The organism is Klebsiella sp. H-Nf2, from assembly GCF_002806645.1.
Taxonomy (GTDB): domain Bacteria; phylum Pseudomonadota; class Gammaproteobacteria; order Enterobacterales; family Enterobacteriaceae; genus Klebsiella; species Klebsiella variicola.
In genome coordinates this window covers 1-57,671 of sequence record NZ_PIBL01000017.1, presented here as the reverse complement: position 1 = coordinate 57,671, position 57,671 = coordinate 1, and the positions used below count along the sequence as shown (strand labels likewise).

Here is a 57,671-nt window from a genome sequence, read left to right as displayed (position 1 = left end):
AAGGCGACGCCATCTTCGAGGTTAGATTTGGTGATGAAGTTCGCCGCTTCTTTGACCGCGGGAATGGCGTTATCCATCGCCACGCCCACGCCGGCAAACTCAATCATCGCGATATCATTTTCCTGATCGCCAATCGCCATAATCTCTTCCGGCTTGATGCCCAGCGCATCAGCCAGGGACTTCACGCCGGTGCCTTTATTGACGCGTTTATCCAGAATTTCGAGGAAGTACGGCGCACTTTTCAGCACGGTGTACTTCTCTTTCACTTCCGCCGGGATACGGGCGATGGCCTTATCCAGTATCGCCGGCTCATCGATCATCATCACCTTCAGCAGCTGGATCTCAGGGTCCATCTTTTCCGCTTCACAGAACACCAGCGGGATGGTCGCCACGTAGGATTCGTGGACGGTGTAGTAGCTGATATCGCGGTTCGCAGTGTAGAGCGTGTTGCGATCGAGCGCGTGGAAGTGAGAGCCGACCTCGCGGGAGAGTTGCTCGAGGAAGCGATAGTCGTCATAGCTCAGCGCGGTTTGTGCGACGGTACTGCCGTCACCGGCCTTCTGTACCAGCGCGCCATTGTAAGTAATGCAGTAATCACCCGGCTGTTCCATATGCAGCTCTTTCAGATAGCTGTGGACACCGGCGTAAGGGCGGCCGGTGGTCAGCACCACGTTGACACCCCGCTCGCGCGCCGCGGCGATGGCGGCTTTCACCGCAGGAGAGATGGTATGGTCTGGCAGCAGCAGAGTGCCGTCCATATCGATTGCAATCAGTTTAATAGCCATAGGATCCCCGGGTAAGATGAGTCTTCCCTCATGCTAACGCGATTCCGCTCAAAAAACAGTAAAAGTGTCGGGCAGAAAGGGGGATGGAAGCGGGGACGAAGAATCCCCTTTTAGCGGTAAAGAAAAGCCCGGTGAAGCTTATGCCTACCGGGCCTGCGCATTGTGCCATCCCGGTAACGCTGCTTACCGGGAGAACTTACGCTTTAGATATCAATATTCGCCGCTTTCAGGGCGTTCTCTTCGATAAAGGCGCGACGCGGCTCAACGGCATCGCCCATCAGAGTGGTGAACAGCTGGTCGGCGGCGATCGCATCCTTAACGGTTACGCGCAGCATGCGGCGGCTGTCCGGATCCATGGTGGTTTCCCACAGCTGATCCGGGTTCATCTCGCCCAGACCTTTATAACGCTGGATAGAGAGACCGCGACGGGACTCTTTCACCAGCCAGTCGAGGGCCTGCTCGAAGCTGGCTACCGGCTGACGGCGTTCGCCGCGCTCGATGAACGCATCTTCTTCTATCAGGCCACGCAGTTTCTCACCCAGGGTACAGATACGGCGATATTCCGGCCCCATGACGAACTCGTTATCCAGCGGATAGTCGGTATCCACCCCGTGAGTACGGACGCGGATAATCGGTTCAAACTGCTGCAACTCGGTGTTCTCACGGACATCAAATTTCCACTGGCTGCCGTGCTGCTCTTTCTCATTCAGCTCGGAGACCAGGGTGTTCACCCAGCGGGTCACCTTCTGCTCGTCAGCCAGATCGGACTCGGTCAGGGTCGGCTGATAGATAAGCTCTTTCAGCATCGATTTCGGGAAACGGCGCTCCATACGACCAATCATTTTCTGGGTGGCGTTAAACTCGGCAACCAGTTTTTCCAGCGACTCGCCCGACAGCGCCGGCGCATTGGCGTTGGTATGCAGGGTCGCACCGTCGAGAGCGATAGCAATCTGATACTGATCCATCGCTTCGTCGTCTTTAATGTACTGTTCCTGCTTGCCTTTCTTCACTTTGTACAGCGGCGGCTGGGCAATGTAGACATGGCCGCGCTCGACGATTTCCGGCATCTGACGGTAGAAGAAGGTCAACAGCAGGGTACGAATGTGCGAGCCGTCGACATCCGCATCGGTCATGATGATGATGCTGTGATAGCGCAGTTTATCCGGGTTGTACTCATCGCGACCGATGCCGCAGCCGAGGGCGGTGATCAGCGTCGCTACTTCCTGGGAAGAGAGCATTTTATCGAAGCGGGCTTTCTCAACGTTGAGGATTTTACCCTTCAGTGGCAGGATCGCCTGGTTCTTACGGTTACGACCCTGTTTCGCAGAGCCGCCCGCGGAGTCCCCTTCCACCAGGTACAATTCAGACAGCGCCGGGTCGCGTTCCTGGCAATCCGCCAGTTTGCCCGGCAGGCCTGCCAGATCCAGTGCGCCTTTACGACGGGTCATCTCACGGGCGCGACGCGCAGCTTCGCGGGCGCGCGCGGCGTCAATAATTTTGCCGACCACAATTTTGGCATCGGACGGGTTTTCCAGCAGGTATTCGCTCAGCAGTTCGTTCATCTGCTGTTCTACCGCCGATTTCACCTCGGAAGAGACCAGCTTGTCTTTGGTCTGCGAGGAGAATTTCGGATCCGGCACTTTCACGGATACCACGGCGATCAGGCCTTCACGCGCGTCGTCGCCGGTGGCGCTGACTTTCGCTTTTTTGCTGTAGCCCTCTTTATCCATGTAGGCATTGAGGGTACGGGTCATCGCCGCGCGGAAGCCCGCCAGGTGAGTACCGCCGTCGCGCTGCGGAATGTTGTTGGTAAAGCAGTAGATGTTTTCCTGGAAACCGTCGTTCCACTGCAGCGCCACTTCCACGCCAATACCGTCTTTTTCGGTGGAGAAATAGAAGATATTCGGGTGGATCGGCGTTTTGTTCTTGTTGAGATACTCAACAAACGCCTTAATGCCGCCTTCGTAGTGGAAATGGTCTTCTTTGCCGTCGCGCTTATCGCGCAGGCGGATTGAAACCCCGGAGTTCAGGAACGACAGCTCGCGCAGACGTTTCGCCAGGATCTCATATTCGAATTCAGTGACGTTGGTGAAGGTTTCATGGCTCGGCCAGAAACGCACCATGGTGCCGGTTTTATCGGTCTCGCCAGTCACCGCCAGCGGCGCCTGCGGTACACCGTGCACATAAATCTGTTTGTGGACTTTGTTATCGCGCTGGATAACCAGCTCCAGCTTCTGCGACAGGGCGTTAACCACCGAGACGCCTACGCCGTGCAGACCGCCGGAAACTTTATAGGAGTTATCATCGAACTTACCACCGGCGTGCAGGACGGTCATGATAACTTCCGCTGCGGAGACGCCCTCTTCCGGGTGAATGCCGGTTGGGATGCCGCGACCGTCATCCTGTACGGAGACGGAGTTATCGCTGTGGATGGTCACAACGATATCTTTGCAGTAACCCGCGAGCGCTTCGTCGATAGCGTTATCCACAACCTCGAATACCATGTGGTGCAGACCGGTGCCGTCATCCGTGTCGCCGATATACATACCCGGGCGCTTACGCACCGCATCCAGCCCTTTCAGGACTTTGATACTGGAGGAGTCATAAGAATTCGACATCAACGTTTCTCGCTCATTTAATCTTGGGTTAATCCGTTATTTTACCTTTTTCCACGCGGAACATCTTCGAATTTTTGTCCGACATGTCCATAACGTGTTCAGCGCTGATCGCGCTGACGAAAACCTGCGACTGCGTCGCTTTCAGGCGGCTGGATAACAAACCGCGGCGGGCATCATCAAGTTCCGAGGCAAAATCATCTATCAGGTACAGGCAGCGCCGCCCGCTGACGCGGGTGAGGAACTCACCTTGCGCCAGACGCAGGGCGCACATCAGCAGCTTAAGCTGCCCGCGCGACAAGGTGTCTTCCACCGGAGCCCCGTCGGCGCGAATGCGGAAATCCGCTTTATGCGGGCCATGGGCGGTGTAGGTTAACATTCTGTCACGCTCGAAATTCCGCTCCAGCACCTCCGCGTAGTCGGCCTCTTTTTCCCAGCCGCGCTGGAAAGAGAAAGAGAGCGTGAATTCCGGTAAAAATTGCTGACAAGTATCCGCCATGTCTTCGACGATAGCGGCGCTGTATTCGGCACGCCAGCGGCTGATTTGTTCCGCCAGCGGGATGAGTTCCAGATCCCACGGTCGCAGCTGGGCATAGCGGCTGACCTGACGCAGCGCGGCGTTGCGCTGCTTGACCAGGCGCTTCAGGTTGCTCCAGGCGGTGAAGAATCCGGCTTCGTTATGAAAACATCCCCAATCGAGGAATGCTCTTCTGTATTTGGGGCCGCCGTTGAGTAAAGTAAACCCCTCCGGCGTAATCAGCTGCATCGGCATCAGGTGCGCCAGCTCCGCCACCTTGTGGCCGTCGGTGCCGTCGATACGCACCTTACTGTCACCCTGTTTGTCTTTGGTCAGGCCGATGGCGGTTTCCCGCTCTTCGCCCTGCAGGCGGCCGTGCAGGACAAAAGCCTCCTGCTCGTGGCGGATCACCCGGCCAATTTGCAAACTACGAAACGCCCGGCCATGACCGAGCGTATAGATAGCTTCCAGCACGCTGGTTTTGCCGCTGCCGTTCGCGCCAACCAGGAAGTTAAAGCCGGGAGATAAAGCGAGATCCGCATTTTCAATATTGCGGAAGTCTTTGATCAAGAGTCGGGATAGCGACATATCAGCTCGTCATCATTCAAGGGGCGTGGGTGTCGCAGCCAGTTCGTCTACCGCCAGCGCGCAGAAAGCGGAGCGTACACGAAGTACGTGAGCATTTCGAGCACTGCCGGAAGGCGAAATGGCAAGTAAACCAGCCCCTTTGCAGATTCTACAATCTCATAGGCATGACAACGTAGGCGGCGGATTGTGAAGCCGCATCCTCAATCTGCACGCTCGACACCGAATCCGTCAGCAGAATGCGCACATTCTCGCACTTCAGAGCATTCAGCACATCCAGCACATAGCTAACGTTGAAGCCAATCTCCATCTCCGTTCCGGCGTAGGTCACGTCAAGGATCTCTTCCGCCTCTTCCTGCTCCGGGTTGTTAGCGGTGATTTTCAGCTGATTTTCGCTGACGTACAGTCGCACGCCGCGGAATTTCTCGTTCGAGAGGATTGCCGCGCGGGCGAAGGCCTGCTTGAGAATGTCACAGCCAGCATCGAGATGTTTATCCGGATTTTTCGGCAATACGCGGCGATAATCCGGGAAACGGCCGTCAACCAGCTTCGACGTAAAGATAAAATCGCCCACATGAGCGCGGATATTGTTGCTGCCAATCTGCACGCGCAGCGGGGTATCGCCGCCGTCGAGCATCCGCATCAACTCAATCACCCCTTTACGCGGCACGATCACCGAATGGTTCGGCAGCGACGCTTCCAGCGGCATCGAACAGACCGCCAGGCGGTGACCATCGGTGGCCACCGTGCGCAGTTCGCTGCCTTCGGTTTCAAACAGCATGCCGTTTAAGTAGTAACGAACATCCTGGTGCGCCATCGAAAACTGAGTGGCTTCGATCAGACGCTTCATGGTCGCCTGCGGCAGGGTAAATTCCACTTCGCTCTGCCAGTCATCCAGATTCGGGAAGTCGGCAGCAGGCAGCGTCGACAGCGAGAAGCGGCTGCGGCCGGAACGCACCAGCATCCGATCGCCTTCCAGCTGAACCGCGATCTCCGCGCCTTCCGGCAGGCCGCGGCAGATATCAAAGAATTTACGCGCCGGAACGGTCGTTGCGCCCGCTTCGTGCGGCTGAACCAGCGCCACGCGCGCCACCATCTCCATTTCAAGATCGGTACCGGTCAGCGACAGTGCGCCGTCCGCGACCTGAAGCAGCAGGTTACCGAGAATGGGCAGCGTCGGACGACCACCTAACGGACCGCTCACCTGTTGCAGCGGTTTTAATAAATGTTCACGTTCTACGGTAAATTTCATAGCGTCACGAGGATAATGTTCTGATTAAATTGGAAAAATCTTCTTTAATGTCGTGGCTTTCTTCACGCAGCTGCTCAATCTTGCGGCAGGCGTGCAGCACGGTGGTATGGTCGCGGCCGCCAAACGCATCGCCGATTTCCGGCAGGCTGTGGTTGGTCAGCTCTTTGGCCAGCGCCATCGCCATCTGGCGAGGACGCGCCACCGAACGGGAGCGGCGCTTGGACAGCAGATCCGCTACCTTAATCTTGTAGTACTCCGCCACCGTCTTTTGAATATTGTCGATGGTGACCAGTTTTTCCTGCAGCGCCAGCAGATCGCGCAGCGCTTCGCGCACGAAATCGATGGTGATCGCCCGGCCGGTGAAGTTGGCATTGGCGATAACGCGGTTCAGCGCCCCCTCCAGCTCACGCACGTTTGAGCGCAGGCGCTTGGCAATAAAGAACGCCACTTCGCCCGGCAGGCGAATGTCGTTTTCATCGGCTTTTTTCATCAGGATCGCGACGCGGGTTTCCAGCTCCGGCGGCTCGATCGCCACCGTCAGGCCCCAGCCGAAGCGGGATTTCAGACGATCTTCAACGCCATTGATCTCTTTTGGATAACGATCCGAGGTCAGGATGATCTGCTGATTACCTTCCAGCAGGGCATTGAAGGTGTGGAAAAACTCTTCCTGGGATCGCTCTTTATTAGCAAAGAACTGAATGTCATCGATCAGCAGGGCGTCAACGGATCGGTAGTAGCGTTTAAACTCTTCGATGGCGTTGTTTTGCAGCGCTTTGACCATGTCCTGGACGAAACGCTCGGAGTGCATATAGACCACTTTCGCGTTCGGCTTACGCGCCACAATGCCGTTACCCACCGCGTGCAACAGGTGGGTTTTCCCCAGACCGGTGCCGCCATAAAGGAACAGCGGGTTGTAGGCCCCGCCCGGGTTATCCGCCACCTGACGCGCCGCCGCGCGGGCCAACTGGTTAGATTTACCTTCGACGAAGTTATCAAACGTGTGTTTCACGTTAACGTTAGAGCGGTAGGTCGGCTCCGCCGGTGCCGGAACATTATCCCAGCCAGGGCGCACGATCGTCGGCGCCACGCGCGCGGTCTGCACCTGCGCTGCCGGGATGGCCGCCGCAGCCGGGCTTACCGCTCCTTTCTGCAGCGAGCTGGCTGGCTTAGCGCCCACCTCAAAACGCAGCTGCGGGGCATCAGCACCGCAAAAATCATTGAGGAGTCCATTGATATTATTGAGGTATTTGTCCCTTACCCAGTCGAGCACAAAACGGTTTGGCGCATACAGTGCCAGCGTGTTATCGCTCAGTTCCGCCTGCAATGGGCGGATCCACATGCTGAATTCTGTGGCTGGTAACTCATCCTGCAATCGGGCAAGACACTGCTGCCAAAGCGAAAGTGACACGGCGGACTCCACTCGAACATAAAATCGATATCAAAGAAAAACAGAAACAATCGTGATTGTTGGCACACGTCGACAAGACCCTGCATTAGCCGAAAAGCCCCTGCACTAAAGGGGTGACGTGCGAACCGCTATCTGCGGTTATTACCCGTTGCGGATCCGGGGATCGCGATCGGGACCGGGGATCATAGCCTAAACTGAGAAAGAGATCTTGTGTTTCTCAACAGATTCTTCCCGATTTATCCACAGGAAGGATCGAAACCGGGTAAGTGTAATCGATCCTGGGGAGAGTGAAGCACGATTTCCGCCGCATATTGGAAAAATTAATGAGCTATGCTGGTTTTGGGCGGAAACGATCTAACAAAGATCCTTGCGGATCCTTGCGCTTTACTGGCCAGGCCGTATAATCCCCCACCCGGCGCGTAATGCCCGTTTTCGTCACGCGTCTCAGCTTATTTTTTGTGCGACAAGGTGCGAGAAATAAGGAAAGAGAATTGACTCCGGAGTGTACAATTATTACAATCCGGCCTCTTTAATCACCCACGCTGAGGCGTAAGTCGTTCGAAGTTCGTTCGGGTCTACGCAAAAGTCAGTGAATTTATTCAAGTTTAGGTAGAAATCGCCATGAAACGCACTTTTCAACCGTCTGTACTGAAGCGCAACCGTTCTCACGGCTTCCGTGCTCGTATGGCTACTAAAAATGGTCGTCAGGTTCTGGCACGTCGTCGTGCTAAAGGCCGCGCTCGTCTGACCGTTTCCAAGTAATAAAGCTAACCCTGCGTGGTTAAGCTCGCATTTCCCAGGGAGTTACGTTTGTTAACTCCCAGTCATTTCACTTTCGTCTTCCAGCAGCCACAACGGGCTGGCACGCCGCAAATCACCATCCTCGGCCGCCTGAATTCGCTGGGGCATCCCCGCATCGGTCTTACGGTCGCCAAGAAAAACGTAAAACGCGCACATGAACGCAATCGGATTAAACGTCTGACGCGTGAAAGTTTTCGTTTGCGTCAACATGAACTCCCGCCAATGGATTTCGTGGTGGTGGCGAAAAGAGGGGTTGCCGACCTCGATAACCGTGCTCTCTCGGAAGCGTTGGAAAAATTATGGCGCCGCCATTGTCGCCTGGCTCGCGGGTCCTGATCGGCCTGATTAGAGTTTATCAGCGCCTGATTAGTCCGCTACTCGGGCCGCATTGTCGTTTCACCCCAACCTGTTCTCAATACGGAATTGAGGCCTTACGCAGGTTTGGTGTGATAAAAGGCAGTTGGTTGACAATGAAACGCGTATTAAAATGCCACCCTTTACACCCTGGTGGTGACGATCCCGTCCCGCCCGGACCATTTGATACCAGAGAACACTAACGATGGATTCGCAACGCAATCTTCTTATCATCGCTTTGTTGTTCGTGTCTTTCATGATCTGGCAAGCCTGGGAGCAGGACAAAAATCCGCAGCCCCAGCAGCAGACCACGCAGACTACGACCACAGCAGCGGGTAGCGCCGCCGACCAGGGCGTACCGGCCAGTGGCCAGGGGAAACTGATTACGGTTAAAACCGACGTGCTTGAGCTGACTATCAACACCAACGGTGGTGATATTGAGCAGGCGCTGCTTCTGGCGTATCCAAAAACGCTGAAGTCGACCGAACCGTTCCAGTTACTGGAAACCACGCCGCAGTTTGTCTACCAGGCGCAGAGCGGCTTAACCGGCCGTGATGGTCCGGATAACCCGGCGAATGGCCCGCGTCCGCTGTACAACGTCGATAAAGAGGCGTTTGTGCTGGCTGATGGCCAGGATGAAATCGTCATTCCGCTGACCTACACCGATAAAGCCGGCAACGTCTTCACCAAAACCTTCACCCTGAAACGTGGTGGCTATGCGGTGAACGTCGGTTATAGCGTGCAGAACGCCAGCGAGAAGCCTCTGGAAGTCTCGACCTTCGGTCAGTTGAAGCAGACCGCGGCGCTGCCGACCAGTCGCGATACGCAGACCGGCGGCCTGTCCACAATGCATACTTTCCGTGGCGCAGCGTTCTCCACCGCGGATTCGAAATACGAAAAATATAAATTCGATACCATTCTGGACAACGAAAACCTGAACGTCAGCACCAAAAACGGTTGGGTTGCCATGCTGCAGCAGTACTTCACCACCGCGTGGGTGCCGCAGAATAACGGGACGAATAACTTCTACACCGCCAACCTCGGCAACGGCATTGTGGCTATTGGCTACAAATCGCAGCCGGTACTGGTGCAGCCTGGTCAAACCGACAAGCTGCAGAGCGTGCTGTGGGTCGGTCCGGCTATTCAGGACAAAATGGCTGCCGTTGCGCCGCACCTGGATCTGACCGTCGACTACGGCTGGCTGTGGTTCATCTCCCAACCGCTGTTCAAGCTGCTGAAATTCATCCACAGCTTCCTCGGCAACTGGGGCTTCTCGATCATCGTTATCACCTTTATCGTTCGTGGCATCATGTACCCGCTGACCAAAGCGCAGTACACCTCCATGGCGAAGATGCGTATGCTGCAGCCGAAGATTCAGGCCATGCGTGAGCGTCTGGGCGACGATAAACAACGTCAAAGCCAGGAGATGATGGCGCTGTATAAAGCGGAAAAAGTGAACCCACTGGGTGGCTGCTTCCCGCTGATTATTCAGATGCCGATCTTCCTTGCGCTGTACTACATGCTGAGCGCCTCGGTTGAACTGCGTCATGCGCCGTTTATCCTGTGGATCCACGACCTGTCTGCACAAGACCCGTACTACATCCTGCCGATCATCATGGGCGCGACCATGTTCTTCATCCAGAAGATGTCGCCGACCACCGTGACCGACCCGATGCAACAGAAGATCATGACCTTTATGCCGGTCATCTTCACGGTGTTCTTCCTGTGGTTCCCGTCTGGCCTGGTGGTGTACTACATCGTCAGCAACCTGGTCACCATTATTCAGCAGCAGCTGATTTACCGTGGTCTGGAGAAGCGTGGCCTTCATAGCCGCGAGAAGAAGAAATCCTGATACTCTTCATTCTTCAAGCCGCAGATGCGTTGGCTTCATTAGTTCGCCCCAGTCACTTACTACAGTAAGCTCCTGGGGCCTCACTAGCTTGCCGCCTTTCTGCAACTTGAATTATTTCGAGTATCTACGGTAGCGTTAATGCCAGAGAAGGCGGTCAATGGACCGCCTTTTTTACATCTACATAGAGAGTCACCATGAGCCATAACGACACTATCGTCGCCCAGGCAACCCCTCCGGGACGCGGTGGGGTGGGCATCCTGCGTATCTCCGGCCTCAACGCGCGCGATGTCGCGCAGGCGGTACTGGGCAAGCTGCCGAAGCCGCGTTATGCCGACTACCTGCCGTTCAACGACGTTGACGGTACGCCGCTGGATCAGGGGATTGCGCTGTGGTTCCCCGGGCCGAACTCCTTTACCGGGGAGGATGTGCTTGAGCTGCAGGGTCACGGCGGCCCGGTCATTCTCGATCTGCTGCTCAAACGTATTCTGACGTTGCCCGGCGTACGCATCGCCAGGCCGGGCGAGTTTTCCGAACGCGCGTTCCTCAACGACAAGCTCGACCTGGCGCAGGCAGAAGCCATCGCCGACCTCATCGACGCCAGTTCAGAACAGGCGGCGCGCTCGGCATTGAACTCCTTGCAAGGGGCCTTCTCCGCGCGGGTTAACCACCTTGTGGAAGCGCTCACTCACCTGCGCATCTACGTGGAAGCGGCGATCGATTTCCCGGATGAAGAAATTGATTTCCTCTCCGACGGCAAAATTGAAGCCCAGCTGAACGGCGTGATGGCCGACCTCGACGCCGTCCGCGCGGAAGCTCGTCAGGGCAGTCTGCTGCGCGAAGGGATGAAAGTGGTGATCGCCGGGCGACCAAATGCCGGTAAATCGAGCCTGCTGAACGCCCTGGCGGGCCGCGAAGCGGCGATCGTCACCGACATTGCGGGCACCACCCGCGACGTGCTGCGCGAACATATCCATATCGACGGCATGCCTCTGCATATCATCGATACCGCGGGCCTGCGTGACGCCAGTGACGAAGTGGAGCGTATCGGCATCGAGCGCGCCTGGCAGGAGATTGAGCAGGCGGATCGGGTGCTGTTTATGGTCGACGGCACCACCACCAGCGCCGTTGACCCGGCGGAGATCTGGCCGGACTTTATCGAGCGCCTGCCCGCTAAACTGCCGATTACCGTGGTGCGCAATAAAGCCGACGTCACTGGCGAGGCGCTGGGGCTCAGCGAAGTCAATGGCCACTCACTGATCCGACTGTCGGCACGTACCGGCGAAGGCGTGGAGGTACTGCGTAACCACCTCAAGCAGAGCATGGGCTTCGATACCAGCATGGAAGGCGGTTTCCTCGCCCGCCGCCGTCACCTGCAGGCGCTGGAAGAGGCGGCGAACCATCTGCAGCAGGGCAAAGCCCAGCTGCTGGGCGCCTGGGCCGGGGAGCTGCTGGCGGAAGAGCTGCGCCTCGCGCAGCAGGCGCTGAGCGAGATCACCGGGGAGTTCACCTCCGACGATCTGCTGGGCCGTATCTTCTCCAGCTTCTGCATCGGCAAATAACGTTTAGTCCGTAAACGTTCACTCACCCGCATTAACGCCGCGTTAATGCGGGTTTTTTCTTGCCCTTTACGGCGCAACGTTCTCTACTTTTATCTCCCCTTTTACCACGAGACTAAAGCATGACCGTTGAATATACCGTGATCGAGAAGGTGCCCTCCGCCGAAGCGTTTTGCCACCTGCGGGTGGCGGCGGGCATGTCGCCGCGCCCCCTGGAAGGCGCCAGGGCCGGACTGCCGCATAGCTGTTACGGCGTACATATCCTTTGGCAGGAGACGCCGATCGCTATGGGACGCATCATCGGCGACGGCGCGATTAATTTCGATATTGTCGACGTCGCCGTCGATCCGGCTCATCAGGGAAAAGGCCTGGGCCGGCTGGTGATGGAGAAGCTGGTCGCCTGGCTGGACGCTAACGCCTTTGACGGGGCCTATGTCACGCTGGTGGCGGATGTGCCGGAGCTGTATGCGAAGTTCGGCTTCGAAAGCGTCAGACCGGAGAGCGAAGGGATGGCCCGCGTCTGGCGAACCCGGGGTCGTTAGCTCGCATTTCCTGCCAGGAAAAGAGCGTTGTCCAAATGGCAACTCGTCTTGCGGCACGTTCCTCACTATGCTGAACGCCATTCACATCGCGAGGATCCCATGACACGCTTTCTTCTCTGCAGTTTCGCCCTGGTTCTGCTCTATCCCTCTGGCATCGATATGTATCTGGTCGGCCTGCCGCGTATTGCTCAGGACCTGGGGGCCAGCGAGGCACAATTACATATCGCCTTTTCAGTCTATCTGGCCGGTATGGCCTCCGCAATGCTCTTTGCTGGTCGCATCGCCGACCGGTCAGGACGTAAGCCTGTCGCCATTGTGGGCGCGGTGATCTTTGTTGTCGCCTCCCTGCTCTGCGCCCAGGCGCACGCCAGCAGCCACTTCCTCGTCGGACGCTTTATCCAGGGGATCGGCGCCGGCAGCTGCTACGTGGTGGCTTTCGCTATCCTGCGCGATACGCTGGACGATCGCCGCCGCGCCAAGGTGCTGTCGTTGCTCAACGGCATTACCTGCATTATCCCCGTCCTGGCGCCGGTGCTTGGCCACCTGATTATGCTGAAATATCCGTGGCAGAGCCTGTTCTACACCATGACCGGCATGGGCGTCATGGTCGGCTTGCTGTCGGTCTTTATCCTGCGCGAGACGCGCCCGACGGCACACCCGCAGACTGCGACACTGCAGCATGGCGGCAGTGAGTCGCTGCTGAACCGCTTTTTTCTCAGCCGCATTCTTATCACCACCCTCAGCGTGACGGCGATCCTGACCTACGTGAACGTCTCTCCGGTACTGATGATGGAAGAGATGGGGTTCGACCGGGGAACTTACTCAATGGCAATGGCCCTGATGGCGATGATCAGCATGGCAGTCTCCTTCTCGACGCCGTTCGCCCTGTCGCTGTTTAACCCCCGCACCTTAATGCTGACCTCGCAGGTGCTGTTTCTGGCGGCAGGCCTGGCGCTGAGCCTCGCCACCCGCCAGCCCGTCACCCTGATCGGGCTGGGCATGATTTGCGCCGGCTTCTCCGTTGGATTCGGCGTCGCGATGAGCCAGGCGCTGGGGCCCTTCACGCTGCGCGCGGGCGTCGCCAGCTCGGTTCTCGGCATCGCGCAGGTGTGCGGTTCATCGCTGTGGATTTGGCTCGCCGCCATCATCGGACTCAGCGCGATGAATATGCTGATCGGGATACTCATTGCCTGTAGCATAGTGAGCCTTGTTTTGTTACTGGTCGTCACCCCACCGCGGGTTGCGCAATACGATGAAGAAGCCGCTGTCGAGTCTTGATCTTAATTTACTCCTCTGCCTGCAGCTCCTGACCCAGGAGCTCAGCGTTACCCGTACGGCGAAGCGGATGAACGTTTCGCCGTCAGCGGTGAGCAAGTCGCTGGCCAAACTGCGCGCCTGGTTTGACGACCCGCTGTTTGTGAAAACCCCGCTGGGTCTGGCGCCTACGCCGCTGGTCAGCAGCATGGAGCAGGATCTAGCGGACTGGATGCAGATGGGCAACCAGATCCTCGATAAACCGCACCACACCATGCCCAGCGGCCTCAAATTCGAGCTGGCGGCGGAAACGCCGCTGCTGATGATCCTGTTTAACACCCTCTCCCAACGCATCTATCAGCGCTATCCGCAGGCATTGATTCGTTTGCGCAACTGGGACTACGACTCCCTGGACGCCATCATTCGCGGCGAGGTGGATATCGGCTTCTGCGGGCGCGAAAGTCATCCGCAGTCGCGGGAGCAGCTGAGCCTGCTGCCGTGGTATATCGATTTTGATGTCCTGTTCACCGACCTGCCGCAGGTCTGGCTGCGCGCCGATCATCCGGCGCTCAGAGAGGAATGGGATCTGGCGGCATTCTTGCGCTATCCGCATATCACCATCTGCTGGGAACAGAGCGATACCTGGGCACTGGACGATGTGCTGCAGGAGCTGGGGTATAAGCGTAACGTGGCGCTGACCGTGCCGGGGTTTGAACAATCGCTCTTTATGGCCGCTCAGCCGCAGCACACCATGCTGGCCACCGCACCGCGCTACTGCCAGCACTATAATCAGCAGCACCAGCTACCGCTGGTCTCTCGCCCGCTGCCGCTGGAACCTCAGCTTCTGGAAAAGCTCCGCGTCCCCTTCACCTTGCTATGGCATAAGCGCAACAGCTACAACCCCAAGCTCGTCTGGCTTAGAGATACGTTAAAAGAACTCTATTCCGGTACGCTGTAAGCCTTGTTTCGTGTCCATCGCACCTTATTGCGCAAGAATTTGTAAAATTCAAACAAATTCTCTTTTCAACGGGGCATTTCGGCATTAAAACCTGTTAATACCAGGCGATAATAACGCGCGCAATTTTTACCAGACCATTACTCACGGAGCGACGTATGGCAACGCATTTTGCACGAGGGATACTCAGTACCGGGGAGCCGCTATCGACACGTTTGTCGGCGGCCTGTCATCAATCCGCACGTCTACTCCCTGAATACCGCCAGGCTCGCTTTCGTGCTTCGCGTTCGCTGCTCGCCGAACTGCTGTTTATGCTATACGGCATCAGCGAGCTGCCTGAAATCGTCAACGCCGCCAATGGCAGACCGGTTTTTAGCGATCGTCATCTTCCCCACTTTTCTATCTCTTATACTGGCAATATTGTTGGCGTCGCGCTGACCACCGAGGGGGATTGTGGCCTCGACATGGAACTGCAGCGCACGGTGCGTGGACACGACGCTGACCGGCACAATTTCAGTAACAATGAAAATCTGTGGATTAACATTCAGCATGACCCGGATGAAGCGCGTAGCCAGCTGGTGGCGCTGCGGCGAAGCGTGTTGAAACTGACCGGTGAAACACCGGCGCGTCTGCAGCTGCTGCCGGGCTCTGGCCGCCTGCGTACCGCCGGTAGCCAGCCAATCGAAGCCGTCTGTGACGCCGAATCGCTGCTGGTGTGGTCGATTGCCGCCAGCCCAAATATCGGCTCGCTGAAGGTCTGGGAATATGACGCTAAAGGGGGCGAATGGCATAGTCTGCCGGATGCTCAGCGGCGCGCACGCGAACCGTCGGCCCGCCTGATGCGCTTTACCAGCTTACCAATGGAAAAAACCTTATCCCTCAATTGACCGGTTTTGCCGGCATCATGATACAAAGGAGCAATCATGTCAGATACCTTAAAAGTGGTTACGTTACTCGGCAGCCTGCGCAAAGGGTCGTTTAATGGAATGGTCGCGCGCACTCTGCCCGGCATCGCGCCCGCGGGCATGGACATCTCCGCGCTGCCGTCGATCGGTGATATCCCGCTGTACGATGCTGATATTCAGGAGGAAGAGGGGTTCCCACAGAGCGTGCAGGATATTGCGCAACAGATCCGCGAGGCGGATGGCGTGGTGATTGTCACTCCCGAGTATAACTATTCCGTGCCTGGCGGCCTGAAAAACGCTATCGACTGGCTGTCACGCCTGCCCGAGCAGCCGCTGTCCGGCAAACCAGTACTGATTCAGACCAGCTCAATGGGTGCCATCGGCGGCGCACGCTGCCAGTATCATCTGCGCCAGATTCTGGTCTTCCTCGATGCGATGGTGATGAATAAACCGGAATTTATGGGCGGTGTGATCCAGAACAAAGTGGATCCGCAGTCAGGTGAAGTAGTCGATCAGAGCACCCTCGACCATCTGCGCGGCCAGCTGACCGCCTTTGGCGACTATATTCAGCGGGTTAAAGCATAAAAAAGCCCGGCAGCGATGCCGGGCTTTTTCATCATGCGTGCGGATTAATGTGCATCGATAAAGACAATCTTCAGCACAAACAGCAGCGAGACGATCACCACGCACGGGCTGAGCTCGCGCAGGCGGCCGGTTCCGATCTTCATCACGCAGTAAGAGATAAAGCCTAAGGCGATACCTTCGGTGATCGAGAAGCTAAACGGCATCATCACCGCGGTGATAAACGCCGGTACCGCTTCCGTCAGGTCATCCCACTTCACGCGCGCCAGGCTTGAGGTCATCAGCACGCCAACGTAAATCAGCGCGCCGGCGGCCGCATAGGCCGGAACCATCCCCGCCAGCGGAGACAGGAAGATAACCAGCAGGAACAGGATCCCAACGACAACGGCGGTCAGGCCGGTGCGCCCGCCCACGGAAACGCCGGAGGAGGATTCGATATAGGCCGTCACCGACGAAGTACCGATGAAGGAACCCGCCACCGACGAGACGCTGTCGACAAACAGCGCTTGCTTCATGCGCGGGAATTTACCCTGTGCATCAGCCAGACCCGCTTTATCGGTGACGCCAATCAGCGTCCCGGAGGAGTCAAACAGGTTGACCAGCATAAACGAGAAGATCACGCCGGCCAGGCCCAGGTTCAGGGAGCCCGCCAGATCGACATGACCAATCACCGACGTCACGCTCGGCGGCGCGGAGACGATGCCGGTGTAGTGCACATCGCCCAGCATCCAGCCCAGCAGGGTGGTGACCACAATAGACACCAGGACCGCGGCATGAATGTTACGTGATGCCAGAATCGCGATGATAAAGAAGCCCAGTATGCCCAGCAGCACACTGTGGGAGGTCAGATGACCAATGCTGACCAGCGTTTCCGGATTAGCGACGATAACCCCGGCATTTTTCAGACCCATCATGCCGATAAACAGGCCGATACCGCTGGTGATACCGACGCGCAGACTCACCGGAATATTGGCGATCATCCAGTAGCGTACACGGAAAATCGTCAGCAACAGCAGACCGACGGCGCCCCAGAAAATCGCGCCCATGCCTACCTGCCACGGCAGGCCCATCGCCTGTACCACCACAAAGGCGAAGAAGGCGTTCAGCCCCATCGCCGGCGCAAGAGCCACCGGCAGGTTCGCGAACAGACCCATCAGGATACTGCCGAACGCAGCAATCAGACAGGTGGTCACAAACACGGCGCTGGTATCCATGCCCGCTACGCCAAGAATTTGTGGGTTAACAAAAACGATATACACCATCGTCAGGAACGTGGTGAAACCGGCGATCGCTTCCGTACGCACTGTGGTGCCGTGCTCGCGCAGTTTAAATACGCGCTCCAGCAGACCCTGGCCAGAAGACTGGCTGGTTTGTTGTTGACTCATTATCGGTTTCCGAACGTAAAGGAGGGAAAATTCGAGGCTATCCTATACCAAAACAAGGCACCCGGCGCAGTTGTATGGTAATTTTTTTCATTTATTTTGCTTATACGGCAACGATTGCGTCGCGGCATTGGGCATGACGAAAACGTTAAACTTGTTAATACGGAAAGACTATGACTCAACCAGAAGCAGTATTTTTTGACTGTGACGGCACACTGGTCGACAGTGAGGTGATTTGCTCCCGCGCCTACGTTCACATGTTCCAGGAATTCGGCATTACGCTGGACCTTGCCGAGATTTTTAAGCGCTTCAAAGGGGTGAAGCTGTACGAAATTATCGACACTATCAACGCTGAGCATGGCGTTAACCTGCAAAAAGCGACGCTGGAGCCCATTTACCGTGCGGAGGTCGCTCGCCTGTTTGATAGCGAACTGGAGGTGATTGCCGGAGCCCAGGCGCTGCTGGATGCGGTAAGCGTCCCGATGTGCGTGGTTTCCAATGGCCCGGTCAGTAAAATGCAGCACTCTCTTGGCCGCACCGGCCTGCTGCACCATTTCGCTGACCGCTTGTACAGCGGCTACGATATTCAGCGCTGGAAGCCTGATCCGGCGCTGATGTTTCATGCGGCAGAGGCCATGCAGGTAAAAGCCGAAAACTGTATCCTGGTGGATGACTCCAGCGCCGGTGCTCAGTCGGGGATTGCCGCCGGTATGGAGGTGTTTTATTTCTGCGCCGATCCGCACAACCAGCCGATCGATCATCCCAAAGTGACCACCTTTACCGATCTGGCAGAGCTGCCGGCATTGTGGCAAGCGCGCGGCTGGGATATCACGCGTTAAGGGCCTGGTGAGCGGCACGTTGGCATCGATGTAGCCCCGCTAAGCGTCTGCGCAAGCGGGGGAATAGAACCAGCGACTGGTTATGGCTGCAATTCAGTGACTGCCGCCTTATCGGCAATAATCACCAGTGAAGGGTGTAATTTGAGCACCGACGCCGGCACCTGCTCGCTGACCGGGCCTTCAACCACCTGCTTAAGAGCTTGCGCCTTCGCCGCGCCGCTCACGATCAACAGCAGATTTTTTGCCGCCATCACGCTTCTCGGCCCCATGGTGACATAGCTATCGGGCACGACGGAATAATCCCCACCCATCTCGCCGTTAGCGACAATATCAATCATTTCCCCATGAATCGGCACTTCGACCGTCTGATCATGAAAGCGGGTAGTATTCGGCAGGTTGCCGCAAAAATGGCCGTCAGCCCCCAGCCCCAGCACCATCAGATCAAGGCCACCAGCCTCTTCCAGCTGGCGATCGTGCTGAGCGGCGTTGTCCAGCGTCAGCTTATGAATGTTCTCTTCTTTGATCTGCGCCGGGGTAAAAAACAGCTGGCGCAGATTAGATATCGTGACGCCTTCTCGCGACTGGCCGCGAAAGGGGATCTCATCGAAGTTGTAATAGTGCACCCGATCATAGAATGCTTTGCCTTTCACGGCGGCGGTTAGATGCTCATACATCCGCTTTGGCGTGCTGCCGGCCGTCACGGCGAGATTCACCCGCCGCGGCGCCGTGATATAGCCCAGAACATGATGGCTGGCGACCAGGCTCATCTCTTCATAATCTTCGGTCACAATCATTTTCATCTTGTCGTCCTTCACAAGCACAAAACGGGGGCTGAACGCCCCCTAACGGTTATTTAAACAGTTTCTGCACAAACTCGGCGTAGGCCGGGCGCCAGACGTCCATTTCATGGTTCAGGCCGGGATACGAGTGATAGTCGAAGTTGACCTTCTGTTTTTCCAGCTCGCTTTTCAGACCAGCGATGTCTTTACCGGTTACGGAATCTTTTTCCCCGACCACCACGGTAAAGTTACGCAGTTGCTTATTGATCGCGTCAGGATGCTTCAGCTGCGCTTCCACGCCGGCATTCGGCACCGTGGTAGTCGTGACGCCGCTAAAGGTGGCGAGCCAGCCAAAACTATCCAGATGGTTCATTCCGGAAACCAGCGCCTGATAACCGCCCTGTGACAGGCCAGCCAGCGCCCGGCCATCGGCATCTTTACGCGCGTTAAACCGGGTATCGATCAGCGGAATGATATCCTGCATCAACTCGTTATCCGCCGCCTGCGCATTGAGCGGATAGAAGTTTTTGCGCCGCTCCTGCGGCGGAAAGTTTTCCGCTATCGCTTCCGGGGTATCGGTTTCGGTATCCGGGACCACCACCAGCATCGGCTTGATTTTGCCCTCCGCCAGCAGGTTATCCATGATCTGCGGGATACGCCCCTGATCGATGGCCGACAGACCGCTGTCGCCAAAGCCATGATAGAAATAGAGCACCGGCAGCGGATCGCCGGTTCCGCTATAGCCCGGCGGCGTCCAGACATAGAGACGACGTTCAGCGTTCAGTGCCTTCGAGTGATAGGTGAGGGTGCGCAGATCGCCATGCGCGACCGCCCGATCGTCGAGAATACTACCAGGTACCAGAATCAAGCTGGTATTCACCTGGCGCTGCGGCTTCTGATAGCGACTGCCGGTATCCACCGAGCGGAAGCCATCCACATCGAAATAGTATTCATAGAGATTGGGTTTCATCGGCTCACTTTTCCATGTCCACACCCCCTGAGCCTCTTTGGTCATGTCGTGTGAGACAAAGGAGTCCGGCGTGGCGCCGGTCACTACCGAGACCCGCCGGGCATCGGGAGCAAACAGGCGATAAGTGATACTCTTATCCGCGTTAACCTGGGTAATAAAGTGGCTCACCGGCAGGGTGGGATCCGGCATCGCGGGTAATGGCGCCGCCTGGAGGGTAAACGCCGCGCCCGCCAGCGCCAGTGCGAAATAAATTGCATGTCGTTTCATCGTTATTCCTCTTCCGTTGTGTCCGTTCTGTTATCGTCTTACCACCAGATTTCCGCCTGCGCCCCCACGGCAAACTGATCGTTTTTACCGTCTTCAAAAATGCTGGTGGTATTATTCGCTGCCTTATCCAGGTCGATATCCTTCGCTTTAATATAGGTGGCATAGAAGCGAATTTCCGGGCGCGAGGTCAGCATACTGGTATTGACTTTGAAGGTATGGAACAGCGTGGTCTTGTAGCCGGACTCGTTATATTTATTGCCGGTAACATCTTTGTTTTGCTGTTTGAAGTATCCCAGCTCGACGCCAGTCTGGTTATATTTATCCCAGATATAAGCCGGTCGCAGGACCGTGCGAATGGATTCAAAATCGGAGTGGGCCCCGGTTTCGTAGCTATAGACGTCGTTACCAAAGGAGTAGACGATGGCATTCGCCATAATAATGTCATCGCGTAAATAGGTTTCTCCCTGCGAGGTTAAGCGCACCGCGGTGCCATTGGTATGATCGCCATAATAGCGGCCGCTAAAAGTGGTATAGGGGCTGGAACCGGCATAGCGCGAGAAGCTGCTGGCAATAGAATTATTCGCCAGTAAGAAAGAGAATTCGTTAAAGCCGCCGCTAGCCCATTTCTGCGTTAACGAGGTGCCTGCCATCCAGGTATCTTTCCACGGATAATAACCTTCATTGCCCTCTTTATATTTCTCCGAGGAACTTTGGTTGGCAGCGACATAGCGCCCGCTGACCATCAGGCTGGCTTTATCCCACAGCGGAATCTCTTTGTAGCGAACGTCCAGGGTGTTGGTGTTAATTTGCTGCTTATTGCTCAAAGAACGGTCGTAATCATCGACATCTTCTCGGACCAATGCGATATCGAATTTCCCGGCACCCACCTGCCAGTTTTCCAGCCCCACGCCGGCCGCCGCATCGGTTCTCTGCGTTTTCCAGTCCAGCATCTGGATTTCGATTTTTGGCGCCCCGTGTTTGCCGACCCAGAAATCGGCTTCCGGGGCAAACGGCAGGAACCCTTTGGTGTTAACGTACATATCCGAGAACTGGATGTAGTTTTCGCCGCCAGCGTTGTCACCAAACCAGCCGGCGGAATACTGCTGGCCGACGTTACCGTCGAGCATCACGATGGCATCAACGCGTTTATCGCCTTCCTGAAACACCCGCTGCTTCAGCTGCAGATCGAACCAGCCGGAATATTCATTGCCCAGGCGGCCAAGCGAGCCAATCGCCCACGATTTTGGCGAGCCGTGCGAGGCAGTACCCCAGCCGGAACGGAAGTAGCCGTTATAGCTAAAGCCAATTTCATCTTTCACGAACGTGCTAAAATCTTTCAGCGTCATCGCGCTGTAGGCTGGCGCGCCGTTCGTGGCTGGTTGTTGATTTTTGACCAGCACCGCATCCGGTTTCACCGCCGTCTTCGGCCCGGCGGCCGCTACCCCGGTCTTGCGCTTCTGACCTTCTGCAGGCGGAGACCATGAGGCCCAAATCTGGTCTCTTTTTCTCTCCTGGTCCTGATATTTTTTGAGTTCTTTTTGCGTGTCTTTGAGCGCTTTTTCCAGCAGCTCAAGCCGTTGCTCCACCGTCAACGGGCTCGCTATCAGAGTGGTGGAATAACAAAGCGGTGCCAGCAATACCATCGCCGGAGCGATCCTGGTTTTTCTCATCATAATATTCCCTTATATAAGTATTGGCGTAAATAAAACACGACAGCAACAAGCATCCCGCGCAGGTTCGAATAGCCGTATCCATACCGTTTGAGGTCGCGGCGGCTGTTATTTTTGCGGTTAGACAAAAGCAAAAAAAAACCTGAAGAAGACGATCTGCCTTAACAGATAATCCTCTTCAGGTTTTGCCCGCGCATCGCGGTAGCAACCCTCATTCAGCCATTATTGGCCCGCATAAAACAAAAAACCTGATATCGCCGCTGTGGGGCAATATCAGGTTTTGCCTGCTGTCGCAGTGACAATCCGGTTAAACCACCCTGAGCGTTTAAGCTCAGGAGTGGGCGTTGATTGTTACGCGATAAAATGAATAACTCAAACGGGCAGATTGTTAATTGTGACGATAATCTCAGCAATCTCGCTGCCACGAGATAAATCATATCTAATTCTGATAAAGCCATTTACCAGAATTAGACAGAATGATTATTACTCTTTCGGATCTTTGCCGGCGAGCAGTTTATCCAGCTCATCGCCGCCAACGTGACGGAAATCCTGACCTTTGACGAAGTAGAAAATATATTCGCAGATATTCTGGCAGCGGTCGCCAATACGCTCGATGGAGCGCGCGCAGAACAGCGCGGTCAGGACGCTGGGGATAGTGCGCGAGTCTTCCATCATGTAAGTCATCAGCTGGCGCACAATGCCTTCATACTCCTGGTCGACTTTCTTATCTTCGCGATAGATACGTACCGCTTCGTCGAGATCCATACGCGCAAACGCATCCAGTACGTCATGCAGCATCTGCACCGTGTGACGGCCCAGCGATTCGAGGCTCACCAGCAGCGGCTGGTGCTGCTGGGAAAACTTCTCCAGCGCGGTGCGGCAGATTTTATCCGCCACGTCGCCGATGCGTTCCAGCTCAGCGATAGTCTTGATGATCGCCATCACCAGACGCAGGTCGCTGGCGGTCGGCTGGCGCTTGGCGATGATGCGCACGCAGGCCTCGTCGATCGCCACTTCCATCATGTTGACCTGCTTGTCGCCGTCGATGACGCGTTTCGCCAGATCGCTGTCCTGGTTATGCATGGCGGTGATCGCATCAGAAAGCTGTTGCTCCACCAGCCCACCCATGGTCATCACCTGGGTGCGGATATACTCCAGTTCAGCGTTGAACTGGCCGGAAATATGTTTGTTAAGATTTAGGTTGTCCATGGTGTCTCCTGATTGCCCAACTGGTGAGAGCCTGAAAGCACAAGGGCAAATCAACCGTAGCGGCCAGTAATATAATCTTCAGTTTGTTTCTTTGCGGGCTTGGTGAACAGGTCGTCCGTGTTGCTGAACTCAATCAGCTCGCCAAGATACATAAATGCCGTATGGTCGGAGCAACGCGCAGCCTGCTGCATGTTGTGAGTCACGATAACGACGGTGTAGTCCTGTTTCAGCTCGGTGATCAGCTCTTCGATACGCCCGGTGGAGATCGGGTCCAGCGCGGAGCACGGCTCATCAAGCAGCAGGACTTCCGGACGGATCGCGATACCGCGCGCGATGCACAGGCGCTGTTGCTGGCCGCCGGAGAGAGAATACCCGCTCTGGTGCAGTTTATCTTTGGTTTCGTTCCATAATGCGGCTTTGGTCAGCGCCCACTGCACGCGCTCGTCCATATCGGCACGGGACAGCTTTTCAAACAGGCGCACGCCGAAGGCGATATTGTCATAAATGGACATCGGAAACGGCGTCGGTTTCTGGAATACCATGCCAACCTTGGCGCGCAGCAGGGCGATATCCTGGGTGTTGGTCAGAATATTATCGCCATCCAGCAGGATCTCGCCTTCCGCGCGCTGCTCCGGATACAGTTCAAACATTTTGTTGAACGTGCGCAGCAGGGTGGATTTACCGCAGCCTGACGGACCGATAAACGCCGTCACCTGGTTTTTGGTGATATCCAGGTTGATGTTCTTCAGGGCATGGAATTTACCGTAGTAGAAGTTCAGGTTACGAACTGAAATCTTACCCGGAGCTGTATTCACCATACTCATCTCAATCTCTTCCTCATTCAGCGCAGCAGCCGCTGCGCCGCAAAAAATTAACCGTGTTTCTTCTTGGCGAAGATAACGCGCGCCAGGATGTTCAGCAGCAAGACGCACAGGGTGATAATCAATACCCCGGCCCATGCCAGTTGCTGCCACTCCGCAAACGGACTCATGGCAAATTTGAAAATGGTCACCGGCAGGTTGGCAATCGGCTGCATCATGTCGGTGCTCCAGAACTGGTTGGAGAGCGCGGTGAACAGCAGGGGAGCCGTTTCCCCGGCAATACGAGCGATTGCTAGCAGGATCCCGGTCATAATCCCCGAGACGGACGCTTTCAGGGTAATCGCCGAGATCATCTTCCACTTCGGCGTCCCCAGCGCATAGGCCGCTTCACGCAGGCTATCCGGCACCAGCTTCAGCATATTTTCGGTGGTACGAATAACGATAGGCACCTGCAGCAGCGCCAGTGCGATAACGCCCGCCCAGCCCGAGAAGTGTTGCATCTGCGCCACCACGATGGTGTAGACGAACAGGCCGACCACGATAGACGGCGCGGAAAGCAGAATATCGTTGATAAAACGAATGATTTCCGCCAGTACCGACTTGCGGCCGTACTCCGCCAGATAGATACCCGCCATGATCCCCAAAGGCGTACCAAAGACGGTCGCCCACAGGATCAGCAGGCCGCTGCCGGCGAGGGCGTTGGCCAGGCCACCGCCTGCCGTGTTCGGCGGCGGCGTCATTTCGGTGAACAGCGCCAGACTCATGCCATCGAAACCGCGGGTTATCGTCGCCATCAGGATCCAGATAAGCCAGAACAAACCAAACGCCATGGTCGCTATGGACAGCGCCAGAGCGATACGGTTCTTCATGCGGCGTTTGGCCTGCATCTTGCGACGGGACTCGGCCAGCTCGGTAGTGGTTTGCAATTCAATGGTCGCCATTAGCGTGCCCCCTCATTCTTCGCGAGGCGCATAATCATGAACTTAGACGCGGCCAGAACGATAAAGGTGATAACGAACAGGATCAGACCCAGCTCCATCAGCGCCGCCACGTGCAGTCCGGTTTCCGCTTCGGCGAACTCATTAGCCAGCGCGGAGGTAATGCTGTTCCCTGGCATATACAACGAGATGCTGTCGAGCTGGTAGGTGTTGCCGATGATAAAAGTGACCGCCATGGTTTCACCCAGCGCGCGGCCCAGACCGAGCATCACCCCGCCAATCACCCCATTCTTGGTGAACGGTAAGACAATGCGCCAGATAACTTCCCAGGTGGTACAGCCGATGCCATAGGCCGACTCTTTCATCATCACCGGCGTCTGTTCGAAAACATCGCGCATGACCGCGGCGATATAAGGGATGATCATGATGGCCAGAATGATGCCAGCGGCCAGGATGCCGATACCAAACGCCGGACCGGCAAACAGCGCACCGACGAACGGGATCGTTGACAGGACGTTGCCGACCGGCTCCTGGAAGTAAGTCGCAAACAGCGGGGCGAAAATAAACAGGCCCCACATGCCGTATACGATACTCGGGATTGCCGCCAGCAGCTCAATAGCAATACCCAGCGGGCGCTTGAGCCAGGCCGGGGACAGTTCGGTCAGAAACAGCGCGATGCCAAAACTCACCGGGACGGCAATCAGCAGCGCGATAAAGGAGGTGACCAGGGTTCCGTAAATCGGTACCAGCGCGCCGAAGATTTCGTTTGGCGCATCCCACTCCTTGGTCCACAAAAAGGCAAAGCCAAACTTTTGAATGCTCGGCCAGGAAGAGATGATCAGGGAAACGATGATGCCGCCCAGCATCAATAGCACAATCAGCGCAGCCAGTTTTACCAGCGCACTGAAAATCATGTCACCCTTTTTCCCCGGAGGGGTAAATGCAGGCTTGGTTGCAGCCATAGATTACTCTTTACGTATTAAAACTTGTTCGAATAAATGCCCGGTGGCGTTCGCTCCCGGGCCTACAGTCTGAACCGTAGGGCGGGCAGCGCCTGAACGCCCCCGCCATCTTCGTCAAAAATCTACTGTTAGTACAGCGCTTTACCGCTGCTGTCTTTGACGTTGGTTTTCCATGCTGCACGAACCTGCTCTACCACGCTTTCCGGCAGCGTCGCATAATCCAGTGCATTTGCTTCTTTCGCGCCGTTTTTATACGCCCAGTCGAAGAACTTCAACACTTCAGCGGTCTGTTCCGGCTTGTTGGTCGCCTTATGCACCAGGATGAAGGTGGTTGAGGTGATCGGCCATGCATTTTCGCCTTTCTGGTTGGTCAGGTCCTGTGCGAAGGACTTGCTCCAGTCAACGCCTTTCGCGGCGTTAGCGAAGTTATCTTCAGTCGGGCTAACCGGCTTGCCACCAGCGGACACCAGCTTGGTATACGCGAGGTTGTTTTGTTTGGCGTAAGCGTATTCGACGTAACCAATAGAGCCCGGCAGACGCTGAACAAAGGCGGCGATACCGTCGTTACCTTTGCCGCCCAGTCCGGTTGGCCAGTTTACGGTAGAACCTGCACCGATTTTCGATTTCCACTCTTCATTCACTTTGGACAGGTAGCTGGTGAAGACGAAGGAGGTACCGGAACCATCAGCGCGGCGAACCACGGCAATGTTCTGTGAAGGCAGCTTCAGGCCCGGGTTGAGTTTAGCGATCGCTTCGTCATCCCATTTTTTAATTTTACCCAGGTAGATATCACCGAGGGTTTTGCCATCCAGCACCAGTTCGCCGGATTTCACGCCAGGCAGGTTAACCGCCAGCACCACGCCGCCAATTACGGTGGGGAACTGGAACAGCCCTTCCTGAGTCAGTTTGTCATCAGCCAGCGGAGCATCAGAAGCACCGAAATCAACGGTGTTAGCAATAATCTGCTTAACGCCACCAGAGGAACCAATGCCCTGGTAGTTCACTTTATTGCCCGTTTCTTTCTGATAGGTGTCAGCCCATTTGGCATACACCGGCGCAGGGAAAGTTGCGCCTGCGCCAGTCAGGCTTGCTGCTGCGAAGGCAGAGAAAGCGCTCATCGATAAGGTCGCGGCGACAACTGTTGCGACGGTGGTACGCATAACGTTCATAATGTCTCCTGCTGGGATTCGTAAATCATTGTTTCGAGGCTATGGTGAGCAAAATAGGTCAAAGAGGTGACAGTAAAATGTACGAATTATGACAGTTTTATGACAGGTCGAAAGAAGGGATTTTACAGCAAATAATAGTCATATAACTCAGATGGTTATCTGTAATCATGACCGTGCAATGACAGAATAATTTTCTTTTTATGACAGTAAAATCGAACCGCAAAACGATCGTTTGTCATCTACCGCCAGCCAAAATATTTCGCGCAAGTTCGGTGATGAACAGCAGGTGAAAATAAAAAGGGCTGCCGCCGGCAGCCCTTTGCAAGATATGATGCTTTACTCCACAGTCACCGATTTCGCCAGGTTACGCGGCTGGTCAACGTCTGTGCCTTTAATCAGCGCGACATGATAAGCCAGTAACTGCAGCGGTACCGTATAGAAGATAGGGGCGATCATCTCTTCGACATGCGGCATCTCAATGATGTGCATGTTATCGCTACCGTTGAAGCCGGCGTCACCGTCGGCGAAGACGTACAGCTCGCCGCCGCGGGCACGAACCTCTTCGATGTTGGATTTCAGTTTTTCCAGCAGCTCGTTGTTCGGCGCCACCACAATCACCGGCATTTCCGCATCAATCAGCGCCAGCGGGCCATGTTTCAGCTCACCTGCCGCATAGGCTTCCGCGTGAATGTAGGAGATCTCTTTCAGCTTCAGCGCCCCTTCCATGGCGATCGGGTACTGATCGCCGCGGCCGAGAAACAGCGCATGGTGCTTATCAGAGAAACGCTCTGCCAGCTGTTCAATACGCTTGTCCTGGGAGAGCATCTGCTCGATACGGTTCGGCAGCGCCTGCAGACCGTGCACGATATCGTGCTCAATCGCCGCATCCTGACCTTTCAGACGCGCCAGTTTCGCCACCAGCATCAACAGCACGGTCAGCTGAGTGGTAAAAGCTTTAGTTGAGGCCACGCCGATTTCAGTACCGGCTTTGGTCATCAGCGCCAGATCGGACTCACGCACCAGTGACGAGCCCGCCACGTTACAGATAGCCAATGAACCAAGATAGCCCAGCTCTTTCGACAGACGCAGCGCCGCCAGGGTATCGGCGGTTTCACCCGACTGAGAGAGGGTGATCATCAGACTGTTGCGACGCACCGCGGACTTGCGATAGCGGAATTCCGAGGCGATTTCCACATCGCACGGGACGCCAGCTAATGCTTCGAACCAGTAGCGGGAGACCATTCCGGAGTTATAGGAAGTCCCGCAGGCAACTATCTGAATATGTTCAACCTGAGCCAGCATTTCATTGGCATTCGGCCCCAGCTCGCTGAGATCCACTTCGCCATGGCTGATGCGCCCGGTCAGGGTGTTCTTAATCGCGTTCGGCTGCTCGTAAATCTCTTTCTGCATATAGTGGCGGTAGATACCTTTATCGCCAGCGTCATATTGCAGATTAGATTCAATCTCCTGGCGTTTCACTTCCGCGCCGGATTTATCGAAAATCACCACCGAGCGGCGAGTGACTTCGGCAATATCACCCTCTTCGAGGAAGATAAAGCGGCGGGTCACTGGCAGCAATGCCAGCTGGTCGGAAGCGATAAAGTTTTCGCCCATTCCCAGGCCAATCACCAGCGGGCTACCGGAGCGGGCCGCCAGCAGGGTTCCCGGGTCACGGGTATCCATGATCACCGTACCGTAGGCGCCGCGCAGCTGCGGAATAGCGCGCAGCACGGCTTCACGCAAGGTACCACCTTGTTCCAGCTCCCAGTGCACCAGATGGGCGATAACTTCGGTATCGGTCTCGGTGACGAAGACATAGCCGCGAGACTGCAGCAGGGCACGCAGCGGCTCATGGTTCTCAATGATCCCGTTATGGACCACCACAATGTGTTCAGAAACATGCGGATGCGCATTGCTCTCAGACGGTTCACCGTGCGTCGCCCAGCGAGTATGGGCGATCCCGGTACCACCATGTAACGGTTGCTCTTCTACCGCCTGAGCCAGCATCTGAACTTTACCCAGGCGACGCACGCGGGTCATATGACCTTCGCTGTCGACCACCGCCAGACCGGCAGAGTCATACCCACGGTATTCCAGACGACGTAAACCTTCGAGAAGGATTTCAGCAATATCACGCTGCGCGACTGCGCCAACAATTCCACACATAGTTAAATTTCCTGATAATGGCGATATGCCATGCGTTGTCGCTGACCTGTATTTGCCCGTTTTCCGGGCGCCCCGAGCCTTGTAGAGAGTGGGGTTATTGTTATGGTACTGCCTGCGGACGGGGGTCTATATTGACCCTCTCATCCTGGTTCGCCGGGCATATTTCCCCGGCGACAATCCAAATTATTTCTTCTTCACCGGACGCTGCCAGCCCTGCTTGTGGACCTGCGGTACGCGGCTCAACACCAGTTCGTTATCGGCGATATTGCGCGTGACGGTGGTCCCGGCGGCGATAGTAACACCGTTGCCTACCGTGACGGGCGCCACCAGCTGGGTATCCGAGCCGACAAAGACATCATCGCCAATAATCGTTTTGTGTTTATTCGCGCCATCGTAGTTGCAGGTGATGGTGCCGGCGCCGATATTGACGTTATCACCGATCTCCGCATCGCCCAGATAGGTCAGATGACCCGCCTTGGAGCCTTTCCCGAGACGCGCTTTTTTCATTTCCACGAAGTTGCCAACGTGGGCGCCTTCCAGCAATTCGGCGCCCGGACGCAGACGGGCAAATGGGCCGATGGTGCAGGCAGCCTGCAGCAGGGCATCTTCCACCACGCTATAGGGGCTGATTTCGCAGTCATCGCCGATGGTGCTGTTTTTAATCACGCAGCCGGCGCCGATTTTCACACGATCGCCCAGCACCACATTGCCTTCCAGAATAACGTTAGTATCGATTTCCACATCGCGCCCGTGCTGCAGCGTACCGCGCAGATCGAAACGCGCCGGATCGCGCAGCATCACGCCTGCCAGCAGTAATTTTTCTGCCTGCTCAGCCTGGTAAACGCGCTCCAGGCGCGCAAGCTGCAGGCGATTGTTGACGCCTTCGACTTCGCTCAGGCGCTGCGGATGCACCGCGACGATCTCGTGTCCTTCCTGATACGCCATGGCGATGATATCGGTGATGTAGTATTCGCCCTGAGCGTTGTTATTGGTGAGCTTCGCCAGCCAGCGCTTGAGGTCTGCTCCGCCGGCGATCAGGATCCCGGTGTTGATTTCCTGGATCTGGCGCTGGGCCTCGCTGGCATCTTTGTGCTCAACGATGCCCGTCACCTGGTCATTTTCACGGGTAATGCGGCCGTAGCCCGTTGGGTCATCCAGCTTCACCGTCAGCAGACCAATGCCACCCAGTGGTTTCGCGGCGCGCAGGCGCTGTAGCGTCTCAACCGAGATCAGCGGCACGTCGCCATAGAGCATCAGAATGTCTTCATCATCATTGAAGAAGGGTGCCGCCTGCTGCATAGCGTGTCCGGTTCCGAGCTGCTCAGCCTGCAGCACCCAGTTCAGGTTGTCTTCATGGAGGGTCTGACGCAGCAGATCGCCACCGTGACCGTACACCAGATGCACCGCACATGCGCCTAAATCGTTAGCGGCATCAATGACATGCTGCACCATTGGCTTCCCGGCCAGAGTATGCAGCACCTTAGGAAGATCGGAATACATGCGGGTCCCTTTGCCTGCGGCAAGGATAACCACGCTCATCGCACTATTTGACATACTCATCCTGACGGTAGTTAGAACGGAAAGTAAAAGCCTTTCACGTTGAAATTTCTACATATTTTTCATCATAAAACGAGACGTGGAGAAAACGCCCAGGCTCGCGGTTATACACCATTTTATGACGCTATTTTTAACCACTGCAAATCAGTTTAACGCTGAAAAAGGGGGGTGGGGAGGGTAATTATTGACTATCTCACTGCTTTTGCTGTTTTTTCGCCACCTGAATAAAGCGGCAGAGCGCGGCCCTATTGGCGGAGATTAACAGGAGATGAGCCGACTGAGAGTAAATCAGCCGCAGGCAGGGGAGAGCTGAAGTGATTGGTGGCATCAATAAAATACAAAAGGCCACCGTCAGGTGACCTTCATTTACCGGTTGCACATCGCCAGTGTTGTCGTTTTGATGGGCGATACGTCGTGCAAGCCGGGGAATAGCGCGTGGCTTAGAAGCTCAGTACGCTGAATTTGGCGATGATTTTATGGAACAGTTTCATGATGATTTCCTGACGCAGGTGCAGTTTGATAACGCTCTTTTATGTGACATACATCACAAAAATAGAGTCTACGCCTCATCATTTAACTAATCAATAACAATTAAGGGTGGATCCTGTTTTCACTTTATCCGCTCGCCAGCCGCTGGCCATAAAAAAAGCCAGCCTGGAAACCAGACTGGCTTTTTACGTTCAAGCCGGTGTTACATCGCTTTTTTGGTCAACTCGATAACGCGCAGTTTAGCGATCGCTTTGGCCAGTTCCGCAGACGCCTGAGCGTAATCCACATCGCCATGGGAGCTCTTAATGTGCTCTTCGGCTTTGCGTTTCGCTTCCAGCGCTCGCGCTTCGTCGAGGTCCTGACCGCGAATTGCGGTATCCGCCAGAACGGTCACGCTGCCAGGCTGCACTTCAAGAATGCCGCCAGACAGATAGATAAACTCTTCATGACCGTGCTGTTTAACGATGCGAATCATACCAGGCTTAATGGCGGTGAGCAGCGGCGCGTGTCCCGGGTAAATACCCAGTTCACCTTCGCTACCCGTTACCTGGATTTTTTCGACCAGACCAGAGAACATTTGTAACTCTGCGCTGACGACGTCCAGGTGGTAAGTCATTGCCATATCACCCTCCGATTAAGGCGTTAAAGTTTTTTGGCTTTTTCCACGGCTTCGTCGATGGAACCGACCATGTAGAACGCCTGCTCTGGCAGGTGATCGTATTCGCCTTCCATGATGCCTTTAAAGCCACGGATAGTGTCTTTCAGCGCCACGTATTTGCCCGGAGAACCGGTAAAGACTTCTGCTACGAAGAACGGCTGGGACAGGAAGCGCTGGATCTTACGTGCGCGAGCTACCACCAGTTTGTCTTCTTCAGACAGTTCGTCCATACCGAGGATGGCGATGATATCTTTCAGTTCCTGATAACGCTGCAGGATGGACTGAACGCCACGCGCGGTGTCGTAGTGTTCCTGACCAACAACCAGCGGATCCAGCTGACGGCTGGTGGAGTCCAGCGGGTCAACGGCCGGGTAGATACCCAGGGAAGCGATCTGACGGCTCAGTACTACGGTTGCATCTAAGTGAGCAAAGGTAGTGGCTGGGGATGGGTCAGTTAAGTCATCCGCCGGTACGTATACCGCCTGTACGGAGGTGATAGAACCGGTTTTGGTGGAGGTGATACGTTCCTGCAGAACGCCCATCTCTTCCGCCAGAGTCGGCTGATAACCTACCGCTGAAGGCATACGACCCAGCAGTGCAGATACTTCAGTACCGGCCAGGGTGTAACGATAGATGTTATCGACGAACAGCAGAACGTCACGACCTTCGTCACGGAATTTCTCAGCCATGGTCAGGCCGGTCAGCGCAACGCGCAGACGGTTTCCCGGCGGCTCGTTCATCTGGCCGTACACCAGGGATACTTTATCGATAACGTTGGAGTCGGTCATTTCGTGGTAGAAGTCGTTACCCTCACGAGTACGCTCACCGACGCCCGCAAACACAGAGTAACCGGAGTGCTCGATCGCGATGTTACGGATCAGCTCCATCATGTTTACAGTTTTACCTACACCCGCACCACCGAACAGACCAACTTTACCGCCCTTCGCGAACGGACACATCAGGTCGATAACTTTGATACCGGTTTCCAGCAGTTCCTGAGAGCTGGACAGCTCTTCATAGGAAGGTGCTGCGCGGTGGATAGCCCAACGCTCTTCTTCACCGATGTCGCCTTTCATGTCGACCGGCTGACCCAGTACGTTCATGATACGACCCAGTGTTGCTTTACCTACCGGGACTTCGATTGGGTGCTCGAGGTCTTTTACTTCCAGACCGCGGCGAAGACCATCGGAAGAACCCATGGCGATGGTACGAACGATACCGCCGCCGAGCTGCTGCTGAACTTCCAGCACCAGAACTTCTTTACCATTCTGCACCTCAAGAGCTTCGTACACGCGCGGTACGGCATCCTGAGGGAATTCGACGTCAACTACGGCGCCGATTACCTGGACAATTTTTCCAGTAGCCATCTTGAATCCTCTACGAATTAACCTGGTTATACCGCGGATGCACCACCGACGATCTCGGTGAGTTCCTGAGTAATGCTGGCCTGTCGAGCTTTGTTGTATACCAACTGCAGCTCTTTAATCAGGCTGCCGCCATTGTCGGTCGCGGCTTTCATCGCCACCATACGTGCGGCCTGCTCGCTGGCCAGGTTTTCTACCACGCCCTGATAGACCTGAGATTCGACATAACGACGCAGGAGGGTATCCAGCAGCGCCTTCGGATCAGGTTCGTACAGGTAATCCCAGGATTTACGTTTCAGATCAGCGTCTTCTGATGCCGGTAACGGCAGCAGCTGAGTGATCGTCGGAACCTGAGACATGGTGTTAATAAATTTGTTGCTGACAACGTACAGCTTGTCCAGACGGCCTTCATCATAGGCCTGCAACATCACTTTTACCGGGCCGATCAGTTCGGACAGGGAGGGGTTATCCCCCATACCAGTCACCTGTGCAACCACGTTACCGCCAACGGCGTTAAAGAAAGAGACGCCTTTAGAGCCGATCATTGCGAGGTCGCACTGAACGCCTTTATCGGACCATGCTTTCATTTCCGCCAGCAGTTTCTTGAACAGGTTAATGTTCAAGCCGCCGCACAGACCACGGTCGGTCGACACCACCAGGTAGCCCACGCGCTTAACGTCGCGTTCTTCCAGGTAAGGGTGCTTATATTCCAGATTACCGTTCGCAAGGTGACCAATCACTTTGCGCATAGTATCTGCGTAAGGACGGCTGGCCGCCATGCGCTCCTGCGATTTACGCATTTTGGAAGCGGCGACCATCTCCATCGCTTTAGTGATCTTTTGCGTGTTCTGGACGCTTGCGATCTTACTACGTATCTCTTTTGCGCCGGCCATGAGCTTCTCCTCAATGCCTTGCGGCCTGCCCTAAGACAGACCGCCAGACGTTACCAGGACTGGGTTGCTTTGAAGGAATCGAGGATGCCTTTCAGCTTGCCTTCGATTTCGTCGTTATAGCCACCGGACTGGTTAATCTCTTGCATCAGCGGAGCGTGATCACGGTCGACGTAAGCCAGCAGAGCGGCTTCGAAGCTACCGATTTTCGCCAGTTCTACATCAGCCAGGTAACCACGTTCTGCTGCGAACAGAACCAGAGACTGCTGCGCAACGGACATCGGCGCATACTGTTTCTGTTTCAGCAGTTCGGTCACTTTCTGACCGTGGTCCAGCTGTTTGCGCGTTGCATCGTCAAGGTCGGATGCAAACTGGGAGAACGCTGCCAGTTCACGATACTGCGCCAGTGCGGTACGGATACCACCGGACAGTTTCTTCATGATCTTGGTCTGCGCTGCACCACCAACACGGGATACGGAGATACCCGGGTTAACCGCAGGACGAATACCGGCGTTAAACAGGTTGGTTTCCAGGAAGATCTGACCATCGGTAATGGAGATTACGTTGGTCGGAACGAATGCGGAAACGTCACCCGCCTGCGTTTCGATAATCGGCAGCGCGGTCAGAGAACCGGTTTTCCCTTTCACTTCACCTTTGGTGAAAGCTTCAACGTATTCGGCGTTAACACGCGCAGCACGCTCCAGCAGACGAGAGTGGAGGTAGAATACGTCGCCCGGGAAGGCTTCACGTCCTGGCGGACGACGGAGCAGCAGGGAGATCTGACGATAAGCAACAGCCTGTTTAGACAGGTCATCGTAAATGATCAGCGCATCTTCGCCGCGGTCGCGGAAGTATTCGCCCATTGCGCAACCAGCGTATGGCGCCAGGTATTGCAGTGCAGCAGATTCGGATGCAGTCGCTACCACCACGATGGTGTTAGCCAGCGCGCCGTGCTCTTCCAGTTTACGCACCACGTTAGAGATGGTGGACGCTTTCTGGCCGATAGCAACATAGACGCACTTGATACCGGAATCACGCTGGTTGATGATGGCATCGATAGCCAGCGCAGTTTTACCGGTCTGACGGTCGCCGATGATCAGTTCACGCTGACCACGACCGATTGGGATCATGGCGTCAACGGATTTATAACCGGTCTGTACCGGCTGATCGACGGACTGACGTTCGATTACGCCCGGTGCGATCGCTTCTACGGCGGAGAAACCGTCGTTTTCCAGCGGACCTTTACCATCAATTGGCGCGCCCAGGGTGTTAACCACACGGCCCAGCAGGCCGCGGCCAACCGGAACTTCCAGGATACGGCCAGTACATTTAACCTTCATGCCTTCGGCGAGGTCAGCATACGGACCCATCACCACGGCACCAACGGAGTCGCGCTCCAGGTTCAATGCGATAGCGTAACGGTTACCCGGCAGGGAGATCATCTCACCCTGCATACATTCGGCAAGGCCGTGGATGCGGATAACACCGTCACTTACAGAAACAATAGTACCTTCGTTATGAGCTTCACTCACAACATTGAACTGAGCAATGCGCTGCTTGATCAGTTCGCTGATTTCGGTGGAATTCAGTTGCATGCTCCAGTCCCCTTAAGACTGCAAGACGTCTGCAAGGCGATCAAGACGGCCGCGTACGCTGCCATCAATGACCATATCACCCGCACGGATGATAATACCTGCCATAACAGACTTATCGATTTTGCAATTCAGCTTAACTTTGCGTGACAGACGTTTTTCCATCGCGCTGACGATCCTGGCAAGCTGTTCATCACTCAGTTGGTTGGCAGATATTACTTCTACCTCTGCGATGGCCTCACTGGCCGCGCGCAGGTGAATGAATTGCTCAAGAACGTCCGGGAGCACTTTCAGACGATTGTTTTCCGCCATCACCTTAATCAGGTTCTGGCCGTTTTCGTCGAGTTGCTCACCGCAGATAGCGATAAACGCTTCTGAGAGCGTTTCCGGCGCCAAAGCACCGGAGAGAAGCTCTGCCATTTGGTCGTTTTTGGTCACTTCGGCGGCAAACGCCAGCATATCCTGCCAGCGTTCAACACTGTTGTGTTCGACGGCAAAGTCAAAAGCTGCTTTGGCGTAGGGGCGAGCTACCGTTACAAATTCAGACATCAGCCCCTCCCTCCTTACAGTTCAGCGACAAGTTTATCCACGATGTCGCTGTTAGCAGCTTCATCCACGGAACGTTCGATGATCTTCTCGGCGCCAGCAACAGCCAGGATAGCGACCTGCTTACGCAGCTCCTCACGTGCACGTTTACGCTCAGCATCAATTTCAGCCTGCGCTTGTGCAACGATTTTGGTGCGTTCCTGTTCTGCTTCAGCTTTAGCTTCGTCCAGAATCTGAGAGCGACGCTTGTTCGCCTGCTCAATGATTACCTGGGCTTCCGCTTTCGCTTTTTTCAGCTGGTCGGTCGCGTTGGCCTGTGCAAGGTCCAAATCTTTCTTAGCGCGTTCTGCAGAAGCTAAACCGTCAGAAATCTCTTTCTGGCGTTTTTCGATGGCAGCCATTAAAGGCGGCCATACGTACTTCATGCAGAACCATACGAAGATAACAAACGCGATGGCCTGGCCGAGGATTGTTGCGTTCATGTTCACAGCACAATACCTCTTTAATTAACTCTGTGGCTTAGGTTTCTAACAACTTACTACGCGACGGCGAACATCACGTACAGACCCAGACCTACAGCGATCATCGGGATAGCATCCACCAGACCCATAACGATAAAGAACTGAGTACGCAGCAGAGGAATCAGATCCGGTTGACGCGCTGCGCCTTCCAGGAATTTACCTCCGAGGATGCCGATACCGATCGCAGCACCGATTGCCGCCAGACCCATCATCACAGCGGCAGCCATGTACAGCAGATCCATATTCAGGTTTTCCATGACAGTCTCCAGTTTGTTTCAGTTAAAACGTAGTAGTGTTGGTAAAAATCAATGCTCTTCGGACGCCATCGACAGATAGACAATCGTCAGAACCATGAAGATGAAGGCTTGCAGCGTAATAATCAGGATGTGGAAAATGGCCCAAGGCACATTCAGAATCCACTGTGACCACCACGGCAACAGACCAGCAATCAGAATGAAAATCAGCTCACCGGCATACATGTTGCCGAACAGTCGCAGACCAAGAGAAACCGGTTTGGACAGCAGGCTTACCCCTTCAAGGATTAAGTTGACAGGAATGAACGCCCAGTGATTGAACGGCTGCATGGTCAGTTCTTTAACGAACCCACCTACGCCTTTCATTTTGATGCTGTAGAAAATGATCAGGATGAACACGCCAAGCGCCATCGACAGGGTGATGTTCACGTCGGCAGACGGAACCACGCGCAGTGCAGGCAGGCCGAGTATGTGCTCACCGATCCAAGGTAAGAAATCGATAGGCAAGAGGTCCATCAGGTTCATCAGGAAGACCCAGACGAACACGGTCAGCGCCAGCGGCGCGATAACCTTGCTCTTGCCATGGTACATGTCTTTGACGCTGCCATGGACGAAGCCGATGATCATTTCGATGAAGGTTTGGAATTTCCCTGGTACGCCGCTGGTCGCTTTCTTAGCAACGCTACGGAACATGGCAAGGAACAGCAGACCGAGAACCACCGAGAAGAACATGGAGTCAATGTTGAGCGTCCAGAAGGTGGCTGTGTGGTTGTGCGGATCCACCAGCGAGAATGTACGTAGGTCCAGCTGAAGGTTGTTCAGATGGTGTCCTATGTAATCCTGCGGCGTCATATTTTCTGAAGCCATGATGCCTTTACCCTTTGTTGTTAATTACAGCTGGCGCCAGAACTTGTACCACCAGCACCAAAACCCACGTCACGATCAGCGGCATAAATACCACTTTTAAAACAGCCAGCGCCATCGCCAGAAGGGCGAAGGTCAGCAACACCTTGAAGGCTTCACCGAAGGCGAAGGTCCAGGCCACACGGCCTTTTGCTGGTGTATGCGCCTGATGACGCCAGGCAAAAATCATAAACATCAGGTTTGGCAAAACCACTGCCAAACCGCCGCATAATGCGGAAATGCCCCAGAAGGGGTCTTTGAGGCTGAACAGCAGTCCACTTGCTATTACTGCCAGTAACTGAATAAACAGAAGCTTGCGAGCAACGTTTCGACTCAAGAGCGACACTGACATCACGTTTTTACTCCTGCTCCCTTTGAGGTATGTCGCGTGTCGTATAAAACGTCCTTTAAGACGAAGAGTCAAGCATCAAAAAGCGGACAAATTATACGGTGACGCCCCGTGAATTCAAACAATAAGTAGCAAAATAGTGAATAAATGTTTAATTATTTTCCAACGGACAACTTTCCGTGCATTTCAGCGTTCTGTGAGCGGTCATACAAAACTGCAAATAGTGAGTAAACACGGCAATTAAAGCGTGCATTAGATCACATAATAAACATTTCACGTGCCCTTTAATGAATCAAGGACATAAAACACTATTTTTCATGCTTTTGATATTCAAGATAAAAAGTGAGGACATTATCTAAAACAACCCCACATACAATAAAAACCTTTTATTGACATTTATAATAAAAATTTAACATCACTATGCTGTTTATCCGTGTCGATTTTTAGCACACTGATATTTTCAAAGTTGACTATTTTGTCAGTGAATCACTTACGCTAAGTTAACTGCAAGAAAAGCCATAGTAAAAACATGGTTAAATGCAGCCCGATAATATCGGAAGGTGACCTTTATTTTTGTAACATCCGCAGGCCACATTTTTTCCACATTTTTTGATAAAAACTAACGCGATTTTGGCGTGATCACCACCAGGTGCCGCTCCCCTTCCAACTGAGGAACATGCAGCTCAATCACCTCGGCAATGGCATATCCTTCCGGCAGATTTTCCATTTCTTCTTTTTGCGCTAACCCTTTGAGCGCATAGAAGTGACCGTTCGCCGCCGGCAGATGATGGCACCAGCTCACCATATCATTGAGCGACGCGAAGGCGCGACTAATGACCCCATCAAACGGCGGTTCGGCAGGGAAGGCTTCCACGCGACTTTGCACCGGAGTAATGTTCTCCAGATTCAGTTCATGCTGCACCTGACGCAGGAAGCGCACGCGCTTGCCGAGACTGTCGAGCAGGGTGAAATGCGACTCCGGACGCACGATGGCCAATGGAACACCAGGGAGTCCCGGTCCGGTCCCGACATCGATAAAGCGCGACCCCTGCAGATAAGGCGCCACGATGATGCTGTCGAGGATATGACGCACCAGCATCTCATTCGGATCGCGAACGGAAGTCAAATTATAGGCTTTGTTCCACTTATCGAGCAGCCCGACATAAGCCACCAGCTGGTTTTTCTGGTGATCGGTGAGCGAAATACCCGCTTCATCCAGCAGACGAGAAAGTTTGTTGAGCACGGTCAGTACCTTCAAAAAATAATGAGCCCGGAGGCGCTAACGCTTACCGGGCTATGAATGATAAAGGCGAACGCTGATTATGCAACTGCGAAATCAGCGCTGGCAGGTGGCCGCAATCAGGCGCTGCGGCGCAGCATCCCCTGCTTTTTCAGCCAGACCAGCAAAATAGAGATCGCCGCCGGCGTGATCCCGGAAATACGTGACGCCTGCCCTATCGACGACGGCTTATGGTCGTTCAGTTTGGCGATCACTTCGTTAGACAGCCCGGTGACCTGGCGGTAATCGAGCGTCGCCGGCAGTACGGTATTCTCATTGCGCTGCTGTTTCTCAATCTCATCCTGCTGGCGAGCGATGTAGCCTTCATACTTCACCTGGATCTCTACCTGCTCGGCCGCTTGTTGATCCTGCAGGCCTGGCGCAAACGGAGAAAGCTGTACCAGCTGTTCGTAGGTCATTTCCGGACGACGCAGCAGATCTTCACCACTCGCTTCACGTGACAACGGCGCGGTCAGGTGAGCGTTCACTTCGGCAGCGCTCTCTGCCTGCGGGTTCACCCAGGTCGATTTCAGACGCTGGCGTTCACGTTCAATGCTTTCCAGCTTCTCGTTGTACCGCGCCCAGCGTTCATCGTCCACCAGACCCAGTTCGCGCCCCTGTTCGGTCAGGCGCAGGTCGGCGTTATCTTCGCGCAGCATCAGACGATATTCGGCACGGGAGGTAAACATGCGGTACGGTTCTTTGGTACCCAAGGTGCACAGGTCATCCACCAGCACGCCGAGATAAGCCTGATCGCGACGCGGCGCCCAGCCCTCTTTTTCCGCAGAGAAGCGGGCGGCGTTAAGACCGGCCAGCAGACCCTGAGCAGCGGCTTCTTCATAACCGGTGGTACCGTTGATCTGTCCGGCAAAGAACAGACCCTGAATGAATTTGCTCTCAAGCGTTGGCTTCAGATCGCGTGGGTCGAAGAAATCGTACTCAATGGCGTAGCCGGGACGGACGATCCGCGCGTTCTCCATCCCCTGCATTGAGCGGACGATTTGCATTTGCACATCAAACGGCAGGCTGGTGGAGATGCCGTTCGGATAAATTTCGTTTGAGGTCAGGCCTTCCGGTTCAAGGAAGATCTGATGCTGATTGCGATCGGCAAAGCGCATGACTTTGTCTTCGATCGACGGACAATAGCGTGGTCCGATCCCTTCGATCACCCCAGCGTACATTGGGCTGCGATCGAGGTTATTGCGGATCACGTCATGGGTTTTCTCGTTGGTGTGGGTGATATAGCACGGCACCTGGCGCGGATGCTGATCCGCGGATCCCATGAACGAGAAGACCGGCATTGGGTTATCACCGTGCTGTTGCGCCAGCACGCTGAAATCGATGGTACGGGCGTCAATACGCGGTGGGGTTCCGGTTTTCAGGCGGCTTACACGCAGCGGCAGCTCACGCAGACGACGAGACAGTGGAATTGACGGCGGATCGCCGGCACGCCCGCCGCTGTAGTTGTCCAGACCAATATGGATTTTGCCATCGAGGAAGGTCCCGACGGTCAGCACCACCGCTTTGGCACGGAATTTGAGGCCCATCTGAGTGACGGCGCCCACGACGCGATCGTTTTCCACAATCAGATCTTCCACCGCCTGCTGGAAGATCATCAGGTTCGGCTGGTTCTCCAGCGCGGTGCGTACCGCCTGACGATACAGCACGCGGTCTGCCTGGGCACGAGTGGCACGTACCGCGGGCCCTTTGCTGGCGTTTAGTATCCTAAACTGAATACCCGCCTGATCGATCGCGGTTGCCATCAATCCGCCGAGTGCGTCCACTTCTTTTACCAGGTGTCCTTTCCCAATGCCGCCAATCGCCGGGTTGCAGCTCATCTGCCCCAGCGTGTCGATATTGTGTGTCAAAAGCAGGGTTTGTTGGCCCATTCGCGCTGCGGCCATCGCGGCCTCAGTGCCTGCATGACCCCCGCCAATGATAATGACGTCAAAAGGATCCTGATAAAACATGGTGATCTGCCTCGCATAACGCGGTTTGAAAATGGATTGAAGCCCGGGCCGTGGATTCTACTCGGCTTTGCTCTTTTGAGAAAGACTCCGGGATCCTGAGTATTAAAAAGAAGATCTTTATATAGAGATCTGTTCTATTGTGATCTCTTATTAGGATCGACTCTCTTTGTGGATAAGTCGGATCCGCGAAGTAAGATCAAATGCTTAAGAAGGATCACTATCTGTGAATGATCGGTGATCCTGGTCCGTATAAGCTGAGATCAAAATGAAGGGTTATACACAGCACAAAAACCATACGACGGTTATTCTTTGGATAACTACCGGTTGATCCAAGCTTTTAAGCATGGTTATCCACAGAAGATCCGACGATCTTTACAATTCTCAGAGCAAATTTTTCCAGGATCCCAGCCAGATTTCCGCTGGATCCTCCGGAATTTCATGTTCCAGTACGTTAATTTTCAGCGTTTCGCCAATCTGTTTTGCGCCGCTGGCCTTCAATGCTGCTTCTAATTTATCGATCGCGCCGCAGAAGGTGTCGTATTCGCGGCTGCCGATCCCGATGGCGCCAAAGCGCACGGCGGAAAGATCGGCCTTCTGCTCCAGCAATGCGTCATAGAAGGGAACCAGGTTGTCGGGAATGTCGCCGGCGCCATGCGTTGAAGAGATAACTAACCAGATCCCTTCCGCCTGCAGATCGTCAACCAGCGGACCGTGCTGGATTTCAGTGCTGTAGCCGGCTTCTTCCAGCTTTTCCGCCAGATGCTCTGCTACATATTCCGCACTGCCCAAGGTGCTGCCGCTGATAAGTGTAATGTCTGCCATGATCGCCGATCGCCCGCTCAACTGTTCAGAGTGGCGTATTGTACGCTGTGAGCGAGCTGGGATCTACCTGTGGAAAAATGTGGGATTAAAAAAAGCGATCAGGGCTTGATGGTACGCATGATAGGGTTCTGCAGCACGATCAGAGTCTCGGTGGACTGAATTTCATCAATTGTTTGGATCTTGTTGATAAGTACCTGCTGCAGGGCATCGATGGATTTACACATCACCTTAATAAAGATGCTGTAGTGGCCGGTGGTGTAATAAGCCTCGGTGACCTCCTCCAGGCTTTCCAGGCGAGCAAGGGCGGAAGGGTAGTCCTTGGCGCTCTTGAGAATAATGCCGATAAAGCAGCCGACATCATAGCCCAGTTGCTTGGGGCTAACGTCAATGCGCGCTCCGGTAATGATGCCCGCCTGCTTCATCTTCTCAACACGTACGTGAATGGTGCCTGGGCTGACGCTGAACTGTTTGGCCAGTTCGGCGTAGGCGGTACGAGCGTTGGCCATCAGTGCATCGAGAATGCCGCGGTCCAGATTGTCGATCTGATAATTTTCCATATCTTTTTCTTATGAAGTTTGAGGGTTCTTACTATTTTAGCGTCATATTTTGATGAATTAAAAGTTGATGAGGCTTTTTATTGATTGATTATTGTATTACTGGCCTGTTTTGTTGCTTAATCAATGGCAACAGGACGCAGGAGTCATAAAAAATGAAAACCGCATACATCGCAAAACAACGCCAGATTAGTTTCGTTAAATCCCATTTTTCCCGTCAGCTGGAAGAGAAGCTTGGCCTGATTGAAGTCCAGGCGCCGATCTTAAGCCGCGTAGGAGATGGGACACAGGACAACTTGTCCGGCTGCGAGAAAGCGGTTCAGGTAAAAGTGAAAACACTGCCCGACGCCCAGTTCGAAGTGGTTCATTCGCTGGCGAAGTGGAAGCGTCAAACCCTGGGACAACACGACTTCAGCGCGGGCGAAGGGCTGTACACGCACATGAAGGCCCTTCGCCCCGATGAAGACCGTCTGACGCCTATCCATTCTGTCTATGTCGACCAGTGGGACTGGGAGCGCGTGATGGGGGATGAAGAGCGTCACGTCGGCACCCTGAAGGCAACCGTCGAGGCGATCTACGCCGGGATCAAAGCTACCGAGCTGGCGGTCAGCCAGGAATTTGGCCTGAAGCCGTTTCTGCCGGAACAGATCCATTTTGTTCACAGCCAGGAGCTGCTGAGCCGCTATCCCGATCTTGATGCCAAGGGCCGTGAGCGAGCCATTGCCAAAGAGTTGGGGGCCGTCTTCTTAATTGGTATCGGCGGCAAACTGTCTGACGGTAAGCGCCACGACGTGCGTGCGCCGGATTATGATGACTGGAGCACAGAGGTTTCTGAAGGCTTTGCCGGTCTGAACGGCGATATCCTGGTATGGAACCCGGTGCTGGAAGATGCTTTCGAGATCTCCTCAATGGGGATCCGCGTTGACGCTGAAGCGCTGAAGCGCCAGCTGGCCGTGACCGGCGATGAAGATCGCCTACAGCTTGAATGGCACCAGGCGCTGCTGCGCGGCGAGATGCCGCAGACTATCGGCGGCGGCATTGGTCAGTCTCGTCTGACGATGCTGCTGCTGCAGCTTGACCATATCGGCCAGGTGCAGTGCGGCGTATGGCCGGCGCAGGTTCGCGAAAGCGTTTCCGCGCTGCTGTAATGAATTAGCGCCGCCAGCGTCGCAGCAGGCGGCTACGCAGCCCGGTATCAAAGCGCCAGATATGATCGAAGATGCGCATGATGCCGGGTTTGCCGTGTACTGACATCGCCACCGCGTGAAAACGGTGCTGGTGCTTACGCTGTAGTTCCCCCACCTGAGCAATCACCTCATCCGGCAACCGCTGGGCGATAAAGTCAGAGATCACGACGGCATCCGCATCCACCCACTGGGGGTTTTGCAGACGTTCAATGATGGCGCGAAAACAGCTGGCCAGATCGGTACCGCCGCGAAAGCGCTGGCTTAAAAAGCGGATCGCCTGCTCCAGCCCGCGCTCGCTGGTCAGTTCGTAATGCACCACTTCGCTGGAGAACAGCATAATAAAGCAGCGACGGTTATCGGCCAGCGCGACGCGCATCAGGGCCAGACAAAAGGCCTTAGCGCACTGCTCGTTAAAACCGCCCATCGACCCTGACGTATCGACGCAGACAATAAAGGGCCCGCGCGGCTGTTCATCAAAATCCTGCCGTGTTACCGGGCGTTCGGTGATTTTCTCACGCCAGGCGTCGCCATGCAGCCGGTAGGTGAGCAGCTGTTTCTCCACCAGCTTGCGATAAAATTCAAACTCCAGCTCCGTGATGCCGAGTGTCGCCAGCTCCGGCGGCAGCAGGCGAAGAATGTCGTCACTCTGCTGGAGGCCGTCGACTTGCTCCGGCACTGTCGCTGGCTCGCGCACCAGGCTGCGAAAGGTTTCCATCGGGGCGTCTTTCTTCGGCACGGATTTCGCTTCCCGCGAACGTCCGAGCTGTTCCGCCAGCTGCAGTAGCTCCGGTTGCTGGTTGAGAAAATCGCCATAGCGCACGATCAGCTGATAGTCGCCGCGTTTGAGTTCGCCAGCGCTCATATCCCACAGACGCCCGGCGGCAGTGTCATTTTCCGCCAGTACCGGATCGAGCTGACCGCTGAGCGTCATTCGTTCCTGGACCTCGCTGAGTAACTGATCGCGTTCTTCATCCAGCAGCTGCTGGTTAAGGCTGGTGGCTTGCACCACCAGGCTCAGGCGCCAGCGCTGTAAAAACAGCGTATGCAGCGCTGGGGTAAAGGTGGCATTGTCATCCACCAGCTTCTGCGCCTGAGCGGCAAAAGGAGACTGTAGCTGGTGCAGTTTGCCGAGGATCTGCGGGAGCTGGACAATAAACTGCGAGGTAGAGAGTAGCTGAGCCTGCTGATAGGTTTGCACTTCGGCGTCCAGATCCGGCGGGACGTTAACTTCTTTCAAACGGGCGCGAACGGCTTCACGCCAGCGCGGAATATCCGCCGCGATGATGTTTTTCAGGCGGGGAAATTTTTCAAAGAACACTGCCAGCTGAGGAGAGGCCAGCAGCGCCAGCAGCATCTCCTCGATCATTCCCTCTTCGCTGACTGCCAGCATGACATTCAGCATATCGAGCGTCATGGCTGCTTCGCCTGTTTAATCTGCGCGCCGACGTCCTGCAGGCTGGCTTCGATTCTTCCCAGCCACTCGACCGGGATAAACAGACATTTTTGCTGCTCGCTGAAGCGGTTGTGTTGCTGGTGCCACTCATCATCGAGCGCCTCCAGCTGTTGGCGAATTTCTGCCGGCATGTTCTCCTGCGATGCGCTACCGGGCAGCGCGAGGCGTGAGCCCTGCAGGCTGACGTCGCGGACGACCAGGTGCTGGCTGGTGTCGACATCCATATTGAGCAGTTGGGCAAAGCCGATCCCGTTGAGCTTACCGCGGATCTCACCGCCTTTTTCCAGCCAGTTGGCTAACGCCTCGCGTTCAAAAGTAATGTGGATCACTTCCATATCGTGAAGTTTGAGCGGCTGCTGCAGCAGCAGCGTCAGGGTGGCCCCCTGGATCTCCACCGGCAGTTCATAGTGCGGTTTGCGGCTAAACATCCCGCCAAGGCGGGTGACCTTCAGCGCCGTTTTATCGCTTTGCTGCTGTTGGATCTGAATGCGTCGCTGGACAATGGCCCCCAGCCGCGTCAACATCGCCTGCTGTTGCCAGGCGTGACAGGTCATTAGCGTTTCCAGCTGCTGCGACATCAGGTTCATGCTCTCGACGTTGTGCCACAGACAATCTTTCAGCAGGATCAGATCTATCGGCGCGATGCTGTCGCGCCCGCTGAAGAAGGCGCTGGCCTGCAGCAGGCGAATGGCCTTTTTCCAACGGCGATCCGAGACGTACGGCGCATTTGGTAGAGCATCCAGCTGCTGGCGGAGCTGGAATATCAGCTCAAACACCGCGTCTGGCAGTTTGATATTGCCGATCTGCTGCTGCCATTGGGTAAACTCTTCGTCGCTAACCTGCAGCGCGCTGGGCACTGGATTGATGTTTTCATCCTGCTGGCTGAGCAGCATTGAACGGAAATTACCTTTATCCTGCACTTTATCAAGCCACAGACGGATCAGCATTCGGTCATACAGCGCTTCCAGACTGCTGTCGGCTTCGGGGAGTTCGTTCGACGCGGCCACCAGCAGGCGCATCGGGATTTTCTCTTCGTGCGCGCCATTGCGGAAGTGACGTTCGTTAATCGCCGTCAGCAGGGTGTTGAGGATGGCCGGACCCGCTTTCCATATTTCATCGAGAAACACGATTTCTGCTTCCGGCAGGTAGCCGGCGGTTAAACGTTCGTAACGGCCTTCATCTTTCAGCGCCTGAATGGACAGTGGCCCAAAAACCTCTTCCGGGGTGGAGAAGCGGGTCATCAGGTATTCAAAAGCGCGCGCCTGCTGGAAGGCGAACTTGAGGCGGCGGGCAATCAGGCTTTTGGCGATCCCCGGTGGGCCGAGCAAAAAAACGCTCTCACCGCTGAGCGCCGCCAGCAGGCAGAGGCGTATTGCGTGGCTGCGTTCAAAGAGTCCTTTTTCGAGTGCCGCGCTGAGCCGGGAAATTCTTTCAGCCAGTAAATGTGTTTGAGCCATAATTGAGTTGCGTGCTTTGTCATGTATCGTTATTGGGTCGAGTATAGATGTTAGAGCAGGGGCGGTAATAGCCTGAAGAATCGATTTATTTTTTTTGAGCCAGGTTAATATGGTGTCTGTTAGGGGTACGATTTCGCAAATAATCGTGCATACTGTGCGCTTTTTGTGGGCCAAGGGACTAGGCACACATTTGTTTTATAAACGAAAAGACTAGTCTATGAGCACTGATAATAAACAATCGTTGCCGGCATTAACGTTGGCGGCCATCGGCGTGGTGTACGGCGATATCGGTACCAGTCCACTGTATACCTTGCGCGAATGCCTGTCAGGTCAGTTCGGCTTTGGCGTTGAGCGCGATGCCGTGTTTGGCTTTTTGTCGCTGATTTTCTGGCTGTTAATCTTTACCGTATCGATTAAATACATCACCTTCGTAATGCGGGCGGATAACGCCGGGGAAGGGGGGATCTTAACGCTGATGTCGCTGGCCGGACGTAATACCTCGGCCCGAATGACCTCCGTACTGGTGATCCTCGGCCTGATCGGCGGTAGCTTCTTCTATGGCGAAGTGGTGATTACGCCGGCGATTTCCGTTATGTCGGCGATAGAGGGGCTAGAAATTATCGCTCCGCAGCTTGATACCTGGATTGTCCCTATTTCCATTATCGTGCTGACCCTGCTGTTTGTGATCCAGAAGCACGGGACCGGAATGGTCGGCAAGCTGTTTGCGCCGATTATGCTGATTTGGTTCCTGTTGCTGGCAGTGCTTGGCGCGCGCAGCATCCTCGATAACCCGGAAGTTCTGCAGGCGCTAAACCCCTACTGGGCGGTGCACTTTTTCCTGCAGTACAAAACGGTTTCCTTTATTGCGCTCGGTGCGGTGGTGCTGTCGATTACCGGGGTGGAAGCGCTGTACGCCGATATGGGGCACTTTGGCAAACTGCCGATCCGCGTGGCCTGGTTCTCCGTCGTGCTGCCCTCGCTGGTGCTGAACTACTTTGGCCAGGGCGCGCTGCTGCTGAAGCACCCGGAAGCGATTAAAAACCCGTTCTTCCTGCTGGCGCCGGAGTGGGCGCTGATCCCGATGTTGATTATCTCCACTCTCGCGACGGTTATCGCCTCGCAGGCGGTGATCTCCGGGGTCTTCTCCCTGACCCGTCAGGCAGTGCGTCTGGGCTATCTGTCGCCGATGCGCATTATCCACACCTCGGAAATGGAGTCCGGGCAGATTTACATCCCGTTCATTAACTGGCTGCTGTACGTTTCTGTGGTTATCGTCATTGTCAGCTTTGAGCACTCTTCTAATCTGGCGGCGGCGTACGGTATCGCGGTAACGGGCACCATGGTGCTGACCTCCATTCTGTCGGCAACGGTGGCGCGCAAAAACTGGCACTGGAATAAGCTGTTTGTCGGCCTGATGCTGGTGGCCTTCCTGTGTATCGATATTCCGCTGTTCTCGGCGAACCTCGATAAGATTGTCTCCGGTGGCTGGCTACCGTTGTCTCTGGGGCTGGTGATGTTTACGGTGATGACCACCTGGAAGAGCGAGCGTTTCCGCCTGCTGCGCCGGATGCACGAGCACGGTAACTCGCTGGAAGCGATGATCTCTTCGCTGGAGAAGTCACCGCCGGTGCGTGTGCCGGGTACCGCGGTGTATATGTCCCGCGCCCTGAACGTGATCCCGTTTGCCCTGCTGCATAACCTGAAGCACAACAAGGTGCTGCATGAGCGAGTGATCCTTCTGACCTTGCGCACCGAAGACGCGCCTTACGTGCATAACGTTCGCCGGGTGCAGATTGAGCAGTTGTCGCCGTCGTTCTGGCGGGTGGTGGCCAGCTACGGCTGGCGGGAAACGCCAAACGTTGAAGAAGTATTCCATCGCTGTGGCCTGGAAGGACTCAGCTGCCGGATGATGGAGACCTCGTTCTTTATGTCGCATGAGTCGCTGATTATCGGCAAACGACCGTGGTATCTGCGTCTGCGCGGCAAGCTTTATCTGCTGCTGCAGCGTAACGCCCTGCGCGCGCCGGATCAGTTTGAAATCCCGCCAAACCGGGTTATCGAGCTCGGTACCCAGGTCGAAATATGATGTAAAAAAAGCCCTTCCATTGCGAAGGGCTTTTTGTTTCTCACTCCGGCTGTAACGTCCTGTCTATGCTTCGCGAAACGTTTCGATGGCGATCACATTTCTCTTCTCTGATGATGGTTTTCTGCTCACACATTGATAATAATTATTTTAGCGAAACGTTTCGCTAGTGGAGCAAAAGAGAAAAAATGAAAAAAGGCACCGTACTTAACGCTGATATTTCCGCGGTCATTTCCCGCCTGGGCCACACCGATACGCTGGTGGTCTGCGATGCCGGATTACCGGTTCCCCGCAGCAGCACGCGCATTGATATGGCGCTGACGCAGGGCGTACCTTCATTTATGCAGGTGCTGGAAGTGGTGACGACGGAAATGCAGGTTGAAGCGGCTGTTATCGCGGAAGAGATTAAAACCCATAATCCGCAGCTCCACGCGACGTTGCTCACTCACCTTGAGCAGCTGCAGCAGCACCAGGGAAATACCATTGAAATTCGTTACACCAGTCATGAGCAGTTCAAAAAACAAACCGCAGACAGTCAGGCGGTAATTCGCAGCGGGGAGTGTTCCCCGTTTGCGAATATCATTCTCTGTGCCGGCGTCACGTTCTGAGGTCGCCGTCATGGAAGCCTTATTGCAACTGAAAGGGATCGACAAAGCGTTCCCTGGCGTCAAGGCGCTCTCCGGCGCGGCGCTGAATGTCTATGCCGGTCGGGTGATGGCGCTGGTAGGGGAAAATGGCGCCGGCAAGTCCACTATGATGAAGGTGCTGACCGGGATCTACACCCGTGATGCCGGCTCTTTGCTGTGGTTAGGCAAAGAGACGACCTTTAACGGCCCAAAATCCTCCCAGGAAGCCGGGATCGGCATCATCCACCAGGAACTGAACCTGATCCCGCAATTAACGATTGCCGAGAACATCTTCCTTGGCCGCGAGTTCGTTAACCGCTTCGGCAAAATCGACTGGAAGCAGATGTATACCGAAGCCGACAAGCTGCTGGCAAAGCTGAATCTCCGCTTTAACAGCCAGAAGCTGGTGGGCGATCTGTCGATTGGCGATCAGCAAATGGTGGAGATCGCCAAAGTGCTGAGCTTCGAGTCAAAGGTCATCATTATGGATGAACCGACCGATGCGCTGACCGATACCGAAACCGAATCGCTGTTCCGCGTCATCCGCGAACTGAAGTCACAGGGGCGCGGCATTGTCTATATCTCCCACCGTATGAAAGAGATCTTCGAGATTTGCGACGATGTCACCGTCTTTCGCGACGGGCAGTTTATCGCCGAGCGCGAAGTGGCTTCTCTGGATGAAGACCGTCTGATCGAGATGATGGTTGGCCGCAAGCTGGAGGAACAGTACCCGCATCTTGATAAAACGCCGGGTGCGGTACGCTTGAAAGTCGACAATCTCTGCGGCCCGGGCGTGGAAAATGTGACCTTTACCCTGCGCCAGGGAGAAATCCTGGGTGTTGCCGGGCTGATGGGCGCCGGACGGACCGAACTGATGAAAGTGCTGTACGGCGCGCTGCCGCGCAGCAGCGGCTCCGTGACGCTGGATGGCCATGAAGTGGTGACTCGTTCGCCGCAGGACGGTCTGGCGAACGGCATTGTCTATATCTCCGAAGATCGTAAGCGCGATGGCCTGGTTCTCGGGATGTCGGTAAAAGAAAACATGTCCTTGACTGCGTTGCGCTACTTCAGCCGGGCGGGTGGCAGCCTCAAACATAAAGATGAACAGCAGGCGGTCAGTGATTTCATTCGGCTGTTTAACGTAAAAACGCCGTCCATGGAGCAGGCGATCGGCCTGCTTTCCGGCGGCAACCAGCAAAAGGTCGCCATTGCCCGCGGGCTGATGACCCGGCCGAAGGTGCTGATCCTTGATGAACCGACCCGCGGCGTCGACGTCGGGGCGAAGAAAGAGATCTACCAGCTCATCAATCAGTTCAAAGCCGATGGCCTGAGCATCATTCTGGTCTCCTCTGAGATGCCGGAGGTGTTGGGCATGAGCGATCGCATCATTGTGATGCATGAAGGGCATCTCGGCGGTGAATTCACACGCGAGCAGGCCACCCAGGAAGTATTGATGGCTGCCGCTGTGGGCAAGCTTAACCGTGTGAATCAGGAGTAAGAAAGATGACAACCCAGGCTGTTACTGGTCGCCGTTATTTCACGAAAGCGTGGCTGATGGAGCAAAAATCGCTGATTGCCCTGCTGGTGCTGATCGCGGTGGTATCGACCATGAGCCCCAACTTTTTTACCGTCAATAACCTGTTCAATATCCTGCAACAGACCTCCGTTAACGCCATCATGGCGGTAGGGATGACGCTGGTCATACTGACCTCGGGGATCGACCTGTCCGTCGGCTCCCTTCTGGCGCTCACCGGTGCGGTGGCGGCGTCGATTGTTGGCATTGAGGTTAATGCGCTGGTGGCGGTCGCTGCCGCCCTCGCATTAGGTGCCGCGATCGGCGCAGTCACCGGGGTGATTGTGGCGAAAGGCCGCGTGCAGGCCTTCATCGCCACCCTGGTGATGATGCTGCTGCTGCGCGGTGTGACCATGGTGTATACCAACGGCAGCCCGATCAATACCGGCTTTAGCGATAACGCCGATCTGTTCGGCTGGTTTGGCATCGGGCGTCCGCTGGGGATCCCGACGCCGGTATGGATCATGGCGATTGTCTTCCTGGCGGCCTGGTACATGCTGCACCATACTCGCCTGGGCCGTTATATTTACGCTCTGGGCGGTAATGAAGCGGCGACGCGTTTGTCCGGGATTAGCGTCAATAAAGTCAAAATTATCGTCTACGCCTTGTGCGGGATGTTGGCGTCGCTGGCTGGGATCATCGAAGTGGCGCGTCTCTCCTCCGCGCAGCCGACGGCGGGGACGGGCTATGAGCTGGACGCCATTGCGGCGGTGGTGCTCGGCGGCACCAGCCTCGCGGGCGGTAAAGGACGCATTGTCGGCACGCTGATTGGCGCGCTGATCCTTGGCTTCCTGAATAATGGTCTTAATCTTTTAGGCGTTTCTTCCTATTACCAGATGATCGTTAAAGCGGTGGTGATTTTGCTGGCGGTACTGGTAGATAACAAAAAGCAGTAACTGAGAACTCTACAGGACATCTTAACTATGAATATGAAAAAACTGGCGACCCTGGTCTCTGCTGTTGCGCTAAGTGCGACCGTCAGCGCGAACGCGATGGCCAAAGACACCATCGCTCTGGTTATCTCTACCCTGAATAACCCGTTCTTCGTGTCGCTGAAAGACGGCGCGCAAAAAGAAGCTGACAAGCTGGGCTACAACCTGGTGGTGCTGGACTCCCAGAACAACCCGGCGAAAGAGCTGGCGAACGTCCAGGATTTGACGGTGCGCGGCGCCAAGCTGCTGCTGATCAACCCCACCGACTCTGATGCCGTCGGCAACGCCGTGAAGATGGCAAACCAGGCGAAAATCCCGGTCATCACCCTTGACCGTCAGGCCACAAAAGGTGATGTCGTGAGCCACATTGCGTCTGACAACGTGCAGGGCGGAAAAATGGCTGGCGATTACATCGCGAAAAAAGTGGGTGAAAGTGCGAAAGTCATTGAGCTGCAGGGCATTGCCGGAACTTCTGCGGCGCGCGAGCGCGGCGAAGGCTTTAAACAAGCTGTGGCGGCGCACAAGTTCAATGTCCTGGCCAGCCAGCCGGCTGATTTCGACCGTACCAAAGGGCTGAACGTGATGCAGAACCTGCTGACCGCACACCCTGACGTGCAGGCGGTGTTCGCGCAAAATGATGAAATGGCGCTCGGCGCTCTGCGTGCGCTGCAGACTGCAGGCAAATCCGATGTGATGGTGGTTGGATTTGACGGCACTCCGGATGGCGAAAAAGCAGTAAACAGTGGCAAACTGGCGGCGACCGTCGCACAGTTGCCGGAGCAGATCGGCGCGAAAGGCGTTGAGACGGCTGATAAGGTACTGAAGGGCGAAAAAGTGGAAGCTAACTACCCGGTTGAGCTGAAGCTGGTCGTTAAGCAGTAATATGCGATTCGGACTGGCAACGGTCCGAGGGACAATATAAAAAAAGAAAAGCAGGGCATGCGCCACCGGATCCCGGTGGCGCGCTTTCCCGGGAACAGAAATGATGAAAACTGCAGGCAAACTTGTCGTCCTTGGCAGCATCAATGCCGATCACATTCTTAACCTTGACACTTTCCCGACGCCGGGTGAGACCGTCACCGGCAACCACTATCAGGTGGCGTTCGGTGGTAAAGGGGCTAACCAGGCGGTGGCCGCCGGGCGCAGCGGAGCGGATATAGCGTTTATCGCCTGCACCGGCGATGACGATATCGGTGAACGCATCCGTCGTCAGTTGGCGAGCGACAAAATCGACGTGGCGCCCGTGCGCGCGGTCGCCGGGGAAGCGACCGGCGTGGCGTTAATCTTCGTTAACGCCGAAGGTGAGAATGTCATCGGTATTCATGCCGGCGCCAATGCGGCGCTTTCCGTCTCCCAGGTTGAGGCCGAAAAAGAACGTATCGCCAGCGCACAGGCACTGTTAATGCAGCTGGAGACGCCTCTGGAGAGCGTGCTGGCGGCGGCGAGAATCGCTCATCACCATCAGACTACCGTGGTGCTGAACCCCGCGCCAGCGCGTGAGCTCTCAGATGAGTTGCTGGCGCTGGTGGATATCATTACCCCCAACGAAACCGAAGCGGAAAAGCTGACGGGTATTCGCGTTGAGAGCGACGAGGATGCGGCAAAAGCCGCCGACGTGCTGCATGCCAAAGGCATTGGTACGGTGATGATCACCCTCGGCAGCCGCGGCGTCTGGCTCAGTGCCGAAGGCGAAAGTCGTCGGATCCCGGGCTTTCGTGTGCAGGCCATTGATACTATCGCGGCCGGTGATACCTTTAACGGTGCGCTGGTAACCGCGTTGCTGGAAGGGACTTCCCTGCCAGAAGCGATCCGCTTTGCGCATGCCGCGGCGGCGATCGCCGTGACCCGCAAAGGCGCACAGCCGTCCGTGCCGTGGCGCACAGAGATTGATGAATTTTTAGCGCAACAGGGGTAATGCTTGGCTACGATGAAAGATGTGGCCCGCATCGCGGGCGTTTCCACATCGACGGTGTCACACGTCATCAATAAGGACCGTTTTGTCAGCGAGGCGATTACCGCCAAAGTAGACGCTGCGATCAAAAGCCTCAACTACGCGCCCTCTGCGCTGGCGCGTAGCCTCAAGCTTAATCAAACCCGCACCATCGGCATGCTCATCACCGCCAGTACCAATCCGTTTTATTCGGAGCTGGTGAGGGGCGTGGAGCGCAGCTGTTTTGAGCGGGGTTATAGCCTCGTACTCTGTAATACGGAAGGTGATGAGCAGCGAATGAATCGTAATCTGGAGACGCTAATGCAAAAACGCGTCGATGGACTACTGCTGCTGTGCACGGAGACCCATCAGCCTTCTCCGGAAATTATGCAGCGCTATCCGTCGGTACCGACGGTCATGATGGACTGGGCTCCCTTTGATGGCGATAGCGATCTGATTCAGGATAACTCGCTGCTTGGCGGCGATATGGCGACCCAGTATCTGATTGACCAGGGGCATTCGCGCATTGCCTGTATTGCCGGCCCGCTGGATAAAACCCCGGCGCGTCTGCGTCTTGAAGGTTACCATGCTGCGATGGCGCGCTGCGGCCTGCCGGTTGCCGACGGATACGTGGTGACCAGTGATTTTGAGTTTGGCGGCGGGTTTAGCGCGATGCAGCAGCTGCTGGTTTTGCCGCAGCGGCCGCAGGCGGTATTTGTCGGCAACGATGCCATGGCGGTTGGCGCTTATCAGGCCTTGTACCAGGCCGGTTTGCAGATCCCGCAGGACATGGCGCTGGTGGGCTACGATGATATTGAGCTGGCACGCTATATGACGCCGCCGTTGACCACCATTCACCAGCCAAAAGATGAGCTGGGAGAACTGGCCATCGATGTGCTGATCCATCGAATGGCCGATCCGCAGCAAAAACAGCAGCGCGTTCAGTTAACGCCGGAGCTGGTGGTTCGCGGCTCCGCTTAGCGTTTGTGCCGCTCGCTAATCAGATTACGGCCATCCTTCGCTCTTAACAGCATAAACATCAACGCCGACACGATGGTGATCACGCCCATGGTTATAAAGGTATAGTGAAACTGCTGTACCGTGCTGGCATTGTCAAAACCTTCATAGAAGCGCAGCACCGCAGCGCTGATGGCCACCCCGAGACTGATTGAAAGCTGCTGGGTCACCGCCAGCAGGCTGTTACCGCTGCTGGCATTGTCATCCGTCAGGTCGGCCAGCGTAATGGTATTCATCGAGGTGAACTGCGTGGACATCGCCATCCCCAGCACAAACAGTGGCAGAAGAAGCATCCACAGCGGCATCTCTGGCGACTGCAGCGAGAACTGGGCAATCATGAGGCCAATAAATACCGTGATCCCCACCAGGGTCTTACGATAGCCAAACCAGCGCAGCACCTGGGTAACGGTAGATTTCGCAATAATGGAGCCGATAGCGGTAGGGGCAATCATACAGCCGGCGATAATGGCCGGATAGCCGAAGCCAACCTGCAGCATCAGCGGCATCAGAAACGGCACACAGCCGGTACCTAAACGCGTGGCAAGGTTGCCAGCAATGCCGACTGAGAAAGTATGCGTCTTAAATAAAGAGAGCGAGATAAGCGGCGCAGGATGGCGGCGCGCGTGGCGAACATAGGCCACGAGCAGTAACAGACTGACGGCAATCACGGCCAGCGCCAGCCATGTCGCCACGATTTTTTCTCCAAACAGTTCAATACCGCTGGAAAACAGTACCAGGCTTAAGCCAAATAACAGAAAACCGGTTATATCGAAGCGCCTGCGCGGCGTCGTGAAATTTGGCATGAATTTGCGGGCATAGAGAATACCGATGATGCCGATGGGAATGTTTATCAGGAAAATCCAATGCCAGCTGGCCCAGGTGACAAACACCCCGCCGAGCACGGGGCCCAGTATCGGCCCCACCAGACCTGGCATGGTCACAAAGTTGAGTACCGGAAGCAGCTCGCTGCGGGGATAGGCGCGCAGCAGCGCCAGTCTCGCCACCGGCATCATCATCGCCCCGCCGATCCCCTGAATCACCCGAAAAATGACCAGCTCCATTAATGAGCTGGAGAGCGCGCAGGCGAGGGACCCCAAAGTGAACAAGCTAACAGCGATGATAAAGACCCGGCGCGTGCCGAAGCGATCGGCCAGCCAGCCGCTGACCGGGATCAGCATCGCCACCGTCAGCGTATAGCTGATAATGGCCGACTGCATTGCTAAGGGGGAACGATTAAGACTGTGGGCAATAGCCGGGAGGGCAGTGTTAAGAATGGTGGCATCCAGTGCCTGCATAAAGAAGGCCATCGCCGCGATCCACGGCAGGCCGGCCATGCTGCGCCCTTTTTTTCTGCTCATGCCAATTCCTTGTTATTGATTTACGTGGTGAGGGGCGTTCAACAACGCCTGACAGGCGAGCAAGGCACCTGGCGCATCACTGTTGAGAATGGCATCGACAATCGCCTGGTGGAGATCGAGCTTCACCACTTCATTTTGCGTAATCGACGTGAAGTAGGTGTGGTAGACCGAATGAAATAAAGAAGCGAATGAGCTGAGGAAAGGATTACCGCTCATTTCATAGATGTGTTCATGCCAGGCCATATCGACATCTATCCAGCGATCGCGCTGAAAATGACGTTTCAAGGCAATCATCTCTTCCATTAAGGTATTGAGCTGCGCTTTTTGCTCTGCGGTGCCGTTAGCGGCAGCGAGAAAACAGGCTTGTGGCTCCAGGCTGCTGCGCATGACGAGAAAGTGGCTCACCACTTCTTCGAAGTTATCTTCTGTTAGCCACCAGGACAGCAGTTCCTTATCCAGGAAGTTCCAGCTGCTGCGCGGCATCACCCGGGTGCCAATGCGAGGTCGAGGTAGCAACATGCCTTTTGCCGTAAGCGTCTTCACCGCTTCACGGACGGCGGTACGGCTTACGCCGAACTGCTCCCCCAACTCCATCTCGCCGGGAAGAATGCTTTCCGGCTGATATTCGCCAGTCAGTATTTTTTGGGCGAGCTTCTCGGCCAGTACCCAGGAGATGTTCTTTTGTGCCGCCAGTTGCTGTGCGCTTAAAGACATAAATGCCGTTCCTTTCTTTTCTTTACTCTAACAGTATGCCACCAGGCGCCCCGTTTCGTCGGTTAAAACAGCAAAACGGCGGTTTTTTGCGACATTCCTCGCCGCTTTGTTGAAAAAAGAGACGGTTGAAAAGTTTTTTTGAATTTCCCCTTGTCACCTCAGAATTACTCCCTATAATGCGCCTCCACTGACACGGAACAACGGCAAGCAAGCCGCCGGGTCAGCGGGGTTCCGGTGAGAACCTCGCAGAGAAAAGCAAAAATAAATGCTTGACTCTGAGGCGGGAAAGCGTAATATGCACACCCCGCGCCGCAGCGAAAAACGAAGCGGCACTGCTCTTTAACAATTTATCAGACAATCTGTGTGGGCACTCAAAGTGACATGGATTCTTAACGTCCTCGGACGAAAAATGAATACCAAGTCTCTGAGTGAACATACGTAATTCATTACGAAGTTTA

At 55.3% G+C, this 57,671-nt stretch carries 52 protein-coding genes (1 of these 52 running past the window's edge); 19 read left to right on the top strand and 33 right to left on the bottom strand.

Annotated features, from left to right (window positions below):
• From yidA to dnaA, 5 genes are all read right to left on the bottom strand, one after another.
• Nucleotides 1–785 carry the 5' portion of a sugar-phosphatase gene (yidA, locus tag CWM58_RS25765; protein ID WP_008806746.1) on the bottom strand. It extends 28 nt beyond the left edge of the window, so only the first 785 of its 813 coding nucleotides appear in the window; the start codon lies at nt 783–785; its stop codon lies beyond the left edge, outside the window.
• Nucleotides 786–988: 203 nt separating this feature from the next.
• Nucleotides 989–3,403, bottom strand: a complete 2,415-nt coding sequence (gyrB, locus tag CWM58_RS25760) for a DNA topoisomerase (ATP-hydrolyzing) subunit B (RefSeq protein ID WP_100682110.1) — start codon at nt 3,401–3,403, stop codon at nt 989–991.
• Between the two features lie 28 nt (nt 3,404–3,431).
• Entirely contained in the window at nt 3,432–4,505 is a 1,074-nt protein-coding gene (recF, locus tag CWM58_RS25755) for a DNA replication/repair protein RecF (protein ID WP_100682109.1), read from the bottom strand.
• Nucleotides 4,506–4,653: 148 nt separating this feature from the next.
• A complete protein-coding gene (gene dnaN / locus CWM58_RS25750; RefSeq protein ID WP_008806743.1) occupies nt 4,654–5,754 on the bottom strand; it encodes a DNA polymerase III subunit beta in 1,101 nt (366 codons plus the stop codon).
• A 4-nt stretch (nt 5,755–5,758) separates the two neighbouring features.
• Entirely contained in the window at nt 5,759–7,162 is a 1,404-nt protein-coding gene (gene dnaA / locus CWM58_RS25745) for a chromosomal replication initiator protein DnaA (RefSeq protein ID WP_012540254.1), read from the bottom strand.
• Nucleotides 7,163–7,783: 621 nt separating this feature from the next.
• Here dnaA and rpmH point away from each other — a divergent pair.
• The 10 genes from rpmH to CWM58_RS25690 all read left to right on the top strand — a co-directional run bounded on the left by rpmH (nt 7,784) and on the right by CWM58_RS25690 (nt 15,966).
• The gene (gene rpmH / locus CWM58_RS25740; RefSeq protein WP_000831330.1) at nt 7,784–7,924 is read left to right on the top strand and encodes a 50S ribosomal protein L34; all 141 of its coding nucleotides are present in this window, start codon (nt 7,784–7,786) and stop codon (nt 7,922–7,924) included.
• A 15-nt stretch (nt 7,925–7,939) separates the two neighbouring features.
• Nucleotides 7,940–8,299, top strand: coding sequence for a ribonuclease P protein component (rnpA, locus tag CWM58_RS25735; protein ID WP_004151535.1), 360 nt, complete (start codon nt 7,940–7,942; stop codon nt 8,297–8,299).
• Nucleotides 8,263–8,520 carry a membrane protein insertion efficiency factor YidD gene (gene yidD, locus CWM58_RS25730; RefSeq protein WP_004151536.1) on the top strand — a complete coding sequence of 86 codons (258 nt, stop codon included), beginning with the start codon at nt 8,263–8,265 and terminating at the stop codon, nt 8,518–8,520. The genes rnpA and yidD overlap by 37 nt, the downstream gene beginning before the upstream one ends.
• Nucleotides 8,521–8,522: 2 nt before the next feature.
• Nucleotides 8,523–10,169 (top strand): membrane protein insertase YidC, encoded by a 1,647-nt coding sequence (gene yidC, locus CWM58_RS25725; protein ID WP_061156305.1) that lies wholly within the window; start codon nt 8,523–8,525, stop codon nt 10,167–10,169.
• 194 nt (nt 10,170–10,363) lie between these two features.
• Nucleotides 10,364–11,728 (top strand): tRNA uridine-5-carboxymethylaminomethyl(34) synthesis GTPase MnmE, encoded by a 1,365-nt coding sequence (mnmE, locus tag CWM58_RS25715; RefSeq protein ID WP_044614064.1) that lies wholly within the window; start codon nt 10,364–10,366, stop codon nt 11,726–11,728.
• 119 nt (nt 11,729–11,847) lie between these two features.
• Nucleotides 11,848–12,267, top strand: a complete 420-nt coding sequence (locus CWM58_RS25710; protein ID WP_100682108.1) for a GNAT family N-acetyltransferase — start codon at nt 11,848–11,850, stop codon at nt 12,265–12,267.
• A gap of 99 nt (nt 12,268–12,366) precedes the next feature.
• Nucleotides 12,367–13,545, top strand: a complete 1,179-nt coding sequence (locus CWM58_RS25705) for an MFS transporter (protein WP_100682107.1) — start codon at nt 12,367–12,369, stop codon at nt 13,543–13,545.
• Entirely contained in the window at nt 13,520–14,479 is a 960-nt protein-coding gene (gene yidZ, locus CWM58_RS25700) for an HTH-type transcriptional regulator YidZ (protein ID WP_061156302.1), read from the top strand. Before CWM58_RS25705 ends, yidZ begins: the two co-directional genes overlap by 26 nt.
• A gap of 308 nt (nt 14,480–14,787) precedes the next feature.
• Complete coding sequence (locus CWM58_RS25695) at nt 14,788–15,363, top strand: 4'-phosphopantetheinyl transferase family protein (RefSeq protein WP_162678357.1); 576 nt, start codon at nt 14,788–14,790, stop codon at nt 15,361–15,363.
• Between the two features lie 36 nt (nt 15,364–15,399).
• On the top strand, nt 15,400–15,966 hold the full coding sequence (locus CWM58_RS25690; protein ID WP_074385296.1) for an NADPH-dependent FMN reductase: 567 nt from the start codon (nt 15,400–15,402) through the stop codon (nt 15,964–15,966).
• A 44-nt stretch (nt 15,967–16,010) separates the two neighbouring features.
• Here CWM58_RS25690 and CWM58_RS25685 read toward each other — a convergent pair whose 3' ends face one another.
• A complete protein-coding gene (locus CWM58_RS25685; RefSeq protein ID WP_074385295.1) occupies nt 16,011–17,348 on the bottom strand; it encodes an NCS2 family permease in 1,338 nt (445 codons plus the stop codon).
• A 170-nt stretch (nt 17,349–17,518) separates the two neighbouring features.
• Here CWM58_RS25685 and yieH point away from each other — a divergent pair, with 170 nt between their 5' ends.
• The gene (yieH, locus tag CWM58_RS25675) at nt 17,519–18,184 is read left to right on the top strand and encodes a 6-phosphogluconate phosphatase (RefSeq protein WP_008806734.1); all 666 of its coding nucleotides are present in this window, start codon (nt 17,519–17,521) and stop codon (nt 18,182–18,184) included.
• 80 nt (nt 18,185–18,264) lie between these two features.
• On the opposite strand, the gene CWM58_RS25670 is transcribed toward yieH, so the two are convergent.
• From CWM58_RS25670 to asnC, 23 genes are all read right to left on the bottom strand, one after another.
• Complete coding sequence (locus CWM58_RS25670) at nt 18,265–18,984, bottom strand: glucosamine-6-phosphate deaminase (RefSeq protein ID WP_100682106.1); 720 nt, start codon at nt 18,982–18,984, stop codon at nt 18,265–18,267.
• Between the two features lie 49 nt (nt 18,985–19,033).
• The gene (locus tag CWM58_RS25665; RefSeq protein ID WP_100682105.1) at nt 19,034–20,200 is read right to left on the bottom strand and encodes an alpha/beta hydrolase-fold protein; all 1,167 of its coding nucleotides are present in this window, start codon (nt 20,198–20,200) and stop codon (nt 19,034–19,036) included.
• A gap of 38 nt (nt 20,201–20,238) precedes the next feature.
• On the bottom strand, nt 20,239–21,873 hold the full coding sequence (locus tag CWM58_RS25660) for a carbohydrate porin (protein WP_100682104.1): 1,635 nt from the start codon (nt 21,871–21,873) through the stop codon (nt 20,239–20,241).
• Between the two features lie 480 nt (nt 21,874–22,353).
• Nucleotides 22,354–23,079, bottom strand: a complete 726-nt coding sequence (gene phoU, locus CWM58_RS25650; protein WP_004145007.1) for a phosphate signaling complex protein PhoU — start codon at nt 23,077–23,079, stop codon at nt 22,354–22,356.
• A 50-nt stretch (nt 23,080–23,129) separates the two neighbouring features.
• Nucleotides 23,130–23,903, bottom strand: a complete 774-nt coding sequence (gene pstB / locus CWM58_RS25645; RefSeq protein WP_004145006.1) for a phosphate ABC transporter ATP-binding protein PstB — start codon at nt 23,901–23,903, stop codon at nt 23,130–23,132.
• Nucleotides 23,904–23,950: 47 nt separating this feature from the next.
• Nucleotides 23,951–24,841, bottom strand: coding sequence for a phosphate ABC transporter permease PstA (gene pstA, locus CWM58_RS25640; protein ID WP_061156294.1), 891 nt, complete (start codon nt 24,839–24,841; stop codon nt 23,951–23,953).
• Nucleotides 24,841–25,800 carry a phosphate ABC transporter permease PstC gene (gene pstC, locus CWM58_RS25635; RefSeq protein ID WP_061156293.1) on the bottom strand — a complete coding sequence of 320 codons (960 nt, stop codon included), beginning with the start codon at nt 25,798–25,800 and terminating at the stop codon, nt 24,841–24,843. The genes pstA and pstC overlap by 1 nt, the downstream gene beginning before the upstream one ends.
• 128 nt (nt 25,801–25,928) lie before the next feature.
• Complete coding sequence (gene pstS, locus CWM58_RS25630) at nt 25,929–26,969, bottom strand: phosphate ABC transporter substrate-binding protein PstS (protein WP_061156292.1); 1,041 nt, start codon at nt 26,967–26,969, stop codon at nt 25,929–25,931.
• 336 nt (nt 26,970–27,305) lie between these two features.
• Nucleotides 27,306–29,135: a glutamine--fructose-6-phosphate transaminase (isomerizing) gene (glmS, locus tag CWM58_RS25625; protein ID WP_100682103.1), complete on the bottom strand. Its 1,830-nt coding sequence runs from the start codon at nt 29,133–29,135 to the stop codon at nt 27,306–27,308.
• Nucleotides 29,136–29,318: 183 nt separating this feature from the next.
• The gene (gene glmU / locus CWM58_RS25620) at nt 29,319–30,689 is read right to left on the bottom strand and encodes a bifunctional UDP-N-acetylglucosamine diphosphorylase/glucosamine-1-phosphate N-acetyltransferase GlmU (protein WP_100682102.1); all 1,371 of its coding nucleotides are present in this window, start codon (nt 30,687–30,689) and stop codon (nt 29,319–29,321) included.
• A gap of 694 nt (nt 30,690–31,383) precedes the next feature.
• On the bottom strand, nt 31,384–31,803 hold the full coding sequence (locus CWM58_RS25605; RefSeq protein ID WP_008806724.1) for a F0F1 ATP synthase subunit epsilon: 420 nt from the start codon (nt 31,801–31,803) through the stop codon (nt 31,384–31,386).
• Nucleotides 31,804–31,823: 20 nt separating this feature from the next.
• Nucleotides 31,824–33,206 (bottom strand): F0F1 ATP synthase subunit beta, encoded by a 1,383-nt coding sequence (atpD, locus tag CWM58_RS25600; RefSeq protein ID WP_008806723.1) that lies wholly within the window; start codon nt 33,204–33,206, stop codon nt 31,824–31,826.
• 26 nt (nt 33,207–33,232) lie between these two features.
• Nucleotides 33,233–34,096, bottom strand: coding sequence for a F0F1 ATP synthase subunit gamma (gene atpG / locus CWM58_RS25595; protein ID WP_008806722.1), 864 nt, complete (start codon nt 34,094–34,096; stop codon nt 33,233–33,235).
• Nucleotides 34,097–34,146: 50 nt separating this feature from the next.
• Entirely contained in the window at nt 34,147–35,688 is a 1,542-nt protein-coding gene (gene atpA / locus CWM58_RS25590) for a F0F1 ATP synthase subunit alpha (protein ID WP_012543303.1), read from the bottom strand.
• A gap of 12 nt (nt 35,689–35,700) precedes the next feature.
• The gene (atpH, locus tag CWM58_RS25585; protein WP_004202307.1) at nt 35,701–36,234 is read right to left on the bottom strand and encodes a F0F1 ATP synthase subunit delta; all 534 of its coding nucleotides are present in this window, start codon (nt 36,232–36,234) and stop codon (nt 35,701–35,703) included.
• 14 nt (nt 36,235–36,248) lie between these two features.
• Nucleotides 36,249–36,719 (bottom strand): F0F1 ATP synthase subunit B, encoded by a 471-nt coding sequence (gene atpF / locus CWM58_RS25580; protein WP_004107293.1) that lies wholly within the window; start codon nt 36,717–36,719, stop codon nt 36,249–36,251.
• 50 nt (nt 36,720–36,769) lie between these two features.
• Nucleotides 36,770–37,009 (bottom strand): F0F1 ATP synthase subunit C, encoded by a 240-nt coding sequence (gene atpE / locus CWM58_RS25575; RefSeq protein ID WP_000429386.1) that lies wholly within the window; start codon nt 37,007–37,009, stop codon nt 36,770–36,772.
• 48 nt (nt 37,010–37,057) lie between these two features.
• Nucleotides 37,058–37,873, bottom strand: coding sequence for a F0F1 ATP synthase subunit A (gene atpB, locus CWM58_RS25570; protein WP_016162026.1), 816 nt, complete (start codon nt 37,871–37,873; stop codon nt 37,058–37,060).
• Nucleotides 37,874–37,880: 7 nt separating this feature from the next.
• Entirely contained in the window at nt 37,881–38,261 is a 381-nt protein-coding gene (atpI, locus tag CWM58_RS25565; RefSeq protein WP_100682101.1) for a F0F1 ATP synthase subunit I, read from the bottom strand.
• 616 nt (nt 38,262–38,877) lie between these two features.
• A complete protein-coding gene (gene rsmG, locus CWM58_RS25560; protein ID WP_100682100.1) occupies nt 38,878–39,501 on the bottom strand; it encodes a 16S rRNA (guanine(527)-N(7))-methyltransferase RsmG in 624 nt (207 codons plus the stop codon).
• Between the two features lie 116 nt (nt 39,502–39,617).
• Nucleotides 39,618–41,507, bottom strand: coding sequence for a tRNA uridine-5-carboxymethylaminomethyl(34) synthesis enzyme MnmG (gene mnmG / locus CWM58_RS25555; RefSeq protein WP_061156287.1), 1,890 nt, complete (start codon nt 41,505–41,507; stop codon nt 39,618–39,620).
• Nucleotides 41,508–41,888: 381 nt separating this feature from the next.
• Nucleotides 41,889–42,329 carry an FMN-binding protein MioC gene (gene mioC / locus CWM58_RS25550; protein ID WP_008806716.1) on the bottom strand — a complete coding sequence of 147 codons (441 nt, stop codon included), beginning with the start codon at nt 42,327–42,329 and terminating at the stop codon, nt 41,889–41,891.
• A 98-nt stretch (nt 42,330–42,427) separates the two neighbouring features.
• On the bottom strand, nt 42,428–42,886 hold the full coding sequence (gene asnC / locus CWM58_RS25545; protein WP_002882510.1) for a transcriptional regulator AsnC: 459 nt from the start codon (nt 42,884–42,886) through the stop codon (nt 42,428–42,430).
• Between the two features lie 152 nt (nt 42,887–43,038).
• Between asnC and asnA the strand changes: the two genes are divergently transcribed.
• Nucleotides 43,039–44,031 (top strand): aspartate--ammonia ligase, encoded by a 993-nt coding sequence (gene asnA / locus CWM58_RS25540; protein ID WP_032733977.1) that lies wholly within the window; start codon nt 43,039–43,041, stop codon nt 44,029–44,031.
• 4 nt (nt 44,032–44,035) lie between these two features.
• Here asnA and viaA read toward each other — a convergent pair whose 3' ends face one another.
• Together viaA and ravA are read right to left on the bottom strand one after the other, a co-directional pair.
• On the bottom strand, nt 44,036–45,484 hold the full coding sequence (gene viaA, locus CWM58_RS25535; protein ID WP_008806714.1) for an ATPase RavA stimulator ViaA: 1,449 nt from the start codon (nt 45,482–45,484) through the stop codon (nt 44,036–44,038).
• On the bottom strand, nt 45,481–46,980 hold the full coding sequence (gene ravA / locus CWM58_RS25530; protein ID WP_061156285.1) for an ATPase RavA: 1,500 nt from the start codon (nt 46,978–46,980) through the stop codon (nt 45,481–45,483). The genes viaA and ravA overlap by 4 nt, the downstream gene beginning before the upstream one ends.
• A 217-nt stretch (nt 46,981–47,197) precedes the next feature.
• On the opposite strand from ravA, the gene kup reads away from it, so the two are divergent.
• The 7 genes from kup (at nt 47,198) to rbsR (ending at nt 55,105) form a co-directional block, all read left to right on the top strand.
• Nucleotides 47,198–49,066 (top strand): low affinity potassium transporter Kup, encoded by a 1,869-nt coding sequence (kup, locus tag CWM58_RS25525; protein ID WP_061156284.1) that lies wholly within the window; start codon nt 47,198–47,200, stop codon nt 49,064–49,066.
• 185 nt (nt 49,067–49,251) lie between these two features.
• Nucleotides 49,252–49,671, top strand: a complete 420-nt coding sequence (rbsD, locus tag CWM58_RS25520; RefSeq protein ID WP_002882527.1) for a D-ribose pyranase — start codon at nt 49,252–49,254, stop codon at nt 49,669–49,671.
• A gap of 10 nt (nt 49,672–49,681) precedes the next feature.
• Nucleotides 49,682–51,187: a ribose ABC transporter ATP-binding protein RbsA gene (rbsA, locus tag CWM58_RS25515; RefSeq protein ID WP_100682099.1), complete on the top strand. Its 1,506-nt coding sequence runs from the start codon at nt 49,682–49,684 to the stop codon at nt 51,185–51,187.
• A gap of 5 nt (nt 51,188–51,192) precedes the next feature.
• The gene (gene rbsC / locus CWM58_RS25510) at nt 51,193–52,158 is read left to right on the top strand and encodes a ribose ABC transporter permease (RefSeq protein ID WP_008806709.1); all 966 of its coding nucleotides are present in this window, start codon (nt 51,193–51,195) and stop codon (nt 52,156–52,158) included.
• A gap of 27 nt (nt 52,159–52,185) precedes the next feature.
• Nucleotides 52,186–53,076, top strand: a complete 891-nt coding sequence (gene rbsB / locus CWM58_RS25505; protein WP_012969238.1) for a ribose ABC transporter substrate-binding protein RbsB — start codon at nt 52,186–52,188, stop codon at nt 53,074–53,076.
• A 100-nt stretch (nt 53,077–53,176) separates the two neighbouring features.
• Nucleotides 53,177–54,109, top strand: coding sequence for a ribokinase (gene rbsK, locus CWM58_RS25500; protein ID WP_162678220.1), 933 nt, complete (start codon nt 53,177–53,179; stop codon nt 54,107–54,109).
• 3 nt (nt 54,110–54,112) lie between these two features.
• The gene (gene rbsR / locus CWM58_RS25495) at nt 54,113–55,105 is read left to right on the top strand and encodes a ribose operon transcriptional repressor RbsR (RefSeq protein WP_077274715.1); all 993 of its coding nucleotides are present in this window, start codon (nt 54,113–54,115) and stop codon (nt 55,103–55,105) included.
• Here the strand turns inward: rbsR and mdtD are convergent.
• Nucleotides 55,102–56,499, bottom strand: coding sequence for a multidrug transporter subunit MdtD (mdtD, locus tag CWM58_RS25490; RefSeq protein WP_100682098.1), 1,398 nt, complete (start codon nt 56,497–56,499; stop codon nt 55,102–55,104). The genes rbsR and mdtD overlap by 4 nt on opposite strands.
• 12 nt (nt 56,500–56,511) lie before the next feature.
• Entirely contained in the window at nt 56,512–57,213 is a 702-nt protein-coding gene (locus CWM58_RS25485; RefSeq protein WP_100682097.1) for a FadR/GntR family transcriptional regulator, read from the bottom strand.
• Between the last annotated feature and the right edge of the window lie 458 nt (nt 57,214–57,671).

Bases quoted from the DNA above. Each gene is read 5' to 3' on its own strand.
- gyrB (WP_100682110.1), bottom strand. From the start codon at position 3,403: ATGTCGAATTCTTATGACTCCTCCAGTATCAAAGTCCTGAAAGGGCTG.
- recF (WP_100682109.1), bottom strand. From the start codon at position 4,505: ATGTCGCTATCCCGACTCTTGATCAAAGACTTCCGCAATATTGAAAAT.
- dnaN (WP_008806743.1), bottom strand. From the start codon at position 5,754: ATGAAATTTACCGTAGAACGTGAACATTTATTAAAACCGCTGCAACAG.
- rpmH (WP_000831330.1), top strand. From the start codon at position 7,784: ATGAAACGCACTTTTCAACCGTCTGTACTGAAGCGCAACCGTTCTCAC.
- yidD (WP_004151536.1), top strand. From the start codon at position 8,263: ATGGCGCCGCCATTGTCGCCTGGCTCGCGGGTCCTGATCGGCCTGATT.
- yidC (WP_061156305.1), top strand. From the start codon at position 8,523: ATGGATTCGCAACGCAATCTTCTTATCATCGCTTTGTTGTTCGTGTCT.
- mnmE (WP_044614064.1), top strand. From the start codon at position 10,364: ATGAGCCATAACGACACTATCGTCGCCCAGGCAACCCCTCCGGGACGC.
- CWM58_RS25710 (WP_100682108.1), top strand. From the start codon at position 11,848: ATGACCGTTGAATATACCGTGATCGAGAAGGTGCCCTCCGCCGAAGCG.
- CWM58_RS25705 (WP_100682107.1), top strand. From the start codon at position 12,367: ATGACACGCTTTCTTCTCTGCAGTTTCGCCCTGGTTCTGCTCTATCCC.
- yidZ (WP_061156302.1), top strand. From the start codon at position 13,520: ATGAAGAAGCCGCTGTCGAGTCTTGATCTTAATTTACTCCTCTGCCTG.
- CWM58_RS25695 (WP_162678357.1), top strand. From the start codon at position 14,788: ATGCTATACGGCATCAGCGAGCTGCCTGAAATCGTCAACGCCGCCAAT.
- CWM58_RS25690 (WP_074385296.1), top strand. From the start codon at position 15,400: ATGTCAGATACCTTAAAAGTGGTTACGTTACTCGGCAGCCTGCGCAAA.
- CWM58_RS25685 (WP_074385295.1), bottom strand. From the start codon at position 17,348: ATGAGTCAACAACAAACCAGCCAGTCTTCTGGCCAGGGTCTGCTGGAG.
- yieH (WP_008806734.1), top strand. From the start codon at position 17,519: ATGACTCAACCAGAAGCAGTATTTTTTGACTGTGACGGCACACTGGTC.
- CWM58_RS25670 (WP_100682106.1), bottom strand. From the start codon at position 18,984: ATGAAAATGATTGTGACCGAAGATTATGAAGAGATGAGCCTGGTCGCC.
- CWM58_RS25665 (WP_100682105.1), bottom strand. From the start codon at position 20,200: ATGAAACGACATGCAATTTATTTCGCACTGGCGCTGGCGGGCGCGGCG.
- CWM58_RS25660 (WP_100682104.1), bottom strand. From the start codon at position 21,873: ATGATGAGAAAAACCAGGATCGCTCCGGCGATGGTATTGCTGGCACCG.
- phoU (WP_004145007.1), bottom strand. From the start codon at position 23,079: ATGGACAACCTAAATCTTAACAAACATATTTCCGGCCAGTTCAACGCT.
- pstB (WP_004145006.1), bottom strand. From the start codon at position 23,903: ATGAGTATGGTGAATACAGCTCCGGGTAAGATTTCAGTTCGTAACCTG.
- pstA (WP_061156294.1), bottom strand. From the start codon at position 24,841: ATGGCGACCATTGAATTGCAAACCACTACCGAGCTGGCCGAGTCCCGT.
- pstC (WP_061156293.1), bottom strand. From the start codon at position 25,800: ATGGCTGCAACCAAGCCTGCATTTACCCCTCCGGGGAAAAAGGGTGAC.
- pstS (WP_061156292.1), bottom strand. From the start codon at position 26,969: ATGAACGTTATGCGTACCACCGTCGCAACAGTTGTCGCCGCGACCTTA.
- glmS (WP_100682103.1), bottom strand. From the start codon at position 29,135: ATGTGTGGAATTGTTGGCGCAGTCGCGCAGCGTGATATTGCTGAAATC.
- glmU (WP_100682102.1), bottom strand. From the start codon at position 30,689: ATGTCAAATAGTGCGATGAGCGTGGTTATCCTTGCCGCAGGCAAAGGG.
- CWM58_RS25605 (WP_008806724.1), bottom strand. From the start codon at position 31,803: ATGGCAATGACTTACCACCTGGACGTCGTCAGCGCAGAGTTACAAATG.
- atpD (WP_008806723.1), bottom strand. From the start codon at position 33,206: ATGGCTACTGGAAAAATTGTCCAGGTAATCGGCGCCGTAGTTGACGTC.
- atpG (WP_008806722.1), bottom strand. From the start codon at position 34,096: ATGGCCGGCGCAAAAGAGATACGTAGTAAGATCGCAAGCGTCCAGAAC.
- atpA (WP_012543303.1), bottom strand. From the start codon at position 35,688: ATGCAACTGAATTCCACCGAAATCAGCGAACTGATCAAGCAGCGCATT.
- atpH (WP_004202307.1), bottom strand. From the start codon at position 36,234: ATGTCTGAATTTGTAACGGTAGCTCGCCCCTACGCCAAAGCAGCTTTT.
- atpE (WP_000429386.1), bottom strand. From the start codon at position 37,009: ATGGAAAACCTGAATATGGATCTGCTGTACATGGCTGCCGCTGTGATG.
- atpB (WP_016162026.1), bottom strand. From the start codon at position 37,873: ATGGCTTCAGAAAATATGACGCCGCAGGATTACATAGGACACCATCTG.
- atpI (WP_100682101.1), bottom strand. From the start codon at position 38,261: ATGTCAGTGTCGCTCTTGAGTCGAAACGTTGCTCGCAAGCTTCTGTTT.
- mnmG (WP_061156287.1), bottom strand. From the start codon at position 41,507: ATGTTTTATCAGGATCCTTTTGACGTCATTATCATTGGCGGGGGTCAT.
- mioC (WP_008806716.1), bottom strand. From the start codon at position 42,329: ATGGCAGACATTACACTTATCAGCGGCAGCACCTTGGGCAGTGCGGAA.
- asnC (WP_002882510.1), bottom strand. From the start codon at position 42,886: ATGGAAAATTATCAGATCGACAATCTGGACCGCGGCATTCTCGATGCA.
- asnA (WP_032733977.1), top strand. From the start codon at position 43,039: ATGAAAACCGCATACATCGCAAAACAACGCCAGATTAGTTTCGTTAAA.
- viaA (WP_008806714.1), bottom strand. From the start codon at position 45,484: ATGACGCTCGATATGCTGAATGTCATGCTGGCAGTCAGCGAAGAGGGA.
- ravA (WP_061156285.1), bottom strand. From the start codon at position 46,980: ATGGCTCAAACACATTTACTGGCTGAAAGAATTTCCCGGCTCAGCGCG.
- kup (WP_061156284.1), top strand. From the start codon at position 47,198: ATGAGCACTGATAATAAACAATCGTTGCCGGCATTAACGTTGGCGGCC.
- rbsD (WP_002882527.1), top strand. From the start codon at position 49,252: ATGAAAAAAGGCACCGTACTTAACGCTGATATTTCCGCGGTCATTTCC.
- rbsA (WP_100682099.1), top strand. From the start codon at position 49,682: ATGGAAGCCTTATTGCAACTGAAAGGGATCGACAAAGCGTTCCCTGGC.
- rbsC (WP_008806709.1), top strand. From the start codon at position 51,193: ATGACAACCCAGGCTGTTACTGGTCGCCGTTATTTCACGAAAGCGTGG.
- rbsB (WP_012969238.1), top strand. From the start codon at position 52,186: ATGAATATGAAAAAACTGGCGACCCTGGTCTCTGCTGTTGCGCTAAGT.
- rbsK (WP_162678220.1), top strand. From the start codon at position 53,177: ATGATGAAAACTGCAGGCAAACTTGTCGTCCTTGGCAGCATCAATGCC.
- mdtD (WP_100682098.1), bottom strand. From the start codon at position 56,499: ATGAGCAGAAAAAAAGGGCGCAGCATGGCCGGCCTGCCGTGGATCGCG.
- CWM58_RS25485 (WP_100682097.1), bottom strand. From the start codon at position 57,213: ATGTCTTTAAGCGCACAGCAACTGGCGGCACAAAAGAACATCTCCTGG.